This is a genomic window from Streptomyces aurantiacus (assembly GCF_027107535.1).
In the GTDB taxonomy this organism is placed as follows: domain Bacteria; phylum Actinomycetota; class Actinomycetes; order Streptomycetales; family Streptomycetaceae; genus Streptomyces.
The window spans coordinates 684,913-742,583 of record NZ_CP114283.1 but is presented as its reverse complement, the minus strand read 5'-3'; the positions used below and the strand labels follow the sequence as shown (position 1 = coordinate 742,583).

The 57,671-nt window shown below is 70.7% G+C and carries 47 protein-coding genes, 1 pseudogene and 1 riboswitch (2 of these 49 only partly in view); of the genes and pseudogenes, 19 read left to right on the top strand and 29 right to left on the bottom strand.

The features are described 5' to 3' along the window. The 10 genes in view from O1Q96_RS05015 to O1Q96_RS04970 are tightly spaced (at most 6 nt apart) and all read right to left on the bottom strand, a layout consistent with a single transcriptional unit that may run on beyond the window. Window positions 1–811, bottom strand: the 5' portion of a protein-coding gene (locus tag O1Q96_RS05015; RefSeq protein ID WP_269247043.1) for an NADH-quinone oxidoreductase subunit N. The gene continues 701 nt to the left of window position 1, outside the view; 811 of the gene's 1,512 nt are visible here — the first part of the coding sequence; it begins with the start codon at window positions 809–811; the stop codon falls past the left edge of the window. After that, window positions 808–2,394, bottom strand: a complete 1,587-nt coding sequence (locus tag O1Q96_RS05010; RefSeq protein WP_269247042.1) for a complex I subunit 4 family protein — start codon at window positions 2,392–2,394, stop codon at window positions 808–810. Before O1Q96_RS05010 ends, O1Q96_RS05015 begins: the two co-directional genes overlap by 4 nt. Window positions 2,395–2,400: 6 nt before the next feature. After that, on the bottom strand, window positions 2,401–4,395 hold the full coding sequence (locus O1Q96_RS05005; RefSeq protein WP_269247041.1) for an NADH-quinone oxidoreductase subunit 5 family protein: 1,995 nt from the start codon (window positions 4,393–4,395) through the stop codon (window positions 2,401–2,403). Further along, complete coding sequence (gene nuoK / locus O1Q96_RS05000; RefSeq protein ID WP_269247040.1) at window positions 4,392–4,787, bottom strand: NADH-quinone oxidoreductase subunit NuoK; 396 nt, start codon at window positions 4,785–4,787, stop codon at window positions 4,392–4,394. The genes O1Q96_RS05005 and nuoK (O1Q96_RS05000) overlap by 4 nt, the downstream gene beginning before the upstream one ends. Then, entirely contained in the window at window positions 4,787–5,512 is a 726-nt protein-coding gene (locus O1Q96_RS04995; RefSeq protein ID WP_269247039.1) for an NADH-quinone oxidoreductase subunit J family protein, read from the bottom strand. The genes nuoK (O1Q96_RS05000) and O1Q96_RS04995 overlap by 1 nt, the downstream gene beginning before the upstream one ends. After that, on the bottom strand, window positions 5,509–6,099 hold the full coding sequence (locus O1Q96_RS04990) for a NuoI/complex I 23 kDa subunit family protein (RefSeq protein ID WP_269247038.1): 591 nt from the start codon (window positions 6,097–6,099) through the stop codon (window positions 5,509–5,511). The genes O1Q96_RS04995 and O1Q96_RS04990 overlap by 4 nt, the downstream gene beginning before the upstream one ends. A gap of 2 nt (window positions 6,100–6,101) precedes the next feature. Continuing rightward, a complete protein-coding gene (locus O1Q96_RS04985; RefSeq protein ID WP_269247037.1) occupies window positions 6,102–7,070 on the bottom strand; it encodes a complex I subunit 1/NuoH family protein in 969 nt (322 codons plus the stop codon). After that, window positions 7,067–8,644 carry an NADH-quinone oxidoreductase subunit C gene (locus tag O1Q96_RS04980; RefSeq protein ID WP_269247036.1) on the bottom strand — a complete coding sequence of 526 codons (1,578 nt, stop codon included), beginning with the start codon at window positions 8,642–8,644 and terminating at the stop codon, window positions 7,067–7,069. Before O1Q96_RS04980 ends, O1Q96_RS04985 begins: the two co-directional genes overlap by 4 nt. Continuing rightward, complete coding sequence (locus tag O1Q96_RS04975) at window positions 8,641–9,264, bottom strand: NADH-quinone oxidoreductase subunit B (RefSeq protein ID WP_269247035.1); 624 nt, start codon at window positions 9,262–9,264, stop codon at window positions 8,641–8,643. Before O1Q96_RS04975 ends, O1Q96_RS04980 begins: the two co-directional genes overlap by 4 nt. Continuing rightward, window positions 9,255–9,704, bottom strand: coding sequence for an NADH-quinone oxidoreductase subunit A (locus O1Q96_RS04970; RefSeq protein ID WP_419586424.1), 450 nt, complete (start codon window positions 9,702–9,704; stop codon window positions 9,255–9,257). Before O1Q96_RS04970 ends, O1Q96_RS04975 begins: the two co-directional genes overlap by 10 nt. 346 nt (window positions 9,705–10,050) lie before the next feature. Between O1Q96_RS04970 and O1Q96_RS04965 the strand changes: the two genes are divergently transcribed. From O1Q96_RS04965 to O1Q96_RS04945, 5 genes are all read left to right on the top strand, one after another. Then, window positions 10,051–11,256 carry a sensor histidine kinase gene (locus O1Q96_RS04965; protein WP_269247034.1) on the top strand — a complete coding sequence of 402 codons (1,206 nt, stop codon included), beginning with the start codon at window positions 10,051–10,053 and terminating at the stop codon, window positions 11,254–11,256. A gap of 308 nt (window positions 11,257–11,564) precedes the next feature. After that, window positions 11,565–12,920 carry a sensor histidine kinase gene (locus O1Q96_RS04960; RefSeq protein ID WP_269247033.1) on the top strand — a complete coding sequence of 452 codons (1,356 nt, stop codon included), beginning with the start codon at window positions 11,565–11,567 and terminating at the stop codon, window positions 12,918–12,920. A 307-nt stretch (window positions 12,921–13,227) separates the two neighbouring features. Further along, on the top strand, window positions 13,228–13,899 hold the full coding sequence (locus O1Q96_RS04955) for a response regulator transcription factor (protein WP_055509708.1): 672 nt from the start codon (window positions 13,228–13,230) through the stop codon (window positions 13,897–13,899). 266 nt (window positions 13,900–14,165) lie between these two features. Beyond that, complete coding sequence (locus O1Q96_RS04950) at window positions 14,166–16,094, top strand: 2-oxoacid:acceptor oxidoreductase subunit alpha (protein WP_269247032.1); 1,929 nt, start codon at window positions 14,166–14,168, stop codon at window positions 16,092–16,094. Continuing rightward, complete coding sequence (locus O1Q96_RS04945; RefSeq protein WP_269247031.1) at window positions 16,087–17,175, top strand: 2-oxoacid:ferredoxin oxidoreductase subunit beta; 1,089 nt, start codon at window positions 16,087–16,089, stop codon at window positions 17,173–17,175. The genes O1Q96_RS04950 and O1Q96_RS04945 overlap by 8 nt, the downstream gene beginning before the upstream one ends. Window positions 17,176–17,319: 144 nt before the next feature. Here the strand turns inward: O1Q96_RS04945 and O1Q96_RS04940 are convergent, their stop codons facing one another. After that, window positions 17,320–17,712, bottom strand: a complete 393-nt coding sequence (locus tag O1Q96_RS04940; RefSeq protein WP_269247030.1) for a winged helix-turn-helix transcriptional regulator — start codon at window positions 17,710–17,712, stop codon at window positions 17,320–17,322. Between the two features lie 93 nt (window positions 17,713–17,805). On the opposite strand from O1Q96_RS04940, the gene O1Q96_RS04935 reads away from it, so the two are divergent. Continuing rightward, the gene (locus O1Q96_RS04935) at window positions 17,806–18,660 is read left to right on the top strand and encodes an SDR family oxidoreductase (RefSeq protein WP_269247029.1); all 855 of its coding nucleotides are present in this window, start codon (window positions 17,806–17,808) and stop codon (window positions 18,658–18,660) included. A gap of 172 nt (window positions 18,661–18,832) precedes the next feature. After that, complete coding sequence (rarD, locus tag O1Q96_RS04930; protein WP_419586423.1) at window positions 18,833–19,900, top strand: EamA family transporter RarD; 1,068 nt, start codon at window positions 18,833–18,835, stop codon at window positions 19,898–19,900. Window positions 19,901–19,932: 32 nt separating this feature from the next. Here rarD and O1Q96_RS04925 read toward each other — a convergent pair whose 3' ends face one another. Both O1Q96_RS04925 and O1Q96_RS04920 read right to left on the bottom strand, forming a co-directional pair. Then, on the bottom strand, window positions 19,933–21,153 hold the full coding sequence (locus tag O1Q96_RS04925; protein WP_269247028.1) for a 4-hydroxybenzoate 3-monooxygenase: 1,221 nt from the start codon (window positions 21,151–21,153) through the stop codon (window positions 19,933–19,935). 39 nt (window positions 21,154–21,192) lie between these two features. Beyond that, window positions 21,193–22,758, bottom strand: a complete 1,566-nt coding sequence (locus O1Q96_RS04920; RefSeq protein ID WP_269253479.1) for an MFS transporter — start codon at window positions 22,756–22,758, stop codon at window positions 21,193–21,195. Between the two features lie 141 nt (window positions 22,759–22,899). On the opposite strand from O1Q96_RS04920, the gene O1Q96_RS04915 reads away from it, so the two are divergent. After that, window positions 22,900–23,334, top strand: coding sequence for a winged helix-turn-helix transcriptional regulator (locus tag O1Q96_RS04915; protein WP_269247027.1), 435 nt, complete (start codon window positions 22,900–22,902; stop codon window positions 23,332–23,334). A 54-nt stretch (window positions 23,335–23,388) separates the two neighbouring features. On the opposite strand, the gene O1Q96_RS04910 is transcribed toward O1Q96_RS04915, so the two are convergent. Further along, complete coding sequence (locus O1Q96_RS04910) at window positions 23,389–23,985, bottom strand: CGNR zinc finger domain-containing protein (protein ID WP_269253478.1); 597 nt, start codon at window positions 23,983–23,985, stop codon at window positions 23,389–23,391. Window positions 23,986–24,022: 37 nt separating this feature from the next. Between O1Q96_RS04910 and O1Q96_RS04905 the strand changes: the two genes are divergently transcribed. The 3 genes from O1Q96_RS04905 to O1Q96_RS04895 all read left to right on the top strand — a co-directional run bounded on the left by O1Q96_RS04905 (window position 24,023) and on the right by O1Q96_RS04895 (window position 26,438). Further along, entirely contained in the window at window positions 24,023–24,517 is a 495-nt protein-coding gene (locus O1Q96_RS04905; protein WP_269247026.1) for a VOC family protein, read from the top strand. Window positions 24,518–24,805: 288 nt separating this feature from the next. Continuing rightward, window positions 24,806–25,747, top strand: a complete 942-nt coding sequence (locus O1Q96_RS04900; RefSeq protein ID WP_269247025.1) for a M28 family metallopeptidase — start codon at window positions 24,806–24,808, stop codon at window positions 25,745–25,747. A gap of 109 nt (window positions 25,748–25,856) precedes the next feature. Further along, window positions 25,857–26,438, top strand: a complete 582-nt coding sequence (locus tag O1Q96_RS04895; protein WP_269247024.1) for a flavodoxin family protein — start codon at window positions 25,857–25,859, stop codon at window positions 26,436–26,438. Window positions 26,439–26,458: 20 nt separating this feature from the next. Here O1Q96_RS04895 and O1Q96_RS04890 read toward each other — a convergent pair whose 3' ends face one another. The 4 genes from O1Q96_RS04890 to O1Q96_RS04875 form a co-directional block, all read right to left on the bottom strand. Then, complete coding sequence (locus tag O1Q96_RS04890; RefSeq protein WP_269247023.1) at window positions 26,459–27,373, bottom strand: ABC transporter permease; 915 nt, start codon at window positions 27,371–27,373, stop codon at window positions 26,459–26,461. Then, a complete protein-coding gene (locus O1Q96_RS04885) occupies window positions 27,360–28,427 on the bottom strand; it encodes an ABC transporter ATP-binding protein (RefSeq protein ID WP_269247022.1) in 1,068 nt (355 codons plus the stop codon). The genes O1Q96_RS04890 and O1Q96_RS04885 overlap by 14 nt, the downstream gene beginning before the upstream one ends. A gap of 56 nt (window positions 28,428–28,483) precedes the next feature. After that, a complete protein-coding gene (locus O1Q96_RS04880) occupies window positions 28,484–29,746 on the bottom strand; it encodes a LolA family protein (RefSeq protein ID WP_269247021.1) in 1,263 nt (420 codons plus the stop codon). Window positions 29,747–30,059: 313 nt separating this feature from the next. Further along, window positions 30,060–31,070: a polyprenyl synthetase family protein gene (locus tag O1Q96_RS04875; RefSeq protein WP_217453041.1), complete on the bottom strand. Its 1,011-nt coding sequence runs from the start codon at window positions 31,068–31,070 to the stop codon at window positions 30,060–30,062. A 1,920-nt stretch (window positions 31,071–32,990) separates the two neighbouring features. Continuing rightward, window positions 32,991–33,155, top strand: a riboswitch (cyclic di-AMP (ydaO/yuaA leader). 2 nt (window positions 33,156–33,157) lie between these two features. Between O1Q96_RS04875 and O1Q96_RS04870 the strand changes: the two genes are divergently transcribed. Beyond that, window positions 33,158–33,889 carry a LysM peptidoglycan-binding domain-containing protein gene (locus O1Q96_RS04870; protein WP_269247020.1) on the top strand — a complete coding sequence of 244 codons (732 nt, stop codon included), beginning with the start codon at window positions 33,158–33,160 and terminating at the stop codon, window positions 33,887–33,889. 161 nt (window positions 33,890–34,050) lie between these two features. Here O1Q96_RS04870 and O1Q96_RS04865 read toward each other — a convergent pair. Further along, window positions 34,051–34,848 (bottom strand): annotated as a pseudogene (locus O1Q96_RS04865) (HAD family hydrolase); the annotation flags it as partial. A 335-nt stretch (window positions 34,849–35,183) separates the two neighbouring features. On the opposite strand from O1Q96_RS04865, the gene fahA reads away from it, so the two are divergent. The 7 genes from fahA to O1Q96_RS04830 all read left to right on the top strand — a co-directional run bounded on the left by fahA (window position 35,184) and on the right by O1Q96_RS04830 (window position 43,871). Beyond that, a complete protein-coding gene (fahA, locus tag O1Q96_RS04860; RefSeq protein ID WP_269247019.1) occupies window positions 35,184–36,398 on the top strand; it encodes a fumarylacetoacetase in 1,215 nt (404 codons plus the stop codon). A gap of 403 nt (window positions 36,399–36,801) precedes the next feature. Continuing rightward, on the top strand, window positions 36,802–37,581 hold the full coding sequence (locus O1Q96_RS04855) for a GntR family transcriptional regulator (protein WP_269247018.1): 780 nt from the start codon (window positions 36,802–36,804) through the stop codon (window positions 37,579–37,581). A 48-nt stretch (window positions 37,582–37,629) separates the two neighbouring features. After that, window positions 37,630–37,857 carry a 4Fe-4S dicluster domain-containing protein gene (locus O1Q96_RS04850; RefSeq protein WP_010986276.1) on the top strand — a complete coding sequence of 76 codons (228 nt, stop codon included), beginning with the start codon at window positions 37,630–37,632 and terminating at the stop codon, window positions 37,855–37,857. 90 nt (window positions 37,858–37,947) lie between these two features. Continuing rightward, window positions 37,948–39,291 (top strand): ABC transporter substrate-binding protein, encoded by a 1,344-nt coding sequence (locus O1Q96_RS04845; protein WP_269253477.1) that lies wholly within the window; start codon window positions 37,948–37,950, stop codon window positions 39,289–39,291. Continuing rightward, window positions 39,288–40,163, top strand: a complete 876-nt coding sequence (locus O1Q96_RS04840) for an ABC transporter permease (RefSeq protein WP_269247017.1) — start codon at window positions 39,288–39,290, stop codon at window positions 40,161–40,163. The genes O1Q96_RS04845 and O1Q96_RS04840 overlap by 4 nt, the downstream gene beginning before the upstream one ends. Next, entirely contained in the window at window positions 40,147–40,944 is a 798-nt protein-coding gene (locus O1Q96_RS04835) for an ABC transporter ATP-binding protein (protein WP_269247016.1), read from the top strand. Before O1Q96_RS04840 ends, O1Q96_RS04835 begins: the two co-directional genes overlap by 17 nt. 11 nt (window positions 40,945–40,955) lie before the next feature. Then, window positions 40,956–43,871, top strand: coding sequence for a fumarate reductase/succinate dehydrogenase flavoprotein subunit (locus tag O1Q96_RS04830; RefSeq protein WP_419586422.1), 2,916 nt, complete (start codon window positions 40,956–40,958; stop codon window positions 43,869–43,871). Between the two features lie 158 nt (window positions 43,872–44,029). On the opposite strand, the gene recQ is transcribed toward O1Q96_RS04830, so the two are convergent. The 10 genes from recQ to nuoF form a co-directional block, all read right to left on the bottom strand. After that, window positions 44,030–46,051, bottom strand: a complete 2,022-nt coding sequence (recQ, locus tag O1Q96_RS04825; protein ID WP_269253475.1) for a DNA helicase RecQ — start codon at window positions 46,049–46,051, stop codon at window positions 44,030–44,032. Window positions 46,052–46,264: 213 nt separating this feature from the next. After that, window positions 46,265–47,914 carry an NADH-quinone oxidoreductase subunit NuoN gene (nuoN, locus tag O1Q96_RS04820; protein ID WP_269247015.1) on the bottom strand — a complete coding sequence of 550 codons (1,650 nt, stop codon included), beginning with the start codon at window positions 47,912–47,914 and terminating at the stop codon, window positions 46,265–46,267. Next, complete coding sequence (locus O1Q96_RS04815) at window positions 47,911–49,482, bottom strand: NADH-quinone oxidoreductase subunit M (protein WP_269247014.1); 1,572 nt, start codon at window positions 49,480–49,482, stop codon at window positions 47,911–47,913. The genes nuoN and O1Q96_RS04815 overlap by 4 nt, the downstream gene beginning before the upstream one ends. A gap of 5 nt (window positions 49,483–49,487) precedes the next feature. Continuing rightward, window positions 49,488–51,443: an NADH-quinone oxidoreductase subunit L gene (nuoL, locus tag O1Q96_RS04810; protein ID WP_269247013.1), complete on the bottom strand. Its 1,956-nt coding sequence runs from the start codon at window positions 51,441–51,443 to the stop codon at window positions 49,488–49,490. 14 nt (window positions 51,444–51,457) lie between these two features. Continuing rightward, a complete protein-coding gene (gene nuoK / locus O1Q96_RS04805; protein ID WP_004927567.1) occupies window positions 51,458–51,757 on the bottom strand; it encodes an NADH-quinone oxidoreductase subunit NuoK in 300 nt (99 codons plus the stop codon). After that, entirely contained in the window at window positions 51,754–52,596 is an 843-nt protein-coding gene (locus O1Q96_RS04800; protein WP_269247012.1) for an NADH-quinone oxidoreductase subunit J, read from the bottom strand. The genes nuoK (O1Q96_RS04805) and O1Q96_RS04800 overlap by 4 nt, the downstream gene beginning before the upstream one ends. After that, window positions 52,593–53,234 (bottom strand): NADH-quinone oxidoreductase subunit NuoI, encoded by a 642-nt coding sequence (gene nuoI, locus O1Q96_RS04795; protein ID WP_269247011.1) that lies wholly within the window; start codon window positions 53,232–53,234, stop codon window positions 52,593–52,595. The genes O1Q96_RS04800 and nuoI overlap by 4 nt, the downstream gene beginning before the upstream one ends. Then, the gene (nuoH, locus tag O1Q96_RS04790; RefSeq protein WP_269247010.1) at window positions 53,227–54,615 is read right to left on the bottom strand and encodes an NADH-quinone oxidoreductase subunit NuoH; all 1,389 of its coding nucleotides are present in this window, start codon (window positions 54,613–54,615) and stop codon (window positions 53,227–53,229) included. Before nuoH ends, nuoI begins: the two co-directional genes overlap by 8 nt. Then, window positions 54,612–57,116, bottom strand: a complete 2,505-nt coding sequence (locus tag O1Q96_RS04785) for an NADH-quinone oxidoreductase subunit G (RefSeq protein ID WP_269247009.1) — start codon at window positions 57,114–57,116, stop codon at window positions 54,612–54,614. Before O1Q96_RS04785 ends, nuoH begins: the two co-directional genes overlap by 4 nt. Then, a protein-coding gene (gene nuoF, locus O1Q96_RS04780; protein ID WP_269247008.1) for an NADH-quinone oxidoreductase subunit NuoF crosses the window boundary here: on the bottom strand, window positions 57,113–57,671 show its end. The gene runs 824 nt beyond the window's last position; only the last 559 of its 1,383 coding nucleotides appear in the window; the start codon falls outside the window, past its right edge; its stop codon occupies window positions 57,113–57,115. The genes O1Q96_RS04785 and nuoF overlap by 4 nt, the downstream gene beginning before the upstream one ends.

Sequence of the window (57,671 nt, the reverse complement as noted above, 5' to 3'; positions counted from 1 at the left end):
CGGAGAAGCCGACCGCCTTGCCGACGACGGACAGGTAGGCGGCGACCGGGAGAGGCGCGCCCACATAGGTGTCGGGTACCCAGAAGTGGAAGGGCACGGCGGCCGTCTTGAAGGCGAAGCCGACGAGGGTGAGGACGACGCCCGCCTGGGCGAGCGTGTGCAGTTGGGCGTCGACGTCCTCGATCCGGGTGGCGATCTCGGTGAGGTACAGGGTGCCTGTCGACGCGTAGACGAAGCTGATGCCCATGAGGCTCACGGCTGTCGCGGTGACCGAGGACAGGAAGAACTTCAGGGCCGCTTCGGAGGACTTCCGGTCGCCGTGCTTGATGCCCACGAGGGCGAAGGCGGGCAGGGAGGCGACCTCCAGGGCGACGATCAGGGTGGCGAGATCGCGCGAGGCGGGCAGGAGGGCGGCGCCCGCGGCCGAGGAGAGCAGCAGGAACCAGAACTCGCCTTCCGGGAGGTCCCTTTCGGCGTCCTTGAGGGCGGTCATCGACAGGAGCGCCGCGAGGAGTGCGCCGCCGAGGACGAGGAACTGGACGACCAGCGTGAACCGGTCGGCCGTGTAACTGCACACGTCCGCGTCGCCCGTCAGGCAGAACGTGGAGCGGTCGCCGTCCAGGAGGGGCAGCAGGGCGAGCGCGGAGACGGCGAGCCCCGCGACGGAGATCCAGCCGAGCAGGCCCTTCTTCCTGTCGCCCACGAAGAGATCGGTGACGAGCACCACGAGTCCGACGACCGCCGCGATGGTGGGCGGGGCGATCGCGAGCCAGTCGACGGACTGGACCAGGGACTGGGCCTGGGAGCTCATCGGGTGCCTCCTGCGAAGAGCTGCTGCACGGCCGGGTCGGTCAGGCCGAGGAGGGCCTTGGGCCAGAGCCCGGCGACGACGGTGAGGACGACGAGCGGGGTCCAGGCCGCGAACTCGTAACTCCGGACGTCGGCGAGCTTCGGGCCGTCCCTCTCCGGAGCGGCGCCCATGCAGACGCGGCGCACCACGATGAGCATGTAGGCGGCGGTGAGCAGGGTGCCGAACGCGGCGATCGCCGTGAACGTCAGGAACGCGGGACGGCTGAGGTCGTCGGCGGGGTCGAACGCGCCGAACAGCGCGAGCATCTCGCCCCAGAACCCGGCGAGGCCCGGCAGTCCGAGCGAGGCGACGGCGGCGAAGGCGAGCAGGCCGCCGAGGCGCGGGGCCTTGCCGTAGAGCGCGGCTCCGGACTTGTCCGCGAGGGTGTCGAGGTCGGTCGTGCCCGTGCGGTCCTTGAGCGCGCCGACGAGGAAGAAGAGGAGGCCGGTGATGAGGCCGTGGGCGATGTTCGCGAACAGGGCGCCGTTCACGCCGGTCGGGGTCATCGACGCGATGCCGAGGAGCACGAAGCCCATGTGGCCGACCGAGGAGTAGGCGATGAGCCGCTTGAGGTCGCCCTTCGCGCCCTGTCTGGCGAGAGCCAGGCAGGCCAGCGAACCGTAGATGATCCCGACGACCGCGAAGGCCGCGAGGTACGGGGCGAAGACGCTCATGCCGTCCGGCGTGACGGGCAGCAGGATCCGGACGAAGCCGTACGTGCCCATCTTCAGCAGGACACCGGCCAGCAGGACCGAACCGACCGTCGGCGCGGCGGTGTGGGCGTCCGGCAGCCAGCTGTGCAAGGGCCACATCGGGGTCTTGACCGCGAGCCCGATCCCGATCGCCAGAACGGCGATGACCTGCACGGATGTGGTCAGCTCGGGGTGACTGTCAGTGGCGAGTGCCACCATGTCGAATGTGCCCGCCCTGATTCCGATCAGGAGCAGGCCGAGCAGCATGACGACCGAACCGAGCAGCGTGTAGAGGATGAACTTCCAGGCGGCGGCCTGCTTCTGCTCACCGCCCCAGCGGGCGATGAGGAAGTACATCGGGATGAGCACCATCTCGAACGCCAGGAAGAACAGCAGCAGGTCGAGGACGGCGAAGGTCGCGAGAGTGCCGGACTCGAGGACGAGGACGAGCGCCACGAATGCCTTCGGGGACGGGCCCGTCGGCATTTTGAAGTAGGAGTACAGCGCGCAGAGGAAGGTCAGCAGCGCGGTCAGCACGAGGAGGGGGAGAGAGATGCCGTCGATGCCGAGATGGATCCGCACGTCGAGCGCGGGGATCCAGCTGATGTCCGTCGTGGCCTGCATCCGCTGTGCCTTGGCCGGGACGTCGTGGTCGAAGCCGAGCGCGAGGACGATCGCGGCGACGAGCACGGCGCCGGTGACGGTCACGCCGTGCCGCAGCACGGCCTGCTCGGGCGACTTCCCCTTCAGCCCGGGCGGGGCCGGCAGGAGAGCCGCGGCGGCCCCGACGAGCGGGGCGACGACGATGAACGCGAGAAGGAACTGCATCACGGACTCGTTGATATCGATCACGCCTGCTCACGCTCCCGCGGTGGCGACGAGGAGGGCGGCGACCGCCAGGACGACGGTGCCGGCGAGCAGCGCGCTCACATAGGTCTGCAGATTGCCGGTCTGGGCGCGTCGGACGGCCGCACCGAGCCAGCGGGGCAGGGCGCCCGCGCCCCGTACGTAGGTGTCGACGACTTCACGGTCGAGGAACCGGACGAGGGTGGCCGCGGCCTGGACCGGGCGGACGAAGAGCGTCGCGTACACCGCGTCGAGGTGGAAGCCGACAGCCGCGTGGCGGTGCAGCGGGCCCAGCAGGAGGCGGCCGGGGTCCGCCGGGTCGGGCGCGGAGGCCACGTTCCCGTACGCGGGTGCGTGGCTCGCGATGGCCTCGGCCTCGACCAGGCCGCCGCCGGCGTCCGGGTGGGCCGCGACCGCGCCCAGTGGGACATGGGCCGCCATGGCGGTGGTGTGCCGCCACGCGCCGTACGTGACGATGCCGCCGACCAGGGCGACGCCGGTACCGAGGACGGAGGTGGCGAGGGTCGGGGTCAGGTCCCGGCCGTCGAACCAGTCGGGCAGCAGGCCGGTGGCGAGTCCGACAGCGAGTGACGGGAGGGCGAGCACCCACAGGACGGCGTTCATGGCGACGGGCTGCTTGCCGTGGTCGGGGGCCGGGGTGCCGTGGCCGCGGAAGGTGAGCAGCCACAGGCGCATCGCGTAGGCGGCGGTGAGCAGGGCCGCGACCAGACCGGCGACGAGGACGATCCAGCCCGCGGCGCCGGGAACGCCCTCGCCGTGACCGGTGACGACGTGCTCGGCGGCGCCGAGGACGCCCTCCTTGGAGAAGAAGCCGCTGAAGGGCGGGATCGCGGCGAGCGCGAGGAGCGCCACGGTCATCGTCCAGTAGGCGTCGGGGACGCGGGCCCGCAGGTCCTTCATACGGGACATGGCGGCGAGGGAGTTGGTGCCGGCGGCGTGGATGATCACGCCCGCCGCGAGGAACAGCAGCGCCTTGAAGGCGCCGTGCGCGAGGAGGTGGAAGACGGCGGCACCACGATCGCCGACAGCGAGTGCGCCGGTCATGTAGCCGAGCTGGCCGATCGTCGAGTATGCGAGGACGCGTTTGATGTCGTCCTGGGCGAGGGCGGCGAGGGCGGAGCCGGTCATCGTCACGGCGGCCATCACGGCGAGGACGACCAGTGCGGCCGCGGATGCGGCGAAGACCGGGAGGAGCCGGGCGATGAAGTAGACACCGGCGGCGACCATCGTCGCGGCGTGGATCAGGGCGGAGACGGGGGTGGGGCCCGCCATGGCGTCGGGGAGCCAGGTGTGGAGGGGGAACTGCGCCGACTTGCCCGCCACGCCGGCGAGGAGCAGGAGGGCGATCAGGGTCGGGTGGTCGAGTCCGCCGCTCGCGACGGTCCCGAGGATCTTCGTGATGCGGAAGGACCCGGCATCGGCGGCGAGTGCGAACAGGCCGATCAGGAAGGGGACGTCGCCGAGCTTGGTGACGAGGAAGGCCTTGAGGGAGGCGGCTCGTGCTTCCGGGGTCTCCCAGTAGTGCCCGACGAGGAAATACGAGCAGATGCCCATGACCTCCCAGCCGACCAGCAGCACCATCAGGTCGCCGGAGTAGACGACGAGCAGCATGGCAGAGGTGAAGAGGGAGACGAGAGCGGCGTACGAGGGGTAGCGCGGGTCGTCGCGCAGGTAGCCCGTCGAGTAGATCTGCACGCAGGTCGCGACCAGGCCCACGACGACGGCGACGAGGGCGGCGAACCCGTCGATGTGCAGGGCCAGCTCGATGGGGACCGAGCCGGTGGGGGTGAGCTCGGTCGCCGCGTTCACCGCCCGGTCGCCGCCCTGGCGTACGGCGACGGCCACGGCGAGGCCGAGGGCGGCGAGGGAGGGCAGGACGGCGAGGGGGCGTACGAAACCGGGGGCCGTGCGGCCGAGGAGCAGGCCGGCGGCGGCGCCCAGGAACGGGAGGAGGGGGACGAGGACGGCGAGGGTGGTCGTGGTCACGCGGTGGCCTCAGCCTTCTCGGCCGGCTCGCTGCGGGCGGGCTCGGAGCCGTCGTCAGTGCCGTCGTCATCGTCGGACTCGGCGGTGTCGCGGAGTTTGTCGATGTCCGCGGTGCCGCGGTTGCGGTGGACGGCGAGGACGATCGCCAGGCCGATGCCGATCTCGGCGGCGGCGACGGCGATGGTGAACAGGGTCAGGGCCTGGCCGGAGTGCAGGGTGTCCTGGGCGGTCTTGCTGAGCCAGACGTCGAAGGCGACGAGGTTGAGGTTGACGGCGTTGAGCATCAGCTCGACGGACATCAGGACCAGGATCGCGTTGCGGCGGGCGAGGACGCCGTACAGGCCCGTGGAGAAGAGGAGGGCGGAGAGTACGGCCGGGTAGGCGAGGTGCATCAGCGGGCGCCTTCCTTGTCGCTCCGGGGGGCGTCGCCCGGCGCGGCCCCGCCCCGGCGGCCCTCGTCACGGGAGGCGTTGCCGCGGGAGCCGTTGCCGCGGGGGCTGTCGCTCCGGGGGCTCGGGGTGTTCGCGGTGACCGTCCCCTTCGCCTTCGCCCTGCGGGAGAGGACGATCGCGCCGACGAGGGCGGCGAGCAGCAGGACCGAGAGGGCCTCGAAGGGGAGCACCCAGCTCTGGAAGAGGCTCGCGCCGGTGACCGCGGTGGAGCCGGCGGCGGCGCCGTCCAGGTCGATCCAGGTCGTCCGGAAGGCGTCGACGACGACCCAGACGAGGGCGGTGGCCGCGGCGACCGCCACGGTGAGCGCGGCCCAGCGGTTGCCGGAGTCGGCGTCCGGAGAGCGGCCGATGGGGGCCCTGGTGAGCATCAGTCCGAAGAGGAGGAGGACGACGACGGAACCGACGTAGATCAGGACCTGCACCCAGGCGATGAACTCGGCCGTGAGGAGGAGGTATTCGACGGCGAGGCCACCGAGGGCGACCACCAGCCACAGGGCGGCGTGCACCAGCTGCTTGGTGGTGACCGTGACGATCGCGGCGCCGAAGGTGACCAGGCCGACGAGGAGGAAGGCGATCTCGACGCCCGTCGGTGAGAGGAAGCCGTGGGTCTCGGCGGCCGTGGTCGCGGCCTGCGCCGCCGTGACGGTGGCCGCGGCGGGGGTCACGATGTGCCTCCCTGCGGGTCGTCGGGCTCGGTCGGAGCCTGGGCCTGCGCCTGTGCCTGGGCCTGCGCCGTGGCCAGCTTCTCGGCGGTCTTGCGGGCGGCGGCGATCTCCTTGGGTTCCTCGGCGCCGGGGTCGAGGGCCGGCGGGGCCGGGACGGTCCACATCCAGTCGCGGAGCTTGTCGCGTTCGTGGGTGAGCTCGTGGATGTCGGTCTCGGCGTACTCGAACTCGGGGGACCAGAAGAGGGCGTCGAAGGGGCAGACCTCGATGCAGATACCGCAGTACATGCAGAGGGAGAAGTCGATGGCGAAACGGTCGAGGACGTTGCGGCTGCGCTCGCGGCCGCCGGGCGCGGCGGGCGGGACCGTCTCCTTGTGGGAGTCGATGTAGATGCACCAGTCCGGGCACTCGCGGGCGCACAGCATGCAGACCGTGCAGTTCTCCTCGAAGAGGCCGATGACGCCACGGGTGCGGGGCGGCAGTTCGGGCTGGGTGTCCGGGTACTGCGCGGTGACGGTCTTCTTCGTCATCGTGCGGAGGGTGACGGCCAGGCCCTTGGCCAGGCCTGAGCCGGGGATGGGGGACATGGTTACGCGATCACCACCTTGACGATGCCGGTGAGGGCGATCTGGGCGAGGGAGAGGGGGACGAGGACGGTCCAGGCGAGTTTCTGGAGCTGGTCCTCGCGCAGGCGGGGGTAGGTCACGCGCAGCCAGATGACGACGAAGGCGAGGACGGCCGCCTTCAGCAGGGTCCAGACCCACCCGAGGCCGTCGGCACCCCACGGGCCGTGCCAGCCGCCCAGGAACAGCACGGTGGTCAGACCGCACAGGACGACGATTCCGGCGTACTCGGCGAGGAGGAACAGCGCGAAGCGCAGACCGGTGTACTCGGTGTACGCGCCGAAGATGATCTCCGAGTCGGCCACCGGCATGTCGAAGGGAGGGCGCTGGAGCTCGGCGAGGCCCGCCACGAAGAAGACGATCGCGCCGACGATCTGCCAGGGCAGCCACCACCACTCGAACGCGTCGACGATGCCGGGGAGGGAGACCGTGCCCGCCGCCATGGCGACCGAGGCGGCGGTCAGCAGCATGGGGAGTTCGTACGCGAGGAGCTGGGCGGCGGTGCGGAGGCCGCCCAGGAGGGAGAACTTGTTGGCCGAGGCCCAGCCCGCCATGAGCGAGCCGAGGACGCTCACGCCCATCACGGCGAGGACGAAGAAGATGCCCGCGTCGACGACCTCGCCGACCGCGCCCTCGCCCGGGCCGATCGGGATGGCGAGGAGGACGAGGAGGTACGGCAGGAGGGCGACGGCGGGGGCGAGCTGGAAGACGCGGCGGTCCGCGCCCGCGGGGACGATGTCTTCCTTCTGCGCGAACTTGACGCCGTCCGCGACAAGTTGGGCCCACCCGTGGAAGCCGCCCGCGTACATGGGGCCGAGGCGGCCCTGCATGTGGGCCATCACCTTGTGCTCGGCCTGACCCACGAGCAGGGGGAACGTCAGGAACACGACGAAGACGACGAGGAGTCGCAGGGCGACGTCGAGAGCGTCGTTCACTGCGTGCCTCCCGTGGGGTTGTCGGGACCTTCGGGGTCACGGGGGTGACGGGGGTCGTGCGGGTCGTGCGGGTCGTGCGGGTCGTCGGCTTCCCCGGGAGCCGAGGGCTCCTCCGGTGACGGAGGCTCATCGGATGCCGGTGCTTCGACGGGCTGGGGCCTTGGCGCGGCGGCCCCCGTGTCGGCCGGTTGCTCGGGCTCGTCGAAGGCAGGGCGGGCATGGTGCCAAGGGGCATCCGAACTGCGCGAGGCCGTGGGCGCCTTGGGCTCGGCGGGCGCCGCCGGCTCGGAGGGCGTCTTGAGCTCGGCGGGCGCCTGCGAATCGTCGGATGCCCCCGTATCGCGCGTCGCGTTCGGCTCGCCGGACGCCTTCGGATCGACCGCGGTCCCCGGCTCGGCGAAGGCCTTCGGCTCAGCCGGAGTGGTGGGCTCGGCCGGGGCGTTCGGCTCGACGGCAGTTTCCGGCCCGGCCGGAATCTCCGGCCCGCCCAGCGTCTCCGGCTCGGCAGGCGCCGTCGGCCCGGCGGATGCCTTTGGCTCGGCAGGCGCCGACGGCTCAGCAGACGCCTTCGGCTCGGCAGGTGTCTTCGACGCCGCCGGAGCGTCAGGCGTGGCACCGGCAGGCACCGCTCGCGCGCCGGCGGAAGCTGCTCCCGAGGTGGCGGGATCCGCTGCCTCGGAAGCGGGCGTCGCGGAACCCTTCGCCGTCGAGCCGGGCGACTGGGACTCCGGCGCCGCAGCCGCGGGCGTCGTGGACGCAGGCGCCGCGGCAGCCGGCGCCCCTGAACCGGCCGACGCCGAAGCCGGCGCCCCAGAACCCGGGGCCCCGGCAGCAGGCGTCCCAACGGCCGTTGCCTCAGCAGCAGTCGTCCCCGCAGCAGGCGTTCCAGCCGTGCCCGTCGCCGTTTGGCTGGCTGAGCCTTCTCCTGCTGTGCGTGCGCGGCGTACCGGGCGGTCGCCGGGTGCGCGGGGGGCGCCTCGGGCCGGTCGGGCCGGGGCCGGGGGGAGTTGGCCCTTCAGGGGGCCCCACTCGTTCGGGTCGGGGACGCCGGGAGGGAGCATCTGGCGGCGTTTCGGGCCGCCGTGCTCCGACTCGCCGGGTTCCTTCGCGCCCGGCCAGGCCTTCGCCACGCGGGCGGCCAGGACGAAGTCCTTGCGGAGGGGGTGGCCCTCGAAGCCGTCGGGAAGGAGGAGCGGGTCCAGGCCGGGGTGGCCCTCGAAGGCGACGCCGAACATCTCGTGGGTCTCGCGTTCGTGCCAGGCGGCGCCCGCGTAGACCTCGACGGCGGAGGGGAGGACGGGTGCGGAGTGCGGCACCGTCGTACGGACGAGCAGGCGGCGCACGGGGGCCAGCGCGACCACGTGGGCCGAGACCCGGAAGCCCGTGCCGGGTTCGTCGACGGCGCTCAGCCAGTCGAAGTAGGTGCAGCCCAGTGCGTCACGCGCGCTCTCCAGGGAGGCGAGCCAGGAGGCCGGCGGCACGTCGACCGTCAGCACCTCGTACGACTCCTCGGCGGTGGCGTCCGGGCCGAAGAGTTCCTCCACGGGAGCGGGGAGCCATCCGGTCGTCGTCATCGGGCGTCCTCCGTGGCCGGAGGCGTCGCCGGCGGTCGCACGAGCCCGCTCTGCAGCGCGGCCGCGGAGGGGCGGTCCGCGGCGGCGGGCCCGTACCGCTCCCCCAGCGACTCCCGGGCGATCTTCTCCTGGAGCTTGAGGATGCCCTGGAGCAACGCCTCCGGGCGGGGCGGGCAGCCCGGCACGTACACGTCGACCGGGATGATCTGGTCGACGCCCTTCGTCACGGAGTACGAGTCCCAGTACGGGCCGCCGCAGTTCGAGCAGGCACCGAAGGAGATGACGTACTTCGGCTCGGGCATCTGCTCGTACAGGCGTTTCACGGCGGGGGCCATCTTGTCCGTGACCGTGCCGGAGACGACCATCAGGTCGGCCTGGCGCGGGCCCGGAGCGAAGGGGATGACGCCGAGGCGGATGAAGTCGTGCCGGGCCATCGACGCGGCGATGAACTCGATCGCGCAGCAGGCGAGGCCGAAGTTGAAGACCCAGAGCGAGTAGCGGCGGCCCCAGTTCAGGACCACCTTCATCGGCTCGGGGGCGAGGCGGGCGAGCGCGCCCAGCCTCTTCGGCTCCGGCAGGTACACGGGTTCCGGAGAAGCCGCTTCGGGGGTCACGTCCATTCCAGGACGCCCTTCTTGTAGGCGTACAGCAGGCCGACGGCCAGGAAGCCGAGGAAGATGAACATCTCCACGAGTGTCGCCGCGCCGTAGCCCGGCGCGGCGAAGACCGTCGCCCACGGGAAGAGGAAGATCGAGTCGACGGCGAAGATCACGTAGAGGAAGGCGTAGACGTAGTAGCGGACCTGGGTGTGGGCCCAGCCCTCACCGACGGGGTCGACTCCGCACTCGTACGTCATGAGCTTCTCGGGTGTCGGGACGACGGGCCGCAGCAGGCGGCCCGCTCCGAAGGCGACGGCGACGAACAGCACGCCGACCGCCGCGAGCAGTCCGACGACCGAATAGGACTGGAAGTAGTCCGCCGCGAGGAAGGTTCCGGCGGTCCCGGTCCCGGCGTCGGTTCCAGTGGTCCCGGCCGCCGCGACCATGGTCGGTTCCGGCACGTCCGCCCCTCGCTCCCTGACCTCGTATGACCTGGTACGGGCCCCCGTGGGAGCCCGTAGGACTACGCATGCGCCTTCGTGCGCGCCGTGCGGTGCGCCGCGTTCGACGATCTGTACGCACCGGAGTCTAGGGCCTGCTAAAGAGACCGTAAGCAGCCCGTCACGGGTAGGCATCGTGCGACGGAGTTCCCGGGCCGCGGTCGGGCCGGGCCGTGACCGGTCCCCGGGGCGATCCGGGGCTGTGGTCCGGGGCCGTCCCCGGGGGCCGCCGGGGTGGGGTTTTCCCCCGGAGACGGAGGCGGCCCTCCTCATGGCGCCGCGGGCCGCGGCCCGGCAAGGTGGCGCTATGACCGAACGCATCCTCGCCGCCGGCGCTCCGGACGACGGCGCCGACCGACCGCCACCCGCGCGCTTCGCCTACGACCGGCACACCTGGAAGGAGATCGCGCATCTCCTGGTGAACCTGCCGATGTCGCTCGTCGGATTCACGTACGTCGTCACCGTGCTGTTCGCGGGGGCCGGGCTGACGGTGACCGTGGTCGGACTGCCGTTGCTGGCGGCCGGGCTGCTGGGCGCGCGCCAGTTGGGGAAGCTGGAGCGGGGCCGGGCCAGGGCGCTGCTCGGGGTACGGGTGGACGAGCCGAGCCCTCTGCCGTTGCGCGGGCGGGGCGGGTTCTTCACCTGGCTGTGGATGGCGTTGAAGGATCCGGTCGGCTGGCGGACGGTGCTGTACGAGTTCATGCGGCTGCCGTGGAGCATCGTCACCTTCACCGTCACGCTGGCCTCGTTGTTCGTGCTGTGGCCGGTGCTGCCGTTCATCGCGCGCGGCCTGGCCAACGCGGACCGGGCGATGGTGCGCGCGCTGCTGTCGCCCTCCAACGAACTGGAGCGGCGGATCGCCGAGCTGGAGTCGGACCGGGGGGTGGTCGTCGACACGGCCGCGGCCGACCTGCGGCGCATCGAGCGGGATCTGCACGACGGGGCGCAGGCCCGGCTGGTGAACCTCGCGATGGGGCTCGGTCTGGCGAAGGAGAAGCTGCTGGAGGGCCAGGCCGACGAGACCGTCGCCGCCATGGTCGACGAGGCGCACGGCGAGGTGAAGCTGGCCTTGCAGGAACTGCGGGATCTGGCCCGCGGTATCCATCCCGCGGTCCTCACCGACCGCGGTCTGGACGCCGCGCTGTCCTCGGTCGGAGCCCGTTGCACCGTGCCGGTGAAGGTGACGGCCGACCTGCCGGCGCGTCCGGCCGCGGCCATCGAGGGCATCGCGTACTTCACGGTCTCCGAGCTCCTCCAGAACGTCAGCAAGCACAGCGGGGCGCGGTCCGCCTCGGTCGACGTGTGGCGCTCGGACGACCGCCTGCTCATACAGGTCCATGACGACGGCCGGGGCGGCGCCTCACTCGACGGCGGTACGGGGATGGCGGGGCTCGCGGACCGACTCGGCGCGGTGGACGGCCTGTTCATCATCGATTCGCCGGTCGGCGGGCCGACGACGATCACGGCGGAGCTGCCGTGGCGCAACCGGACGGAGGGCGCCGAGGGGAAGTAGCGCGCCCGGCCGTCCCGAGCGCCCCGCACCCGCGGCCCACGCCCTCGGCCCACGCCCTCCGCCCACGCCCTCGACCGACGCCCTCGACCGCCCTCGCAGGGGCGCGCCCGGGGGCGTCGTCGTGTGTGCCGCACCCGTCGGCGGTCCGACGGGGCGGTCCGTGACGGGGGCCCGGCGGGGTGATGCGGGGGATGCTGCGGGGTAGGGAAAACCCCCGAGCCAAGACGCCGACGCGCTCCATGTCCCGGGAGCGCCGCACCGAGCACTGTGGAGATACACCAGCGGACGAACAGAAACGGACGGCGGCCATGGCCACGGAGTACGGACAGGGATACGGGTGGGACGACGGCCCCGGATTCCGAGGGGAGGGCGCCGGGGAGCGGTGGCACCGGCTCCCCACCGCGCTGCGGGCGCCGATCGAGGCGCGCAGCCTGCGTGAGTTCGCCTACCTGATGCTGAACCTGCCGATCGCCGTCATCGCCTTCACGTTCACCGTGACGATGATCTCGCTCGGCGTGGGCCTGCTGGTCACGTTCCTCGGCATTCCGGTGCTCGCCGCGGCGCTCGCGGGCTGCCGCGGGCTGGGCGCGCTGGAGCGGGCCCGCGCCCGCGGGCTGCTGGGGCTCGACGTCGCGGCGCCCGAACCGCTGCGGATGCGCAAGCAGGGCCCGATGAGCTGGGTGGGCGCGACGCTGAAGAGCGGCGCCTCCTGGCGGCACGCCCTCTACTCGGTCGTGCACTTCCCGTGGGCCGTGTTCGCCTTCTCCGTGTCCATCACCCTGTGGGTGACCGGCTGGACGCTGCTGACGTATCCCCTGTGGTTCTGGGTGTTCCCGATGTACGGCGGGCAGGACGGACTGCAGCTGTACGGGGACGAGACGCACCGGGTCTACCTGGACAACGCCTTCGAGATCACCGTGACCGCGATGGTGGGGCTGCTGCTCACGCTGGCGACGCCGTGGATCGTGAGGGCGCTGACGCTGGTGGACCGGTTCCTCGTGAGCGGGCTGCTGGGACCTTCGCGGCTGGCCACGCGTGTGGTGGAGCTGGAGTCGGACCGGGGTGTCGTGGTCGACACGGCGGCGGCGGACCTGCGGCGTATCGAGCGGGACCTGCACGACGGGGCGCAGGCGCGGCTGGTGGCGCTGGCGATGGACCTGGGGCTGGCGAAGGAGAAGCTCACCGAGAATCCGCAGGAGGCGGCGCGGATGGTGGGCGAGGCGCACGGTGAGGTGAAGACGGCCCTGCAGGAGCTGCGGGACCTCGCACGCGGTATCCATCCGGCCGTGCTGACGGACCGGGGGCTGGACGCGGCGCTGTCGTCGGTCGCCTCGCGCTGCACCGTTCCCGTGCAGGTCGAGGTCGACCTGCCGGCCCGGCCCGCACCGGCCATCGAGGGCATCGCGTACTTCACCGTGTCCGAGCTGCTGCAGAACATCAGCAAGCACTCGCGGGCCACCCGGGCGACGGTCGACGTCTGGCGGATCGAGAACCGGCTGATGATCCAGGTCGTCGACAACGGGGTGGGCGGCGCGGACTCCTCCGAGGGTTCGGGGCTCGCCGGGCTAGCCGAGCGTCTCGACGCGGTGGACGGCATCCTCGTGGTGGACTCGCCGGTGGCGGGGCCGACGCGGGTGACGGCCGAGCTGCCCTGGCGGGCCTGAGGTCTTCCCGTCCCGCGGGGCCGGTTCGCCGGCCCCGCGGGACGACGGCGTTCCCCGGTTGCCGGCCCCGGCCCTTTCCGAACGACCCTGTCCCGGAACCGGGGATCGGGCCTCACCCCCGGGCCCGTACCCGCCTCCCGGCGTCGTGGCCGGGCACGCGGCTCCCCCGCGCGCCTCGGGTGGCCACCCGGAAACACGCCGCGCGCAAGCCCCGATGCTGGGATGCTGGGGTCTGACGTATGTGCGGGGCGCGGGCGGGGACCGAACCCGGTGCGCGGCCCGGGACGGGCTGGGGGGCCGAAAGATCGTGGAGGACAGGGTGCGCGTGGTCATCGCCGAGGATTCGGTGCTGCTGAGAGAGGGCCTGACCCGGTTGCTGACCGACCGCGGGCACGACGTCGTCGCCGGGGTCGGTGACGGGGACGCGCTGATCAAGACGATCACGGAGTTCGCGGCGCAGGACGCGCTGCCGGACGTCGTGGTCGCGGACGTCCGGATGCCGCCGACCCACACGGACGAGGGCGTCAAGGCGGCCGTGCAGCTGCGCAAGCAGCACCCGGGGCTCGGTGTCCTGGTGCTGTCGCAGTACGTGGAGGAGCAGTACGCCACCGAACTGCTGGCCGGTTCCACCACCGGCGTCGGCTATCTCCTCAAGGACCGGGTGGCCGAGGTGAGGGAGTTCGTGGACGCGGTCGTCCGGGTGGCCCGCGGCGGCACCGCCCTCGACCCCGAGGTCGTCGCGCAGTTGCTCGGCCGCAGCCGCAAGCAGGACGTCCTCGCGGGGCTGACCCCCCGCGAGAGGGAGGTCCTCGGGCTGATGGCCGAGGGGCGGACGAACTCCGCGGTCGCCCGGCAGCTCGTGGTCAGCGACGGCGCGGTCGAGAAGCACGTGAGCAACATCTTCATGAAACTGGGCCTGTCCCAGAGCGACGGGGACCACCGGCGTGTGCTGGCGGTCCTCACCTACCTGAAGTCCTGACCTACCTGAACTCCCGAGAAACTGACACTCTGTCAGAAATACACCGTGGCTCGAGCGCGAGAACCAAAGGATGAGCACGCAGCGTCTTCACAGGTAACGCCGGGGGGCGGATCGATCGTGACGGATCAGGGTGCACGGCAGTCCCAAAACGAGGTCCATCGTGCGAGTGTCCCGGGGAGGGCACCCCACTCCGACGTAGGGTTGGCCCCGGGAAGGCCTGCGGGAGGGCCACGCCCGGCCAGCCGCCTCGAAGGAGGTTCACTTCAGTGACCAGTCAGGTCAGCAGTCCAGCTGAGCAGGCCGACGGAGCCGTCGTAGGAGAACAGCGCAAACCGGCGAGCGAGAAAGACGTACGACGGCTCGATCGGGTGATCATCCGGTTCGCGGGGGACTCCGGCGACGGCATGCAACTGACCGGAGACCGCTTCACCTCCGAGACGGCATCGTTCGGGAACGACCTTTCGACTCTGCCGAACTTCCCCGCCGAGATCCGTGCGCCCGCAGGAACCCTGCCGGGCGTTTCGTCTTTCCAGCTGCATTTCGCGGACCACGACATCCTCACTCCGGGCGACGCGCCCAACGTCCTCGTGGCCATGAACCCGGCCGCCCTGCGGGCGAACGTGGCCGACGTGCCGCGCGGCGCGGAGATCATCGTCAACACGGACGAGTTCACCAAACGGGCGATGGCCAAGGTCGGCTGGGCCACGAGTCCGCTGGAGGACGGGACCCTGGACGGGTACAGCGTCCATCCCGTCCCCCTCACCACGCTGACCGTCGAGGCGCTCAAGGATTTCGACCTGTCCCGCAAGGAGGCGGAGCGCAGCAAGAACATGTTCGCGCTGGGCCTGCTGAGCTGGATGTACCACCGGCCGACCGAGGGCACCGAGAAGTTCCTGACCACCAAGTTCGCCAAGAAGCCGCACATCGCGGCGGCCAACATCGCCGCGTTCCGGGCCGGCTGGAACTTCGGCGAGACCACCGAGGACTTCGCCGTCAGTTACGAGGTGGCGCCGGCGGCCCACGCGTTCCCGACGGGCACGTACCGGAACATCTCCGGGAACCTCGCCCTGTCGTACGGCCTGATCGCGGCCTCCCGCCAGGCGGATCTGCCGCTGTACCTGGGCTCGTACCCGATCACGCCGGCCTCCGACATCCTGCACGAGCTGAGCAGGCACAAGAACTTCGGCGTGCGGACCTTCCAGGCCGAGGACGAGATCGCGGGCATCGGCGCGGCCCTGGGCGCGGCCTTCGGGGGCTCGCTGGCCGTGACCACGACGTCGGGTCCCGGCGTGGCGCTCAAGAGCGAGACGATCGGGCTCGCCGTCTCCCTCGAACTGCCGCTGCTGGTCATCGACATCCAGCGCGGCGGCCCCTCGACCGGCCTGCCGACCAAGACCGAGCAGGCCGACCTGCTCCAGGCGATGTACGGGCGCAACGGCGAGGCCCCGGTGCCGATCGTGGCTCCGCGCACCCCCGCCGACTGTTTCGACGCCGCCGTCGAGGCGGCCAGGATCGCGCTCACCTACCGCACCCCGGTGCTGCTGCTGTCCGACGGCTACCTGGCCAACGGCAGCGAGCCCTGGCGGATCCCCGAGATCGACGAACTGCCGGACCTGCGCGTGCAGTTCGCGCAGGGCCCCAACCACACGCTGGACGACGGCACCGAGGTCTTCTGGCCGTACAAGCGCGACCCGCAGACCCTGGCCCGCCCGTGGGCGATCCCGGGCACGCCCGGCCTGGAGCACCGCATCGGCGGCATCGAGAAGCAGGACGGCTCGGGCAACATCTCGTACGACCCGGCCAACCACGACTTCATGGTCCGTACGCGGCAGGCGAAGATCGACGGCATCGACGTACCGGACGTGGAGGTCGACGACCCGCACTCCGCCGACACCCTGGTCCTGGGCTGGGGTTCCACATACGGGCCGATCACCGCGGCGGTGCGGCGCCTGCGCGCGGCCGGCGAGAGCATCGCGCAGGCCCATCTGCGGCACCTCAACCCCTTCCCGCGGAATCTCGGCACGGTGCTGCAGCGTTACGAGAAGGTCGTCATCCCCGAGATGAACCTGGGTCAGCTGGCCACGCTGGTCCGGGCGAAGTACCTGGTGGACGCCCACTCGTACAACCAGGTCAACGGAATGCCGTTCAAGGCTGAGCAGCTCGCCACGGCTCTCAAGGAGGCCATCGATGGCTGAGACGGAAGGCCCGGGCACGATCGAGGCGCTCACTCTGGTGCCCAAGGCCGAGGCCAAGCAGTCCATGAAGGACTTCAAGTCCGACCAGGAAGTGCGCTGGTGCCCCGGCTGCGGTGACTACGCGATCCTCGCCGCCGTCCAGGGCTTCATGCCCGAACTGGGACTGGCGAAGGAGAACGTCGTCTTCGTCTCGGGTATCGGCTGCTCCTCCCGCTTCCCGTACTACATGAACACGTACGGGATGCACTCGATCCACGGCCGTGCGCCCGCCATCGCCACCGGACTTGCCTCGTCCCGCCGCGACCTGTCCGTCTGGGTCGTCACGGGCGACGGGGACGCGCTGTCCATCGGCGGCAACCACCTGATCCACGCGCTGCGCCGGAACGTGAACCTGAAGATCCTGCTGTTCAACAACCGGATCTACGGGCTCACCAAGGGCCAGTACTCCCCCACCTCCGAGGTCGGGAAGATCACGAAGTCGACGCCGATGGGTTCGCTGGACGCGCCCTTCAACCCGGTGTCCCTGGCGATCGGCGCGGAGGCGTCCTTCGTGGCGCGGACCGTGGACTCCGACCGCAAGCACCTCACCGAGGTGCTGCGGCAGGCCGCCGCCCACCCGGGCACGGCGCTGGTCGAGATCTACCAGAACTGCAACATCTTCAACGACGGCGCCTTCGAGGTCCTCAAGGACCGGCAGCAGGCCGAGGAGGCGGTGATCCGCCTGGAACACGGCAAGCAGATCCGCTTCGGGGCACCGCTCGAAGACAGCCTCGGCGCGAAGGGCGTCGTGCGCGACGCGCTGACCGGGGACCTGAAGGTCGTCACCGTCACTCCGGAGAACGCGTCAGGGATTCTGGTCCACGACGCGCATTCCACGTCACCCACCACGGCGTTCGCCCTGTCCCGCCTCGCCGACCCGGACACACTGCACCACACGCCGATCGGCGTCCTCAGGTCCGTCGACCGCCCGGTCTACGACACCCAGATGTCCGACCAGCTCGATGCGGCCATCGAGCAGAACGGCAAGGGCGACCTGTCCGCGCTGCTCGCGGGCGGGGACACCTGGACGGTCGTCGGCTAGCGGTTCCGCTTCCGGCACCACCCACGCGACGCACCCGGGCCCGGACCGACAGGTCCGGGCCCCGGCTCGCGTCTCGGCGCCTCCTGTGCGTCCTGCACGACCCGGGTCATGCGCATCCCGCGTGCGCTGCTTGTCCCGCGCGGCTCAGGTGCGGTTCCCGTCGTACGCCTCCCGCGCCTTCAGCACCTCGACTATGCGCGTCTCGGTCCAGCTCGCCAGGGCCTCGACCTGTTCGGCGGCCTCACGGCCCAGGTCCGTGAGCGAGTAGTCCACGCGCGGCGGGATGACCGGCTTGGCGTCCCGGTGGACGAAGCCGTCGCGCTCCAGGGTCTGCAGGGTCTGGGTGAGCATCTTCTCGCTGACCCGGCCGATGGCCCGGCGCAGCTCACTGAAGCGGTGAGGGCGCTCCATCAGGCGGATCAGGACGAGGACGCCCCAGCGGCTGGTGACGTGCTCCAGGACCAGACGGTGCGGGCACATCGCCTCGCCCTCGTGGTTCCACTTGCTCGGCTTGCTGACTGATGCGCTTACGGCCATGCAAGTACCTTACTTCAAAGTGGGTACTTTCGAAGAGTTAGTGCAGCCCCTATGGTGAGTGTCAGACCCACCCCACAAGGAGTTGTTTCAGACATGAGCATTGTCGTCACCGGAGCCACCGGCCACCTCGGCCGCCTCGTCGTCGAAGGCCTGCTGGAGAAGGTTCCGGCGGAGCGGATCACGGCCGTCGTCCGCAACGAGGAGAAGGCCGCGGACCTCGCCGCCCGCGGAGTGAAGATCGCTGTCGCCGACTACAACGCCCCCGAGACCTTCGACAGCGTCTTCTCCGCCGGCGACAGGGTGCTGCTCATCTCCGGCAACGAGTTCGACAAGGGCCGCGTCGGCCAGCACAAGATCGTCCTCGACGCCGCCAAGGCCGCCGGGGTCGCACTCCTCGCGTACACCAGCGCTCCCGGCAGCCTGAGCGCCGCACTGGCCGACGACCACCGGGGCACCGAGGAGGCGATCCTGGCGTCCGGCGTGACCTACGCCCTGCTGCGCAACGGCTGGTACAACGAGAACTACACCGAGAACCTGGCCCCCGTGCTGGAGTACGGCGCCGTCGTCCAGGCCGCCGGCGAGGGCAGGGTCTCCTCCGCCTCCCGCGCGGACTACGCGGCCGCCGCCGTGGCCGTGCTGACCGGCGAGGGCCACGAGAACAAGACGTACGAGCTGGGCGGCGACACCGCCTGGGGCTTCGCCGAGTACGCCGCCGAGGTGGCGAAGGCGTCCGGCAAGGAGATCGTCTACAACTCCGTGCCCGTGGAGGCCTACACGGGCATCCTGACCGGCGCCGGACTGCCCGGGCCGCTCGCCGCGATCCTGGCCGGCGTGGACGCGTCCATCGAGAAGGGCGAGCTGGTCGTCACCAGCGGCGACCTGTCCCGGCTGACCGGCCGTCCGACCACGCCGATCGCGGAGTCGGTCGCGGCGGCGCTCAAGGGCTGAGCACCGGCCGAGCCCCGGTTCCGGGCCCCTCCCCCGGGCCGGAACCGGCACCCCCGCCTGTCATGACCGTATGGCGATACGGGCATGACGTGCGGGGGTTCTTGGCGCTACCTTCGTGGAGGCTGTGCGTGGCCCGGATGCCGCGAGTCCGCAGCGTTCGAGAGAAAGGGCCGTGCCGGTGGAGTCCAAGGGCGAGCAGCACACAGGGCTGGATTCCAGGAGTGAACAGCGGATCGGTCTGCTGAACGGCTTCGCGGCGTACGGCATGTGGGGGCTCGTCCCCCTCTTCTGGCCGCTCCTCGAACCGTCGGGAGCCGGGGAGATCCTCGCCCACCGCATGGTCTGGTCGCTCGGCGTCGTACTGATCGCCCTCGCGGTGATGCGTCGCTGGTCCTGGGCCGGGCCATTGCTGCGGCAGCCGCGCAAACTGGGTTTCATCACCGTCGCGGCGGCCACCATCACCGTCAACTGGGGCGTCTACATCTGGGCCGTGAACACCGGCCACGTGGTGGAGGCGTCCCTCGGCTACTTCATCAACCCGCTCGTCACCATAGCGATGGGCGTCCTGCTCCTGAAGGAGCGGCTGCGGCCCGCACAGTGGACGGCGGTCGGCATCGGCTTCGCCGCGGTCCTCGTCCTGACCGTCGGATACGGCCGGCCGCCGTGGATCTCCCTGTGCCTCGCCTTCTCCTTCGCCACGTACGGGCTGGTGAAGAAGAAGCTCAACCTCGGCGGGCTGGAGTCGCTGGCCGCGGAGACCGCGATCCAGTTCCTGCCCGCGCTCGGCTATCTGCTGTGGCTGTCGTCCCGGGGCGGGGCGACCTTCGGCGGCGAAGGCGCCGGGCATGCGGCACTGCTGGCCGCCACCGGCGTGGTGACGGCCCTGCCGCTCGTGTGCTTCGGCGCGGCGGCGATCCGGGTGCCGCTGTCCACGCTGGGGCTGTTGCAGTACCTGGCGCCCGTGCTGCAGTTCCTGCTCGGCATCCTGTACTTCCACGAGGCGATGCCCGCCGAGCGGTGGGCGGGGTTCGCGCTGGTCTGGGCCGCGTTGTCGCTGCTGACGTGGGACGCGCTGCGGACGGCCCGGCGGTCGAGGACGGTCCTGCGGAAGGCGGCGGTCGCCGCCGCCTCGGTGGCGGCGGAGGCGGCGGTCGAGGCGGCCGACGAGGCGGACCGGGCCCCCGGCCGGACCGCCGTCCCGAGCCCGGGCCCCGGCTCGAGCCCGGGCACGAACGCGTAGGCGAACAGGCAGACGGTGGTCGGCGGTCTCCGTCAGTAGTCGGTGTCCTTGCCGAGGAACAGTTCGGCGAAGCCGGCCGCGGCGGCGGGCGAGCCGAGGGTCCGCCGCAGCCGCGCCTTCGCGATGCCCGCACGGAACGGATCGCCGGACGAGGTGCCGTGGTACACGTCGGAGAGCCACTGCGAGAACTCCTGGTACTGCCACACCCGCCGCAGGCACTTCTCCGAGTAGTCGCGCAGCCCGCTCCCGTCGCCCTTGCCGTAGTGGGCGACGAGCGCGTCGGCCAGCACCAGGGAGTCGTGGATCGCGAGGTTCATGCCCTTGGCGCCTATCGGCGCGAGCAGGTGGGCCGCGTCCCCCACCAGATACAGCCGTCCGTACGCCATCGGCTCCACCACGTAGTTGTGCATGGCCAGGACCCGCTTCTCGATCAGCCTGCCCTCGGTGAGCGGCCGGGCGCCGTCCGCCGCGAGCCGTTCGTGGAGTTCGGCCCACACGCGCTCGTGGGACCAGTTCTCCGGGTCGTCGCCCGGCGGGCATTCGAGGTAGTAGCGGGTGACCTGCGGGCTGCGGGCCATGTGCCCGGCGAACCCGCGCGGATGGATACCGAAGACGACACAGTCGCAGGACGGCGGCGCCTCGGCGAGCAGGGCCAGCCAGCCGACACCGAAGTCGTGCCGGGCGACCGTGACGTGCTCCGGCGGCATACGGTCACGGGTCACCCCGCGTGCGCCGTCGCAGCCCGCGACGAACTCGCAGTCCAGCCTGACGCGTTCACCCGTCACCGGATCCGTGTACGCCACCGAGGGCCGGTCCGTGTCGATCCCGGCCGGCTCGACGTCGCGGACGCCGAAGCGGATGTCGCCGCCCCGGACGTCCGCGTACTCCCGCACCAGGTCCGTCACCAGCAGCGGCTGCGGGTAGACGTAGTGACGCCGGCCCGACACCTCGGCGTACGGGAACCTGTGGCGCTCCCCCGCGAGCCGGAACTCGCACTCGGTGTGCACCCCGGCGTTCTCCAGCAGCCTGTCCGCGAGGCCCCGGCCGTCCAGCGCGCGGACCGCCCACTCCTCCAGGAAGCCCGCGCGCGGCCGCTGCTCGATGAAGTCCCGGCTCTCGTTCTCCAGCACCACGCAGTCCACGGAGGCGGCCCGCAGGATGTTGGCCAGCGTGAGCCCGGCGGGGCCCGCGCCCACGACGACGACGCGGGTGCGCTGCGCGGTGGCTGACGGGACGGAGGCGTCTGCGGTCATGCGGACAGTATGGCCAATCCGGTGGCGCGAGTCGTCGACTCACGGGCTGCTGCGCGGAGTTGACGGAAGCGGGGCGGGACTGCCGTCCGGGCCGGTGGCGGTGGTCGCCGTGACCGCGGCCACCGTCGTGGCCGCCGCGGTGGCGGGGGCTCCGGCGGCGACCGTGACGGCCGCCATCTCGGTCGGCGGCTTCACTCGCCGTCCGAGGCCGAAGGACGACAGCAGCGCGCCCAGCGTCACCATCACCACCGGGACGACCAGGGCGGCGCGGAAGGCGGACAGGGTGGCGTCCGGGTCCGATCCCGCGGACGCCCCCGAGGAGGCCAGGCCGTACACCGCCGTCACCGCCGAGATGCCGATCGCCGAGCCGAACTGAGTGAAGGTGTGCAACAGCCCGCTCGCCAGACCCTGTTCGGACTCCGCCACACCGTCGGTCGCCGCGATCGTGAGCGGCCCGTAGGCCAGGGCGAAGGCGGTGCCCGCGATGATCAGGGTCGGGAACATCGCGGCGTACGACCAGTCCATGCCGACGGGCAGGAACAGCCCGTACGCGACGATCGCCAGGACGAACCCGCCGAGGATCACCTTGCCGTAGCCGTAACGGGTGACCAGCCGGGGCGTGAGCGTGGGCGCGAGGATCGCGTCACAGCCCAGCACCACCAGGGCGATCGCCGTCTGGAGCGAGGACCAGCCGCGCAGCTCCTGGAGGTAGAGGGTGAGGACGAACTGGAATCCGAAGAAGGCTCCGACGAAGAGGAGTGCGCCCAGGTCGGCGCGTACGACGGACCCTGTGCGGAAGATGCCGAGGCGGACGAGAGGAGTGGGAGTACGGCGTTCGACGACGACGAAGACGGCGAGCAGAACCGCTGCCACAGCCGCCGCGCCGGCCGTCAGCCTCCAGCCCTCCAGCCCGTGTTCGAGGCGTACGACGGCGAAGGCGGCGAGCAGCATGGCTGCCGCGGCGGTGGTCGCACCGAGGATGTCGAAGCCCTCGGTACGACGGCGGGGGCGCCCGGGGCTCTCCTCCGTCCGGGGTTCCTGGACGCGCGGCGCGGCGGGGATCAGGCGGACCGCCGCCACCAGCAGCGCGCCCGCGAGCAGCACCGGGGCGAAGAAGACCCACCGCCAGCCCAGCTGGGTGAGCAGTCCGCCGATGACCAGACCGAGGGAGAAGCCGGCGGCCGCCGTGCCCGCGAAGACCAGCAGGGCCTTGTTGCGCTGTGGGCCCTCCTCGTACGACGTCGTGATGAGCGACAGTGCGGCGGGGGTCATGAAGGCGGCCGCGACACCCGTGACGAAGCGGGCGACGATCAGCGTCCAGCCCTCCGTGGCGAACCCGCCCAGGCCCGAGAAGGCGAGGAAGACCGTCAGCCAGGTGAGGAACATACGGCGGCGGCCCAGCAGGTCGGCCGCGCGGCCGCCGAGCAGGGTGAAGCCGGCGTAGCCGAGCACGTACGCGCTCATCACCCAGGCCGCGGTGTCCGTGGGCAGGTCGAGGTCGGATCTGATGGAGGGGATCGCGACGGCCAGCATCGCGACGTCGATGCCCTCCAGGAAGATCGTTCCGCAGAGGACGAGCAGCAGGGCCCAGGCGCGGCTGCCCATCGGGGCTCCTCGGGTGTCCATGGTGACTCCTCGGGTGCTCATCCAACTCCCCGCAAGGAGAAGGAGAAAGGGGGGTGGTTACCCGGTCGAGGGTCAGTTCCCTCTTGTAACCGGTGCCAGCCTGCGGCAGCATCGGCAGGTATGGAAGAAGGCACTTTGAAGTCACCGAGTAACTGCGCGAGCACCGTGGACCACGGCGACGCGGACCCCTTCCAGTGGGACACCCGCGAGGACTGTCAGGTGCGGCAGATCCTCGACCGGGTGGCGGACAAGTGGTCCCTGCTGGTGATCGCCCTGCTCGAGTCCCGGCGGCTTCGGTTCACCGAACTGCGGCGGGAGATCGACGGGGTCAGCCAGCGGATGCTGACGGTCACGCTGCGGCAGCTGGAGCGGGACGGGCTCGTGAAGCGGACGGTGCACCCCGTGGTGCCGCCGCGGGTGGAGTACGAGCTCACCCCGCTCGGGGGCACCCTGCACGCGACCATCCAGTCACTGGTGACCTGGACGGAGACCCATCAGGGGGAGATCGCGGCGGCTCGGGCGGCCTATGACGAGCGGGGTGCGACGGGGTCCTGAGGCCGGGGCGGGCGGGGCTGCTCGGCGGGGGCGGCGCGGCGGGGGCGGGAACCGTCAGCCGTCGCCTTCGGCCCGGCGCGCCCGGTGCGCCCGCACCTTGTGGAGGGTGCCGCAGTGCTCCATCGCGCACCAGCGCCGACGCCCGGGCCGTGAGGTGTCGACGAACAGCAGACGGCAGTTGTGGGACCCGCACTCGCGGATGCGCTCCGCGTACGGCCCGGTGAGGAGCTCGACCGCGTCACGGGCGACCGTGGCCAGCAGCCGCGCGACGGTGGCACCCGGCGCCCACCCGCGCGAACCGTCCGCCTCGATGCGGGCGGCGAGCGGCGGCCCGGCGGCGACGGCGTTGACGACATCCAGCTCCCGGCCTCTCGCGGGCCGCCCGTGGGCACGGTCGGCGACGAGCTGGAACAGCGCGTCGCGCAGGGCGCGCGTTTCCGCCAACTCCCCTTGCGTGACCGTCATTTCGAGGCCGTCGGGCAGACGGCTGCGCTCCACCCAGTCCAGCAGGTCCGCGGGCTCGTGCAACGCCTCGTAGCGCGCGAACTCCCCCGGCCCGCCCGTCGTCAGCAGCTCCGTGCACAGCGACCCGGCGTCGAAGCGGTACGGCTTCCCCTCGTGCGACACGAGAGTCAGTCCGGGCGACTTCATTGCAGGCTCACTCACGTAACCACTATAAGTGGTTACCATGACTCAGGCCTCCGCACCTCAGCCCGCGCCGACGCCCCCGGTCGCGCCCCTGCACTGGAAAGTCGTCGTCGACACCGCCGACCCGCACGCCCAGGCCGACTTCTGGGCCGCCGCCCTCGGCTATCTGGTCGAGGACCACAGTCCGCTGATCGAGCGCCTGCTGGGCCTGGGTGCCGTACCTCCCGAGATCGTCGTCGAGTCCCACGGCCGCCACGCCTGGCGGGACGCGACCGGCGTACGGCACCCGCAGGATCCGTACGAGAAGGAGAGCGGGACGGGGCTCGGGCGGCGGCTGCTCTTCCAGCGCGTCCCGGAGCCGAAGACGGTGAAGAACCGGCTGCACATCGACCTGCACAGCGGGGGCGGGCAGCTGGAGGCGGAGGTCGCGCGACTGACCGGGCTCGGAGCCACGGTCCTGCGGGAGGTGAACGAGCCCTCCGGCCGGTGGGTGGTGATGGGGGACCCGGAGGGCAACGAGTTCTGCCTCCACTGAGCCGCGCCGGCCTTGGATCACGGGGCCCGGCATCCCGGGAAACTCATGGCTCGACGCCTGAGGCTCGGCGCTCGGGACTTGGGGCTTGGGGCCTGGGACTTGGGGCTCGGGACTTGGGGCCTGGAGCCTGGACTCCGAGAGCCACAGTCGCAGGTGAACATGGGGCATCCGCTATACGAACACCTCTGACCGGATTGCGCTCTTGACGGAACGTCAACCCCGGCTTCACCATCAGGCACCCATTTCCGCAAGGAATCCAAGGAATCCAAGGAATTCGGAGCCCCCCACATGAAGCTCTCTGTTCCCGGACGTGCCACGGGTGTCACGGCCCTGGCGGTTGCCGCGCTGCTCACCACGAGCGCGATAGCCGACGCCGCGCCCACGCGCGCGGCCGCCGCACCGGACATACCCGTGGCCAACGTCAAGGCCCACCTCACCCAACTGCAGTCCATAGCCACCGCCAACGGCGGCAACCGCGCCCACGGCCGCGCCGGCTACAAGGCGTCCCTCGACTACGTGAAGGGCAAGCTGGACGCGGCCGGCTTCACCACCACCATCCAGCAGTTCACCGCCTCCGGCCGCGTCGGATACAACCTGATCGCCGACTGGCCCGGCGGCAACGCCAACCAGGTCGTCATGGCGGGCTCCCACCTCGACAGCGTCTCCTCGGGGGCCGGCATCAACGACAACGGGTCGGGTTCGGCAGCCGTCCTGGAGGCCGCGCTCGCGGTGTCCCGGGCTCAGTACCAGCCCACCAAGCACCTGCGGTTCGCCTGGTGGGGAGCGGAGGAGCTCGGCCTGGTCGGCTCGCGCTACTACGTCAACAACCTCTCCACCACGAACCGCGCGAAGATCAGCGGCTACCTGAACTTCGACATGATCGGGTCGCCGAACCCCGGCTACTTCGTCTACGACGACGACCCGGCCATCGAGAAGACCTTCAAGGACTTCTACGCCGGTCTCGGCGTCGCGACCGAGATCGAGACCGAGGGCGACGGCCGCTCGGACCACGCCCCCTTCAAGAGTGCGGGCATCCCCGTCGGCGGCCTCTTCACCGGCGCCAGCAACACCAAGTCCGCGGCGCAGGCCGCCAAGTGGGGCGGCACGGCCGGCCAGTCGTTCGACCGCTGCTACCACTCGTCGTGCGACACGACGGCGAACATCAACGACACCGCGCTGAACCGGAACAGTGACGCGCTCGCGTACGCGGTGTGGGAGCTGTCGGAGTAGACCGACCCGCCCCTCCCCCGCTCCTGCTCCGGGGTGGCCGACGACTGCATGCGTGTGCATATACTGCATACGCGTGTAGTCGTTGCACGCCCCCTATGACGGAGCTCTCATGAACCGCCACTTCCTCTTCCTGCTGGGCAGCAGCCGCGACAGCGGCAACACGGAACTGCTGGCCCGCAGAGCCGCCGAGCAACTGCCCACCGATGTCACACAGCGGTGGCTCGCTCTGACCGAGCATCCGCTGCCCGACTTCGAGGACCTGCGCCACGACAGTGACCACGTCCGGCCGTCCGGCGACAACACGGCGCTGCTCCTCGACGCGACACTCGCGGCGACGGACATCGTCATCGCCTCGCCGCTGTACTGGTACTCCCTGTCCGCGCACACCAAGCGCTACCTCGACCACTGGTCGGGGTGGCTGCGCACCCCCGGTCTCGACTTCAAGAAGACGATGGGCGGGCGCACTCTGTGGGGCGTCACCGCTCTCGCGCACGAGGAGGAAGAGGTCGCCGATCCTCTTGTCGGCACGCTCAACCACTCGGCCGCGTACATGGGGATGCGCTTCGGCGGGGTCCTCCTCGGCAACGGCAGCAAGCCCGGCGACATACTCACCGACTCCGCCGCGCTGACCCGTGCCAAGACGTTCTTCGCCCAGGAGCCCCCGCTCGCCCGCTTCCCCTACGAAAGCTGAGCCGAGAGCGGGCCCGCGCCCTACGCGGTGATGTCCTTGGCCGTGAACCGCGCCCAGGCCGCCGCGCCGAACGCCGCCGCGTAGAGAACCTGGACCTCCAGGTTGCGGATCAGGTCGTCCCAGTAGACGGGATCGCGCATGAGGTCGGCGAACGACAGCCAGTAGTGCGAGAAGAAGTACGGCTGTATCGCGTGGAGCTGGGGTATCTGGTCGAGGATCTGCACGGTGATGAGCAGGCCGACGGTCGTCGCCATCGCGGCGATCCCGCTGTTCGTCATGGTCGAGACGAACAGGCCCAGCGCCGCGACACCTGTCAGTGACGCGGCGACGGTCAGCGCGATCAGCAGCGCCCGGCCCAGCCCCTCACCGAAACTGATGCGGGTACCGGAGATCGTCGTCAGCTCGCCGAGCGGGAACAGGAGTGCGCCCACGATGAGCGCCGAGGTCGCCACGACGAGCGTCGCGATGACACAGAAGACCAGTGTGGTCGCGTACTTGGTGATCAGCAGGCGCGTGCGTCCCGCCGGGGCGACCAGCAGATAGCGCAGCGTCCCGCCGCCGGCCTCGCCTGCTATCGCGTCACCCGCGACGACGCCGACCGCCATCGGCAGGAAGAACGGCAGTGTGGCGGCCAGCGCGGTGAACACCAGGAACAGTCCGTTGTTGGTGATCTGCGCGATGAACGCCGGCCCTTCGCCGCCGCCTCCTCCGGCGGACGACCCGTCGCTCGTCTCGACCTTGATCGCGATGCCGACCAGCACCGGCACGGCGGCGAGCACCGCGAGCAGCGCGATCGTCCGCCAGCGCCGGAGTGTGGTGCTCAGTTCGTTGCGCAGCAGGCCGAGGGTCCACAGGGGACTCGGCGCCCGTCCGGCGACGGCCGTCGCCGGGGCCGTGTCGGCTGCCGACGGCTCGGCGGCCTCAGCCCGCGACATCGAATCCCTCCCCCGTGAGTGCCACGAACGCGTCCTCCAGCGAGGCCCGCTCGACCCCGAAGCCGCGGACGCGGACACCCGCCGTCACCAGTGCCGCGTTCACCTCGGCGAGGTCGTGGTCCGGCGGATCGGCGGTCACCCGGTCCTCGGTGACGACGACATCGCTCACGCCCTGCTCCTTCAGCACCCGGGCCGCGTCGCCGGGGTCGGGTGTGGTCACGACGAGCCGGCCGCGCGCACCCGCCGCGAGCTCGGCGACCGGGCCCTGGGTGATCAGCCGGCCCTGTGCCATCACCGCGGCGTGCGTGCAGACCTGCTCGATCTCGTCGAGCAGGTGCGAGGAGAGGAACACGGTCGTGCCGTCCGAGGCCAGTTCGCGGACCAGTGCGCGGATTTCGCGCATTCCCTGCGGGTCGAGACCGTTGGTCGGCTCGTCCAGCACGAGCAGCCGCCGGGGTTGCAGCAGGGCGGCCGCCAGCCCGAGCCGCTGCTTCATTCCCAGCGAGTAGGCCTTGGCCTTCTTGCCCGCGGCGGCCGTGAGCCCGACACGGTCGAGCGCGGTCGACACGCGGGTACGCCGGGTGCGCGGGTCGGCGACCGGGTCGGCGGCGTCGTACCGCAGGAGGTTGTCCCGGCCGGAGAGGAAGCCGTAGAGAGCAGGTCCCTCGATGAGCGCGCCCACGTGCGGCAGCACGGCGCGCGCGGCGCGCGGCATGGGCCTGCCCAGGACGCGCGCCGTCCCTGAAGTGGGCTCGATCAGGCCCATCAGCATGCGGATGGTGGTCGTCTTCCCCGAGCCGTTCGGCCCGAGGAAGCCGAAGACGCTGCCTGCCGGGACGGCCAGGTCGAGGCCGTCGACGGCGAGCTGTCCGCCGCGGAAGCGCTTGGTCAGCGCGCGGGTGGCGATCACGGTGTCACCCGCGGCCACGGAGTCGTCCGTGGCCGCCGTGCCGTCCGTGGCCGCGGCGGCGCCCGAGGCCGCGGCCGCTTTCGCGTCCGCCGCCGTGCCGCCCGCCCCTGCCGTGTCCCCGTCCGCGGTGGACAGTTCCGCCATCGACTCCCTCGATTCGCCTTGCCCTCGGAGAAACCCGCCGTGACGGGCCGGCGGGACTACTTCGCCGCGTTGGCCGCCTTCACCAGCGCGTCCTTGGTGACCGCGCCCGCGTAGACCTTGCCGTCATCCGTGATCAGCGCGTTCACCAGGCGGGTCGAGAAGACCGTGCCCGAGCCGAACTTGCCGCTCACGTGGTCGCCCAGCGAGTCCAGGAAACGGCCCGCGTCGCCCCCGCCGGAGCCCTCCGACGGAATGCCCTCGCCACCCGTGTCGAACTGGGCGATGGAGCCCCAGCCCTCACCGATGACGTCAAGGCCCTGGAACTCCTTGCCCAGGTCCTCGCCACGCTCGGGGCGTGCCTTGTCGCCCTTGTCTCCCTTGTGGGCGTTGCCGTCCTTGCGTGCCGGGCCCTCGGACTTCAGCTCGTCGCCCTCGGTGACCTTCGTGCCCTTCGGCGGGCTGAAGTCGAAGGTGGAGGCCGCCGGCTTGGCGAAGTCGACCTCGGTGAAGCCCGCGTCGACCACGGCCGCGCCACCGCTCGCCGGAGTGAGCGTGAACTTCAGCGGCAGGCCGGTCTTCGCGTCGACGGCGATGGAGATCGCGCCGACCGTCGAACCGGACTGCTTCGGCTTGATCAGCAGCTTGTAGGCGTCACGGCCGGCGACCTGCGCCGTGCCGTCGACGGTCACGGACGTCGTGCTGTCGACCGCCTTCAGCGCCTCGTCGGCCAGGGCCTTGGGCGTGGCCGGCACGTCCTCGGGCCTGCCCTTCGTCCCCTTGTCGGCGGAACCGGACGAGCCGTCCCGCATGTGGTAGGCCTCGTTCGACGCGCTGTCGTACGCCCACACCTCGTCGCCGTTGCGGATCACGCTGTACTCGGCGGCCTTGTCGAGCAGGGACAGCTTCTGCTTGTCCTCGCCGTCGGCCGCGACCCGCAGCGTGTGCGTACCGGACGCCAGTTCCAGCAGCTTGGACGACGGGTCCGCGGACGAACCCGAGCCGTCGCGCCCGCCCATCCCGCCGCCGAGGCTGCTCTCCAGACCGCCGAGGCCCGGCAGGCCCAGGTCCGTACTGATCTTCACCGTGCCGGACAGCCGCTGCACGTCCGACGCGGCGATCTTCTCGATGAGCTGCTGGGCGCTGACATCCGGCAGGTCGGGGTCTCCGGAGCCGGCGAACGCCGGGACCAGCCCGATGGTCGCCGCCGCCACCCCCACCACCGCAACGGGAACGACGTACCGCGCGGCTTTGCGCCGGCCGGCGCGCATGTCGTCGGCCTCGTCCCCGGTCGTGCTGTCGTCGGATTCGTACGGTGCCATGTGTGCCCTACCTCCGTCGTCGGCGGCGGCTTACCGTCCACGCACTCGTCCACCCCTGGCCGCCATTGTCACCCGAACTCCTGTGAAGTGGTGTTTCCAATCTGACCAAATCGGCCGGAGGAAAGCGTCAGACCTCGGAGCCAACTCCGCCTACACCTGCGGTATGACATGGGGGGACGGCGCCTCCCCCGACCCGTAGGGGTCGTGTAGGGGAGACACCGTCCATGTAACTCGCCGTAACTCGCCAAGCCGCCCACCCGATGGGGTCCTGAGGCTCGTTGGGGTCCTGAGGAGGGAGGCGCGCAGGTTCAGGTCAGCCCGCCCGGTGCACCACCGCGTCGCACAGCTCCACCAGAGCCGCCTTCGCGTAGCACTCCGGGAGCGGCGCCAGCGTGGCGCGGGCCTCCTCCGCGTACCGCACGGTGTCGCGGCGGGCCTGGTCCAGCGCGGGGTGGACGCGCAGCCTGGCCAGCGCCTCCGCATGCCGTGCGTCGTCCGTCAGGTCCGAGGCGAGCAGCTCGGACAGGGCGATGTCCTCGGCGAGCCCGAGCCGCTCCACGCGCTCACGCAGCAGCAGGACGGGCATCGTCGGAATGCCCTCGCGCAGATCGGTGCCCGGCGTCTTGCCGGACTCGCGCGAGTCGCTCGCGATGTCCAGGACGTCGTCGGCGAGCTGGAAGGCGACGCCGAGCCGCTCGCCGTACTGCGTCAGCACGTCGACGACCGTCTCGTCTGCGCCCGACATCATCGCGCCGAATCGTCCCGCCACGGCGATCAGCGAGCCGGTCTTGCCGCTGAGCACGTCCATGTAGTGGTCGACCGGGTCACGCCCGTCACGCGGTCCGGCCGTCTCCAGGATCTGGCCGGTGACCAGCCTCTCGAAGGCCTCCGCCTGGATGCGTACGGCCTCGGGACCCAGGTCGGCCAGGATGTGCGAGGCACGCGCGAAGAGGAAGTCTCCGGTGAGGACGGCGACCGAGTTGTCCCAGCGGCTGTTGGCGCTGGGCACTCCGCGGCGCACGTCCGCCTCGTCCATCACGTCGTCGTGGTACAGCGTGGCGAGGTGGGTCAGCTCGACGACGACCGCCGAGGGCACGATGCCCGGCGCGTACGGGTCACCGAACTGGGCGGCGAGCATCACGAGCAGCGGCCGGAACCGCTTGCCGCCCGCACGCACGAGGTGCTGCGCGGCTTCCGTGATGAACGGGACCTCGCTCTTGGTGGCCTCGAGCAGTCCCTCCTCGACAGCCACCAGTCCGGCCTGGACATCGGCTTCGAGAGCCTGGTCCCGCACGCTCAGCCCGAACGGCCCGACGACGGTCACGAGGGTCTCCTGTCTGCTGACGCTCTCAACGGCGGTCTCTGGATGCTCTGGGTGTGCTGGGTGCTGTGGGTGTTTGTCGATGTGTCGCTGCTGGCACTCAAGTCAGCGTATCCGGTCGTCTTTCGATCACGATGAGCGCCCGCCCGTCACCCGCCACCACCCTGCCTGACACGCTCCACCTGGTCCCTTTTGCCCCGTCGGCCAGGCCGGGCGGCATCGGAGCACGAGGGGTATGTTCCCGATCTGGCGATACGACCGATACGACTGATATGTCCTGAAAGAGGAAGTCTTTTCCGGGCGTGATCGGTCTTGTCCGACAGTGCGTCCGAAATCGGCCGCGCTCCCGTTTCTGGTCCAGGGCCCCAGGACGGGCGGGCGAGCGGGCGGGCGGATTCGCCCTGCCGCCGGAGACCGGGCGTCACGCAAGCCCCCTGACCGTTCCGAGGCTCCGGGTGGCGACGGGCTCGCTGTCCTCCACGAGATCTCCGGCGGCTCCGCTCGTGATCACCGCGGCGCCCCGGCCGCGTCGCACGACGCACCCGGTCCACTGAGGTGACGCCCATGGGCATGCGTACGCCCTTCCCCTACGAGGCCCACGAGGCCTACGAGACGACTCACGCTCGGCCCGCGAAGCATGCTCGGCCCGCGAAACGACTCACGACGATGTCCGCGTTCCCCTCACGGACGGAACCAAGCGCCACGCGCGCGTGGCGTCCCCTCGGCGCCGAACCCGAACCCGAACCGGAACCCGTACCCGCGCTTCTCGAATACCTCCCCCTCCCGCCCTGCTGACCGGACACGCCCGGGAGCTGACAGATCGTCACGGTCGCGATTCGACGGTTCCCCGGAAATCGGGTTCTACGGAGAACGTGATGCACGGAACCGAACGCCATCGACCGCGCCCTTTCTCCAGCCATCGCATCCGACTCGCCGCCTTCCCCGCCGGGCGCCAACTCCTCTGCCACGGCGGACGAAACGCATCCCGGATGCCCTGCACCGACCGGTCCTGCCGTGGGAGGCGAGTGTCGAGCCGCACTCCGAAATCACCTGCGGTGAGGCGGACTTCAGAACCCACGGCGAGGTGGTCCGCGAGCCGGCGGGAAGATGGTGTTCCACGGCACCCGGGGAAGGGATTCCACGAACAGGGGAATGACTTCGCGGGCTCCCGCACTCGCCCACCAGAACCCCGAACAGGCGGGACGAAACCGACCGCATGGGGCAAGAGCCAAGGGTGACACGGGAGTTGAGCGATGGCGGGAAATCGCTCCTGTGCCGACACGGTTTTGCGCGGCGGAGTGAACGAGTCGTGATTGACCGAGGAATTCCTGACGCACCTCGGCGAAAGAAAGATCGACCGTCCCCGCGGGAGAGCACTGGGAATGGCGCGGCGATCCGTCCGGCGTTCCGCACAGCGGAAATGCGGCGATCCCGCACCTCCACAGCCCTCCCCCGCGCGCCGAAGGAGGAAGGCGATCACCGGTGATCGCTGACGCTCACCGACACCCATCAGCACTCATCAGCACCCAGTCGACACCGTCCGGCGCCGGACGGCGCCGTCCGGCACTCGTCCAGTCCGGCATATCACCTTTCTTCCGGACATACAGCATTCGATACGACCCGCAAGTCGCTAGAACCTCCCGAAGACGACCGAGTTGCCCGTATTGCTGAGCGGTTTCCCTAATTCCCCATGTGCGCCAGTGAATTGAGTCACGCTCACTCAAAGTGATCATTTCGCATGGCCGGCCGATTTCCCTTCACGGAAAGCAAGTTGAACTTTGCCTTCCGAATGGATCAAGGGATATACGCCCGACAAGGCCGGTCATAACCGCTGCTGTGCGAATTCGGGGCTTGTTCACGGCATGTGCTCTCGCATACGTTCACGTCACTCCGGACGGATCGCCTAATCCTGCCGCCGCCCGGAAATCCCACCCACCCATTGACTCGCGTACGGCAGGAGCGGGGGACCCAGGTAAGCCGTCGGTCCGGATATCGGATCGACTAGGGGTTTAGTCGCGTACAGCACGCGGCCGGGCATCTCCCGCCCGAACCCGACAGCTCACCTCGCAGGCGTCGGAGAGGAATTCGGCATGGCCGCACGAGGTAAGCACCGCCGCCCCAGAACGAGCCCCCTCACCCGTGGCATCGTCGCCGCCGGGACGGGCGGCGCCGCGCTCGCACTTCCCCTCGTGGGGGCGACCGGCGCCCACGCCGCCCAGCCGGCCCAAGCGGCACAGTCCGCTCCGGCCGCGGTCCCGCAGGTCTCGCTGATCACCTACAAGGTGGTCTCGGGCGACACCCTGTCGAAGATCGCGAAGGCGCACACCAAGGGCGACTGGAAGAAGCTCTACAAGGCCAACCGTGCGGTCATCGGCAACGACCCGGCACTCATCCGCCCGGGCCTCAAGCTGACCGTGGGCACCAAGAACGCCCAGACGTCCGCCAAGACGGCCAAGGCGACCACCGCTTCCACCGTCACCCCCGCCTCCGCGAAGACGTACGCGGACAACCTCGACGGCTGGATCAGGGAGTCGCTGGACGTCATGGCCCAGCAGGGCATCCCGGGCACCTACAACGGCATCCACCGCAACATCATCCGCGAGTCGTCCGGGAACCCGCAGGCCCTGAACAACTGGGACTCCAACGCGGCCGCCGGTACGCCGTCGAAGGGGCTCCTCCAGGTCATCGACCCGACGTTCACCGCGTACCACGTGCCCGGGACGTCACTGGACCCCTTCGACCCGGTCGCCAACATCACGGCGGCGTGCAACTACGCCGCCGACAGGTACGGCTCGATCGACAACGTCTTCGGAGCCTACTGACCGGCACCCGTGGCGACCCCCTGGCCTGTTCCCCGGCCGACCTGCTGACCTGTTCGCTGTCCCGCCTGCCGACCGACATGCCGGCCCGTCCGGCTGTCGGCGCGGTCGGCGTCGGCCCGGTCGGCGTCGGCCCGGTCGGCGTCGGCCCGGTCGGGGGAGCACAGCCGCTCCAGGACGACCGCGATGCCGTCGTCCTCGTTCGAGAGTGTGATCTCGTCGGCGACGGCCTTCAGTTCGGGATGCGCGTTCTCCATCGCGACTCCGTGCGCTGCCCAGTCGAACATGGGGATGTCGTTGGGCATGTCCCCGAAGGCGATGGTCTCGGCCGACGTCAGGCCGAGGTGTCTGGCGGCCAGCGCGAGACCCGTCGCCTTGGTGATGCCGCATGGCTGGAGTTCGACGGTGCCGGGACCCGACATCGTCACGGTGGCGAGGGAGCCGACCGCTCCGCGGGCCGCGGACGCCAACTCGTCGTCGGAGAGAAGAGGATGGCGCAGCAGCACCTTGCTGATGGGCGCCTTCCAGAGGTCGTCGCGGTGCAGCACCCGTACCGCCGGGAGCGTCGGATGCGGCATCTCGTAGCCCGGCTCGATGAGGGTGAGGCCGTCGACCCCGTCCTGATCGACGGCCGCGTACACCTCGCCGACCTCCGCCTCGATCTTGCCGAGAGCCACCTCGGCCAGCTCGCGTTCGAGCGTGACGGACCACACCATGCGGTCGGCCCCGGCGTCGTACAGCTGCGCACCCTGCCCGCACACCGCGAGTCCCTGGCTGCCCAGTTCGTCCAGCAGCGGCCGTACACGCGGAGCGGGGCGTCCCGTCACCACGAGGTGACGGGCGCCTCTCCCGACCGCCATCGCCAGCGCGGCGCGTGACCGGTCCGAGAGGGTGTCGTCGCCGCGCAGCAGCGTCCCGTCCAGGTCAGTGGCGATAAGTGAATATGCAATCGGTGCGGCCATGATCAGAGAATACGGATCGGAGGCCCCAACGACTCGACGGGAACCGGACGTCGTTCGGCACCTCGACCGCCTCACGCGTCACCGTATGTCCCATCTGGACCCGGTAGTTCGGGCTAATCCCGTGACATATCAACCGCCCCACAGGCCCCGTCGCACTCCCGTCCGCGACTGCCCACCCCCATGCGCTCCTGTCCACTCCCACGCGCCCCTGCCGTCTCCATCCGCCGGGTTCGGTTCGCCCTCGAACGGACATCACGAACTCCTTGGGCACTGCACACGAACGGCGCCTCCCCGTAACGTGTGCCCCACCCACCCGGAAAGCGAGGCAGCACCCGATGCCCCCCTTCGATGTCACCGAGGGCGATCCCTTCGGCCCGCACAATCTTCCGTACGGCGTCTTCTCCCTGAGCGGCTCCGAACACCGCAGCGTGGGCGTCCGGCTGGGCGATCACGTCCTCGACGCGGGGGCCGCTGCGGTGGAACTCGGCTCCCCGTACGCCTCCCTGCTCGCCCGCCCCTCGCTGAACCCGCTGCTCGCGGCCGGCCGCACGGCGTGGTCGGACGTGCGGCGCGCGCTCACCGCGTGGGTGACGGTGCCCGCCCACCGCGAGGCCGTCGCGCCCCTGCTCCACCCGCTCTCCGAGGTGACCCTCCACCTCCCCTTCGAGGTCGCCGACTACGTCGACTTCTACGCCTCCGAGAACCACGCCCGGAACGTCGGCCAGATCTTCCGTCCCGACGCCGAGGACTCCCTCACCCCCAACTGGAAGCACCTGCCCATCGGTTACCACGGCCGGTCGGGCACCGTCGTGGTCTCCGGGACGGACGTCGTACGCCCCGCCGGCCAGCGCAAGGCCCCGGCGGACCCGGCGCCGGTCTTCGGCCCGTCCGTCCGGCTGGACATCGAGGCGGAGGTCGGGTTCGTCGTCGGCGCCCCCTCCGCGATGGGCACACCGGTGCCCCTGAGCGACTTCCGCGAACACGTCTTCGGTCTCTGCCTCCTCAACGACTGGTCCGCGCGCGACCTCCAGGCCTGGGAGTACGTCCCCCTCGGCCCCTTCCTCGGCAAGTCCTTCGCCACCTCGGTGTCGGCCTGGATCACACCGCTCGACGCGCTGGAGGACGCCCGGGTCGCGCCCCCGGCACGCACGCACCCCCTCCTCCCCTACCTGGACGACGCCTCGGAGGACCCGGGCGGCTACGACCTGCGCATCTCCGTCGCCGTCAACGGCCATGTGGTGTCCGAGCCGCCGTTCTCCACGATGTACTGGACGGCCGCCCAGCAGCTCGCCCACATGACCGTCAACGGGGCCTCGCTGCGCACGGGCGACCTGTACGGGTCGGGCACGGTGAGCGGGCCCTCGGAGAGCGAGCGGGGCTCGCTCCTGGAGCTGACCTGGAACGGCCGCGACACCCTCGAACTCCCGGACGGCAAGCGGACGTTCCTGGAGGACGGCGACGTCGTGACCCTGACGGCCTGGGCGCCCGGCCCGGACGGGACGCGGGTGGGACTCGGCGAAGTGACGGGACGGATCGCCCCGGGCGCCTGACCACGCGCCCCGGGGGCGGGCGGGCTGCCCGCTCGGGGAGACCAGCGGCCACCCGGGGGTGAGCGGCCACGCGTCCGCGGGAACGCGGGCGACCGTCCGTGCGTGACCGCGCGGACGGTCGGTCCGGCGGCGACAGCCCGGTGGAAGCGGCCGTTCCAGCGGGGGCAGCCCGGCGGAGGCGACCATTCCGGCAGGGACAGCCCGGTGGAGGCCGGCGTTCACGGCAGGGCGCGGCGGCGTCGGCACGGCACGGTGAGCGGCTGCTCCCCAGCCGGGGCCAGCAGTGGCAGATCTTGCCACCGCCCGCCAGAAACCCCAGGTCAGCCGCCCGCCCGGCAGAGCCGATGGTGGCGCAACACTGTGGCAACACCACATCGCGTACCCCCTGGGTATGGTCCGTCGCATGCCCACCGAACGCATCCGAGACCACGCCGGCCAGGGCGCGACCACCGTCGCGGCCCACCGGCGTCGGCTGCGCGCGGACCGGGCCAGGCAACTCGCCGACCTGCTGCGCCACCAGGTACTGGCAGGCGGCTTCCCGGACGGCACACTGCCGCACGAGACAGCCATCGGGACCGACTACCGCGCCTCGCGGGGCACCGTGCGCCAGGCCCTCGACCTGCTGCGGGCCGAGGGCCTGGTGGAACGGCTGCCGGGGGTCGGCACGGTCGTCGTCGCCGAGAAGTACCCGCACGGGCTCGACCGGCTGATGGGACTCGCGGAGACCCTGCGCGAACACGGCCGGGTCAGCAACGAGGTCCGCTCGGCCGGCCCCGTCGCCGCACCGGCTCCCGTCGCGGAACGGCTCCGCGTACCCGTCGGTGCCGACGTCCTCTACATCGAGCGGCTGCGGCGGCTGAACGGCCTGCCGCTCTCCCTCGACCTCACCTACACCCCCCTCGACCTCGGCACCGCTCTGCTCGGCGCCGACCTGGAGAACACCGACGTCTTCCGCCTCCTGGAAGCCATCACCGGACAGCCGCTCGGGCACGCCGAGATCACGCTGGAGGCCGTCAACGCGGACGCGCACTCCGCGACCGTGCTCCAGGCCCCGCGCGGCTCGGCCGTCCTCATGCTGGAACGCCTCACGCACCTCGCCGACGGCCGCCCCGTCGACCTCGAGTTCATCCGCTTCCGCGGTGACCGCATCACCATGAGCGGTCTGCTGCGTCGCTCGCTCTGACCGCTGCGCCCCCTTTCCCGTATCAGCAGGACCTTTCTGGAGACAGCCATGCCCTTGGCGCCCCAGCGGGCCGACGTGCCCGTGACCATCGACGAGTCGAAGTGCATCGACGGCTGCACGCTCTGTGTGGACATGTGCCCCCTGGACTCCCTCGCCATCGACGAGAGCAACGGCAAGGCCTACATGCACGTCGACGAGTGCTGGTACTGCGGCCCGTGCGCGGCCCGCTGCCCCACCGGGGCCGTCACGGTCAACATGCCCTATCTGCTCCGGTGAGAGGCCCGAACCCCCATGACACGCCTGGCCCTGCAGCGCCCGATCCGGAAACGTCCGGCTTCGAAACCGCCGGTCCCGAAGCGTCCGGCCCTGAAGCGTCCCGCGGTCGCGGTCACCGCCGTCGCCCTTCTGCTCCCGCTGGCCGGCTGCGGCGGTGACGCCGAGGCCGGCGACGCCTCCACGGTCACCGTCACCGTCGGCTACCAGTCCAAGACGATCAACACGGTCACGGCGGGCACGCTCCTGCGCTCCCTCGGCTACTTCGAGAAGCAGCTGAACGCGCTGGGCGACGGCGTCACCTACAAGGTGGACTGGCAGGACTACGCGACCGGCGCCCCGATCACCGCCCAGATGACCGCCGGGAAGATCGACATCGGCTCGATGGGCGACTTCCCCCTCCTCATCAACGCGGCCCGCGGCAAGCAGCTGGGCCGTCCCACCCGCCTCGTCTCCGTCACCGGATACAACCTGCGCGGCGGCCTCAACACCATCGTCACCGCACCGGACTCGAAGCTCGCCTCCCTGAAGGACCTGCGCGGCAGGAAGGTGTCCACGAGCATCGGCTCGGCGGCCGACGGCACCCTCGTACGGGCCCTGCAGCGCGCCGGGATCGACCCGGACAAGGGCATCGAGAAGCTCAACCAGCAGCCCGCGGTGGGGGCTTCGGCGCTCTCGGCGGGCAGCACGGACGCGCTTTCGCAGTTCGTCGCCTGGCCTGGCCTGCTCGCCTTCCAGGGCAAGGCGAGGGCCCTCTACGACGGCGCCGAACTGAACCTGCCGACCTTCCACGGGGTCACCGCCCGCGAGGACTTCGCAAAGAAGCGCCCCGCCGTCCTCGAAGCCTTCCTCAAGGCGCAGTCGCAAACGACGGACTACCTGCACGACCATCCGGTGACCGCTGCGGAGAAGGTCGCGCAGGCGACCGCGCTGCCTGCCGAGGTCGTGTACCTCTACAACGGCGCACACGGCATCGCCACCTTCGACCCGGCCATCAAGCCGAAGCTCGTCTCCGCCCTGAAGAAGGACGTATCGATCCTGAAGTCGGCGAAGCTGACGGGGGACGTGGACGTGGACTCCTTCGTCGACGACCGGTACGTCAGGAAGGCTCTCGGCCCGGACTACGCCGAGCGCCTGGCCTCGGCACCCACACCGGCGGCGAGCGAGGTGTGGGCCAAGGGCGCCTCCAAGACGCGTGCCTTCGAGTCGCCCGCCGAACTGCTGGCTTACGTCGCGAAGCACCAGGACGGCATCCGCGCCGCCTACGTCCCCGACGCCACCACCGGCACCCTGTGGTTCGCCGACAGGGCGGTGTGGGTGGCCGACGGCGAAGAGCTGCTGCCCTTCGTCACCCCGGCGACCGCGAAGGCGTACGCCGCCGGACACGACGACGCCCGCGTCGTCACGTACGACACCGCACTGGAGCGGGCGTCGTGACCCGGTACGCGCTGCGGGCGGCCTCACTGGCAGCCGCCCTGGGGCTGTGGCAGCTGCTGACCAGCCTGGACATCGACCTGTGGCTGCGCTTCTCGCAGTTCCCCACGGTCGCCGACGTGGCCCGTACGTTCGCCGACCGCCTGGCGGGCCCCGACTACTGGACCGACCTCACCGACAGCCTCACCCGGATCCTCACCGGCTTCCTGCTCGCGGCCGTCCTGGGAGTCGCGACGGGCGTGCTCGTGGCACGCTCGCGCCTCGCCGAGGACCTGCTCGGCCCGCTGCTGGAGGTCGTCCGCCCGATCCCGGCCATCGCCCTCGTCCCCGTCGCGATCCTCCTCTTCCCCTCCAACGAACAGGGCATCGTCTTCATCACCTTCACGGCGGCCTACTTCCCGGTCCTCGTCTCCACCCGGCACGCGGTCCGGGCGCTGGCCCCCGCCTGGGAGGAGGCGGTGCGCACGATGGGCGGCAGCCGGTGGAGGATTCTCGGCTCGGTCGTCCTGCCGGGTGCCCTGCCCGGCATCTTCGGCGGCCTCTCGGTCGGCATCGGTGTCTCGTGGATCTGTGTCATCTCCGCCGAGATGATCTCCGGCCAGTACGGCGTCGGCTACCGCACCTGGCAGGACTACACCGTCGTCGACTACCCCGGCGTCTTCGTCGGCATGGTGACCATCGGAGTGCTGGGCTGGCTCACCTCCACGGCCGTGGAACTGCTGGGCCGCCGCCTGACCCGCTGGCTGCCGCGCACCTCCTACGTGCCCGGAGCGCGCACCCGGACACCGAAGGGCGCCCCGCCCGCCGGCCCCTCCCCCACCACCGGCCGCACCACCGGCCGCACCGAGGAGACGCGCGATGAGCACCTCGTCTGAGACCCGGACGTCCGCCGGTACGGCACCGGTGCGGGCGCCCGCACCGGTGCACGGCACCCGGCTCACCCTCCGCTCGGCCACGCTCGGCCGCCCGGACGCCACCGCCCTGGACGGCATCGACCTGGACGTCGCCCCCGGCGAGATCCTCACCGTCGTGGGCCCCTCGGGCTGCGGCAAGTCGACCCTGCTGCGCACCCTGGCCGGACTGCTGCCGCCCCTGGCCGGAACGGCGGAGCAGGACGGCCTGCGCATCGAAGAACCTGCGGCGGCCCGTGCCCTGGTCTTCCAGGAGGACGCCCTGCTCCCCTGGCGCACCCTGCGAACGAACGTCGAACTGCCCCTGGCCATCCAGGGGTTGTCACGCGGTGAACGCAGGCGCCAGGCGGAAGCCTGGCTCGGCCGGGTCCAACTCGCCGACCGGTCGGGACAGTTGCCGCACCACGTCTCCGGGGGCCAGCGCCAGCGCGCGCAACTGGCCCGGGCGCTCGCCCCGGGCCCGCGTGCGGTCCTGATGGACGAGCCGTTCGGCGCCCTCGACGCCCAGACCCGGGCCGGCATGCAGGACCTGCTGGTGGAGGTACTGCACGGCACGGGCGCAACCGTCGTCTTCGTCACCCATGACGTGGACGAGGCCCTGTTCCTCGGGGACCGCGTGGCGCTTCTCGGCTCCGGCCGGCTGACCGCCGTGCGCGAGGTGCCCCGTCCGCGCGACCGTACGGCGCACGACGACCCGGCGCGGGTGGCCCTGCGGCGCGAAGTCCTCACTTCTCTCAGCACCTGAAAGGCACCCTGGTGGACACCCCGGACACCCGTGACACCCTCCTGGAGATTCCCGCCCTCGGTGATGCCGAGGAGCTCTCCTGCGACGTCCTCGTCATCGGCGGCGGCACGGCCGGCACGATGGCGGCGCTGACCGCCGCCGAGCACGGGGCCGACGTGCTGCTGCTGGAGAAGGCGCACGTGCGGCACTCCGGCGCGCTCGCCATGGGCATGGACGGCGTCAACAACGCGGTCATCCCCGGCCGCGCCGAACCCGACGACTACGTCGCCGAGATCACCCGCGCCAACGACGGCATCGTCGACCAGTCCACCGTGCGCCAGACCGCGACCCGCGGCTTCGCGATGGTCCAGCGGCTGGAGTCGTACGGGGTGAAGTTCGAGAAGGACGAGTACGGCGAGTACGCGGTCCGCCAGGTCCACCGGTCCGGCTCGTACGTGCTGCCGATGCCCGAGGGCAAGGACGTGAAGAAGGTCCTCTACCGGCAGCTGCGGCGGCGCGAGATGCGCGAACGCATCCGGATCGAGAACCGCGTGATGCCGGTGCGCGTCCTGACGGACCGGGGCCGCGCGGTGGGCGCCGCGGGCTTCAACACCCGCACCGGGCAGTTCGTCTCCGTCCGCGCGGGAGCGGTGATCCTGGCGACCGGCGCCTGCGGCCGTCTCGGCCTGCCCGCCTCGGGCTACCTCTACGGCACGTACGAGAACCCCACCAACGCCGGTGACGGTTACGCCATGGCCTACCACGCGGGCGCCGAGCTCACCGGCATCGAGTGCTTCCAGATCAACCCGCTGATCAAGGACTACAACGGCCCCGCCTGCGCGTACGTCGCCAACCCCTTCGGCGGTTACCAGGTCAACCGGCACGGCGAACGCTTCGTCGACTCCGACTACTGGTCGGGCCAGATGATGGCGGAGTTCGCCGCGGAGGTCGCCTCGGACCGGGGCCCGGTCTACCTGAAGCTCAGCCATCTCCCCGAGGAGTCGATCTCCTCGCTGGAGTCGATCCTGCACTCCACCGAGCGGCCCACGCGCGGCACCTTCCACGCCGGACGCGGCCACGACTACCGCACCCACGACGTCGAGATGCACATCTCCGAGATCGGCCTGTGCGGCGGCCACTCGGCTTCCGGCGTACGCGTCGACGACCACGCGCGTACGACCGTGCCGGGCCTGTACGCCGCCGGGGACCTGGCGTGCGTCCCGCACAACTACATGATCGGCGCGTTCGTCTTCGGGGACCTCTCGGGGGCGGACGCCGCCCAGTACCGCGCCCACGAGGGCGAGTTGCCTCAGGATCAGCTGCGCGAGGCGCATGAACTGATCTACCGCCCGTTGCGCAACCCGGAGGGACCACCGCAGCCCCAGGTCGAGTACAAGCTCCGCCGCTTCGTGAACGACTACGTGGCTCCGCCCAAGTCCGGTGCCCGGCTGTCGCTCGCCCTGGAGTCCTTCGAGCGGATGCGTACGGACATCTCCGAGATGGGCGGGCGCACCCCGCACGAGCTGATGCGGTGCGCGGAGGTCACCTTCATCCGCGACTGCGCGGAGATGGCGGCCCGCGCCTCGCTGGCCCGCACGGAGTCCCGCTGGGGCCTCTACCACGACCGCACGGACCATCCCGCGCGCGACGACTCCTCCTGGTTCCACCACCTCGATCTGCACAAGTCCCCCTCCGGCTCGATGGAGTTCACCGCTCGTCCCGTCGCTCCCTACGCCGTCCCCGTCGACGGCTTCGCCCCGGTCGGCGGGTCCTCCCGGTACATCGGCGAGGTCCACCCGGAGGGCGTCGCCACGGCGGGCGCACGGGACGCGGCCCCGGTCGCCACCCGACCGGCCACCCCCGAGACACCCGGAACCGATACCGATACCGGCACCGGGGCTCCCGGCACCGAATCCGGCGCGGGCGCCGACGCTTCGCCGAGGCTCCTGGCACTTCTCGCCCTCGCCGAGGAGCAGCCCGAACTCGACTTGGTCCGGCCCTACTTGACGGACCCGGATCCCGCCCTGAGGCGGGCGGCCGTCACTGTCCTCACCGAGACCGCCCCCGCCGGCACGGGACCGGCGCTGGCCGCCGCTCTCGCCGACACCGACCGTGCCGTGCGCGCCGCCGCCGCGGCCTCCCTGCGCGAACTCGTCGAGACGCTCACGCCCGAACCGGCTCTGGGCGCCCCCCTCACCCAGGCCCTCGCCCAGCCCGACCCCGTCGTCCGGGCCGCCGCTCTCGACGTCCTGCGAGCCCTGCGGCTGGGCGACGCCGATCTCTTCGCCCCCGCGCTGGACGACCCCGACACCTCGGTCCGCATCGAAGCGGTCCGGGCGCTGGTCTCCGTCGACGCGGCCCATGCCCTGGCCCTCGCGGCGGCCGACCACTCCCGCGAGGTCCGGGTGACCGTGGCCAAGGCCCTGGCCACGGTGGGCCCGGACCGCGAAGCGACCGGAGCCGCCCCCGGTTCCGGGCCCGTCACGGGTGCCGGAGCTGCCACCGGTACCGGATCCGATGTCGTCCTCGCGGCGCTCGACCGTCTCACCGGGGACCCGGATGCCCTGGTCCGCGGTGCGGCCTTCGCCGCGCTGGCCGGCACGGGATGCCCCACGCCGATGGCCGCTCGTGCCGTCCACGCCCAGACCGACCCCGCCTGGCAGGTCCGGGCCGGCGCCGCCACCGCGCTGTCCGCGGCGGACGCCGAGACCGCCGTGCCGACCCTCGCCAAGGCCCTGGGCGATCCGAACGCGGACGTCCGGAAGGCCGCGGTCCTGGCACTCGTCCGGCACACCGAGCCCGTGGACACCGAGCCCGTGGACACCGGCCATTCGACCGCCTCGGGCGCCGATGCCGCCCGGGCAGCCCTCGCCACGGCCACGACGGACTCGGACGCCGACGTCAGGGCGTACGCGTCACGAGCCCTGCGACGCGTGGAAGCTCCGTGACATGAGGCCCGTGGACCGCACGGGCCTCACACCCAGCACCCAGCACCCAGCACCCAGCACCCGCACCCGCACCGAACGCGGCCACCACCCGAAGAGCTTCCGAGATGCGCCTCCGCCCGGACGGATTCCGAATGGGCCGCCTCGGCCGACGGAGCTGCTTATATCCAGTCCTCCGGCTCGGGCTCCGCGTCCATCTCGGGCCAGTGCAGCCCCGGGTCGTCGTCCCTCGGAGCAGCCTCCGGCGCCGGTCCGTCGCCGCTCCCCGCACCCGCCGCGGCCCCGGAAGGCCGCTCCAGGGACGCGAGCACCCCGACCACGCCCTCTCCGTACGTCGCGAGCTTCTTCTCGCCGATCCCGCTGATGCCGCCGAGCTCCGCGACGGAGGCGGGCCACAGTGTGGCGATCTCCCGCAGCGTGGCGTCGTGGAAGATGACGTACGCCGGGACGCCCTGTTCCTTGGCCTGCCCGGCACGCCATGCGCGCAGGGCCTCGAAGGCGGGGAGCAGCTCGGAGGGCATCTCGGCCGCCGCTGCCGCCGCCTTGGCCTTGCGCTCGGCCCGGGAGCCGGACGAGCCCGACGAGGCCGACGAGCCGCGGGAGGAAGCCGGCTTCGGCTGCTCCTTGCGCAGTGGCACGTCCCTCTCGCGCCGCAGCACCGTGCCGCTCGCCTCGGTCAGTACCAGCGTCCCGTACGCGCCCTCGACCGCGAGGAGGCCCTGGGCCAGCATCTGCCGTACGACGCCGCGCCATTCGCCCTCAGCCAGTTCCTCGCCGATGCCGAACACGGACAGCTGGTCGTGGTCGAACTGGATGACCTTGGCCGTCTTGCGTCCGAGGAGGATGTCGACGATCTGGATCGCCCCGAACTTCTGTCCCCGCTCGCGCTGCAGCCGCACCACGGTGGACAGCACCTTCTGGGCCGCGACCGTGCCGTCCCAGGTCTCGGGCGGGACCAGGCACGTGTCGCAGTTCCCACAGGCCTCGGTCACGGGATCCTGGCCGAAGTAGGCGAGCAGCTGGCCGCGCCGGCACTGGGCGGTCTCGCAGAGGGCGAGCATCGCTTCGAGGTGCGCGGCCGCCCGGCGCCGGAACGCCTCGTCGCCCTCGCTCGACTGGATCATCTTGCGCTGCTGTATGACGTCGTTCAGGCCGTAGGCCATCCAGGCCGTGGACGGCAGTCCGTCGCGGCCGGCGCGGCCCGTCTCCTGGTAGTAGCCCTCGACGGACTTCGGCAGGTCGAGGTGGGCGACGAACCGGACGTCCGGCTTGTCGATGCCCATGCCGAAGGCGATGGTCGCGCACACCACGAGGCCGTCCTCGCGCAGGAACCGCGACTGGTGGGCGGCGCGCGTGCCCGCGTCGAGGCCCGCGTGGTACGGGACCGCCGCGATGCCGTTGCGGGCGAGGAACTCGGCCGTCTTCTCGACGGAGTTGCGCGAGAGGCAGTACACGATGCCCGCGTCGCCCGGGTGCTCCTCCTTGAGGAAGGACAGCAGCTGCTTCTTGGGGTCGGCCTTCGGCACGATCCGGTACTGGATGTTGGGCCGGTCGAAGCTGGCCACGAAGTGCCGGGCCTCCGGCATGCCCAGACGCTGGGTGATCTCCTGGTGCGTGGCGTGCGTGGCTGTCGCGGTCAGCGCGATCCGCGGTACGTCCGGCCAGCGCTCGCCCAGCAGCGAGAGTGACAGGTAGTCGGGGCGGAAGTCGTGGCCCCACTGGGACACGCAGTGCGCCTCGTCGATCGCGAAGACGGAGATCTTGCCGCGCTTGAGGAGGTCGAGGGTGGACTCCAGGCGCAGCCGCTCCGGTGCGAGGTAGATCAGGTCGAGCTCGCCCGCGAGGAACTCGGCCTCGACCACCCGCCGCTCGTCGAAGTCCTGCGTCGAGTTCATGAACCCGGCGCGCACGCCGAGTGCCCTCAGCGCGTCCACCTGGTCCTGCATCAGTGCGATGAGAGGGGAGACGACCACGCCCGTACCCGGTCTGACCAGGGCCGGGATCTGGTAGCACAGCGACTTGCCGCCGCCCGTCGGCATGAGGACGACCGCGTCCCCGCCGCTCACCACATGCTCGATGACGGCTTCCTGCTCGCCTCGGAAGGTCTCGTAACCGAAGACCCGGTGGAGCGTGCCGAGCGCTTCGCTCTCCGCCACCTCTGTCATCACACCCGTCCCGCCCATCGTCCCGTCCCCCGTACGTCGTGCCTCGACCACTGCGTCCACGATAGGGGTCCGCACCGACAGCCCCAGGGTTATCCACAGGCTGCGACGGAACATCTGCGGAACGCATCCGCCGATGCCGTCTCGAAAGAACGCCTCGGGCCCCGGTTCCCAACGGAACCGGGGCCCGAGCACCACGCCGCCGGCGGACGGTGACGTCCGCCGGGGCCGCCGTCAGCGGACGAAGACGCCCGCCTGCCCTGCCAGATCGAGGAAGTACTGCGGTGCGACACCGAGCACCAGTGTGACCGCCACACCCACCGCGATGGCCGTCATCGTCAGGGGCGACGGCACGGCGACCGTCGGTCCCTCCGGACGCGGCTCGCTGAAGAACATCAGCACGATCACGCGGATGTAGAAGAACGCCGCGATGGCCGACGAGATCACACCGACCACGACCAGCGAGCCCGCGCCGCCCTCGGCCGCCGCCTTGAACACGGCGAACTTGCCCGAGAACCCGGAGGTCAGCGGGATGCCCGCGAAGGCCAGCAGGAAGACCGCGAACACGGCCGCCACCAGTGGCGACCTGCGCCCGAGACCGGCCCACTTGGACAGGTGCGTGGCCTCGCCGCCCGCGTCCCGTACGAGGGTGACCACCGCGAACGCGCCGATCGTCACGAAGGAGTACGCGCCCAGGTAGAAGAGCACCGACGAGACACCGTCCGGCGTGGTCGCGATGACACCCGCGAGGATGAATCCCGCGTGCGCGATCGACGAGTACGCGAGGAGGCGCTTGATGTCGGTCTGGGTGATCGCGACGATCGCGCCGCCCAGCATGGTGACGACCGCGACGCCCATCATCACCGGCCGCCAGTCCCAGCGCAGGCCCGGCAGTACGACGTACAGCAGCCGCAGCAGCGCGCCGAACGCGGCCACCTTGGTCGCCGCGGCCATGAAGCCGGTCACCGGGGTCGGCGCGCCCTGGTAGACGTCCGGGGTCCACATGTGGAACGGCACGGCGCCGACCTTGAACAGCAGGCCCATGACGACCATCGCGGCGCCGATGAGCAGCAGCGCGTCGTTGCCCATGGTGTCGGCGAGTGCGGGGTTGACCGTCTCGACCGTGCCGTCGACGACCTGCGCGATCGTGGCGTACGACACCGAACCGGCGTAGCCGTAGAGCAGGGCGATGCCGAAGAGGGTGAACGCGGACGCGAAGGCGCCGAGCAGGAAGTACTTGACCGCGGCCTCCTGCGACATGATCCGCTTGCGGCGGGCCACGGCACACAGCAGGTAGAGCGGCAGCGAGAAGACTTCCAGCGCGATGAACAGCGTCAGCAGGTCGTTCGCCGACGGGAAGACGAGCATGCCGCCGATCGCGAAGAGCAGCAGCGGGAACACCTCGGTGGTGGTGAACCCGGCCTTGACCGCGGACTTCTCACTGTCGCTGCCCGGCACGGACGCGGCCTGCGCGGCGAACGAGTCGACGCGGTTGCCGTGCGCCACCGGGTCGAGGCGCCGCTCGGCGAACGTGAACACGCCGAGCACACCGGCCAGCAGGATCGTGCCCTGAAGGAACAGCGAGGGTCCGTCCACCGCGATGGCGCCCATCGCGGCGATGCCGGCCTTCGTGGTGCCGTATCCGCTCGCCGCGAGTCCCACGACCGCGGCGAAGGCGGCGGCGAGGGCGACGACGGACACGAAGAGCTGGACGTAGTAGCGGGACTTGCGGGGCACGAACGCCTCGACCAGGATCCCGATGATCGCCGCTCCGATGACGATCAGGGTGGGCGACAGCTGCCCGTACTCGATGTTCGGCGCGTCGATCTTGTCGATCGGGTCCGCCGCCATTGTCCACAGGCTGTGGACGGCTGTTGCGCTCACTTGGCGGCCTCCACGTCAGGCTTCGGGTCTTTCTGGTGCACGTCGGACATGGTCTGTCTGACCGCCGGGTTGACGATGTCGGTGAGGGGCTTCGGGTAGACGCCGAGGAAGATCAGCAGGGCGATCAGCGGGGCGACCACCGCGAGCTCGCGCACCCTGAGGTCGGGCATGGCCGACACCTCGGGCTTCACCGGGCCCGTCATCGTCCGCTGGTAGAGGACGAGGGTGTAGAGCGCGGCGAGGACGATGCCGAAGGTGGCGATGATCCCGATCACCGGGTAGCGGGCGAACGTACCGACCAGGACCAGGAACTCACTCACGAACGGTGCGAGTCCCGGCAGCGACAGCGTCGCGAGGCTGCCGATCAGGAAGGTGCCGGCGAGTACCGGTGCGACCTTCTGCACCCCTCCGTAGTCGGCGATCAGGCGCGAGCCCCGCCGCGAGATCAGGAAGCCGGCCACCAGCATCAGTGCGGCGGTCGAGATCCCGTGGTTGACCATGTAGAGCGTCGCGCCCGACTGCCCCTGGCTGGTCATCGCGAAGATGCCCATGATGATGAAGCCGAAGTGCGAGATCGACGCGTACGCCACCAGCCGCTTGATGTCGCGCTGGCCGACCGCGAGCAGCGCCCCGTAGATGATGCTGATCAGGGCGAGTACGAGGATGGCCGGCGTCGCCCACTTCGAGGCCTCCGGGAAGAGCTGGAGGCAGAAGCGGAGCATCGCGAAGGTGCCGACCTTGTCGACCACCGCCGTGATCAGTACGGCGACCGGGGCGGTGGCCTCCCCCATGGCGTTGGGCAGCCAGGTGTGGAGCGGCCACAGGGGCGCCTTCACCGCGAAGGCGAAGAAGAAGCCCAGGAAGAGCCATCGTTCGGTGTTGGTCGCCATGTCCAGCGAACCGTTGGCCCGGGCCTCGGCGATCTCCTGGAGCGAGAAGTTCCCGGCCACCACGTAGAGGCCGATCACTGCGGCCAGCATGATCAGGCCGCCGACCAGGTTGTAGAGGAGGAACTTCACGGCGGCGTACGAGCGCTGCGCCGCCGCGTGCTCGTCCGAGCCCGCGTGGGCACGGTCTCCGAAGCCGCCGATGAGGAAGTACATCGGGATGAGCATGGCTTCGAAGAAGATGTAGAAGAGGAAGACGTCGGTGGCCTCGAAGGAGATGATCACCATCGCCTCGACGCCGAGGATCAGGGCGAAGAAGCCCTGCGTCGGCCGCCAGCGGCTGCTGTGGGTCTCCAGCGGGTCGGCGTCGTGCCAGCCCGCGAGGATGATGAACGGGATCAGCAGGGCGGTCAGCGCGATCAGCGCCACCGCGATGCCGTCCACACCCAGCTCGTACCGCACCCCGAAGTCCTTGATCCAGGCGTGCGATTCGGTGAGCTGGTAGCGGTCGCCGTCGGGGTCGAAGCGGACCAGGACGACGACGGCGAGGACCAGGGTGGCGAGCGAGACGAGCAGCGCCAGCCACTTGGCGGCGGTGCGGCGCGCGGCCGGCACGGCGGCCGTGGCGATGGCCCCGATCGCCGGGAGCGCCGCCGTCGCTGTCAGCAGAGGAAAGGACATCGGTATCAGACCGCCCTCATCAGCAGGGTCGCGGCGATGAGGATCGCCGCACCGCCGAACATCGAGACGGCGTACGAGCGCGCGTAGCCGTTCTGCAGCTTTCGGAGCCGTCCGGACAGACCGCCCATCGAGGCCGCCGTGCCGTTGACGACCCCGTCGACCAGGGTGTGGTCGACGTACACCAGGGAGCGCGTGAGGTGCTCGCCACCGCGCACGAGGACGACGTGGTTGAAGTCGTCCTGGAGGAGGTCGCGCCGGGCGGCCCGGGTGAGCAGGGAGCCGCGTGGGGCGACGACCGGAACGGGACGGCGCCCGTACTGGAGGTACGCGAGGCCGACACCGATGACCATCACGGCCACCGTGGAGGCCGTGACCGTCGTCGCGCCGATCGGCGGGTGCCCGTGCGCGTGGTCGGTGACGGGCTCCAGCCAGTGCACGAAGCGGTCGCCGATGCCGAAGAAGGCGCCCGCGAAGACCGATCCGAAGGCCAGCACGATCATGGGGATCGTCATGGACCGGGGGGACTCGTGCGGGTGCGGTTCGGCGTGTGCTCCGTGGTGCTCGGCGGCCGGTTCCGCGTCCGCCTCCGCCGGGGAGGCGGTCGGCCGGTTCCTCCAACGCTCCTCACCGAAGAACGTCATCAGCATCACGCGCGTCATGTAGAACGCCGTGATGGCCGCGCCCAGCAGGGCCACGCCGCCGAGGATCCAGCCCTCGGTGCCACCCTTGGCGAACGCCGCCTCGATGATCTTGTCCTTGGAGAAGAAGCCGGACAGACCCGGGAAGCCGATGATGGCCAGGTAGCCGAGGCCGAACGTCACGAAGGTGACCGGCATGTACTTCCTGAGGCCGCCGTACTTCCTCATGTCGACCTCGTCGTTCATGCCGTGCATGACCGAACCGGCGCCGAGGAAGAGCCCGGCCTTGAAGAAGCCGTGCGTCACCAGGTGCATGATCGCGAAGACGTAGCCGATGGGGCCGAGGCCCGCGGCGAGGACCATGTAGCCGATCTGCGACATGGTCGAACCGGCGAGCGCCTTCTTGATGTCGTCCTTGGCACAACCGACGATCGCACCGAAGAGGAGCGTGACCGCGCCGACCACGGTGGTGACGAGCTGGGCGTCCGGGGAGGCGTTGAAGATGTCGGCGGAGCGGACGATCAGGTACACGCCCGCCGTCACCATCGTCGCGGCGTGGATGAGGGCCGAGACCGGGGTCGGGCCCTCCATCGCGTCCCCGAGCCAGGACTGCAGCGGCACCTGGGCGGACTTGCCGCAGGCGGCGAGCAGCAGCATCAGCGCGATGGCGGTGAGCTTGCCCTCGCTCGTCTCACCGGTGGCCTCCAGGACCGGCCCGAAGGCGAAGGTCCCGAAGGTGGTGAACATGAGCATGATGGCGATCGACAGGCCCATGTCGCCGACGCGGTTGACCAGGAAGGCCTTCTTCGCGGCGGTGGCGGCGCTGGGCTTGTGCTGCCAGAAGCCGATGAGCAGGTACGAGGCGAGACCCACGCCCTCCCAGCCGACGTACAGCAGCAGGTAGTTGTCGGCGAGGACGAGCACCAGCATCGCCGCGAGGAACAGGTTCAGGTAACCGAAGAAGCGGCGGCGCCGCTCGTCGTGCTCCATGTACCCGATCGAGTACACGTGGATCAGCGAGCCGACGCCCGTGATCAGCAGCACGAAGGTCATCGACAACTGGTCGAGCTGGAAGGCGATGTCGGCCTGGAAGCCCTCGACGGGAATCCAGCTGAACAGGTGCTGGCCGATGGCCCGGTGCTCGGCGTCCTTGCCCAGCATGTCGGCGAAGAGGATCGCGCCGATCACGAAGGAGGCGGACGCGAGGACCGTGCCGATCCAGTGGCCGACGGCGTCGAGCCGCCTGCCGCCGCACAGCAGTACGGCCGCTCCGAGCAGAGGCGCCGCGACAAGCAGCGCAATGAGGTTCTCAGCGTTACTCACGGTTCAGCGACCCCTTACAGCTTCATCAGGCTGGCGTCGTCGACCGAGGCCGAGTGGCGGGAACGGAACAGCGACACGATGATCGCGAGCCCGACCACGACCTCCGCGGCGGCGACAACCATCGTGAAGAAGGCGATGATCTGGCCGTCGAGATTGCCGTGCATCCGGGAGAAGGCGACGAACGCGAGGTTGCACGCGTTGAGCATGAGCTCGACGCACATGAACACCACGATCGCGTTACGCCTGATCAGGACGCCTGTGGCGCCGATCGTGAACAACAGGGCGGCGAGGTAGAGGTAGTTGACGGGGTTCACTTCGCGGCCTCCTCTTCACGGTCCTCGCGGCCGAGCCGCTCCTCGGAGCGCTGCTCCAGGGCCTTGAGGTCGTTGATCGCCTCGTTCGACACGTCGCGGATCTGGCCGCGGTCACGCAGCGTCTTGATGACGGTGAGCTCGGACGGGGTGCCGTCCGGGAGGAGACCGGCGATGTCCACCGCGTTGTGCCGGGCGTAGACGCCGGGGGCGGGCAGCGGCGGCAGCTGCTTGTTCGCGCGTACGCGTTCCCCGGCCAGCTCGCGCTGGGTCTTCGCCCGCTCGGTGCGCTCGCGGTGGGTGAGCACCATGGCGCCGACGGCGGCCGTGATGAGCAGGGCGCCGGTGATCTCGAAGGCGAAGACGTACTTCGTGAAGATGAGGGTGGCGAGCCCTTCCACGTTGCCGGCGGAGTTGGCCTGGGCCAGGCCGTTGAACTCCTTCAGCGACGCGTTTCCGATGCCCGCGCACAGCAGGATGCCGAAGCCGAGGCCGCACACGAGGGCCAGCCAGCGCTGGCCCTTGATGGTCTCCTTCAGGGAGTCCGCCGCGGTGACACCGACGAGCATGACCACGAAGAGGAACAGCATCATGATCGCGCCGGTGTAGACGACGACCTGCACGATGCCCAGGAAGTACGCGCCGTTGGCGAGGTAGAACACCGCCAGGACGATCATGGTTCCGGCGAGGCAGAGCGCGCTGTGCACGGCCTTCTTCATGAAGACGGTGCACAGGGCGCCGATCACGGCGACGGTACCGAGAACCCAGAACTGGACGGCCTCACCGGTGGAGGTCGAATAGGCCGCCAGCGAGCTGGAGTGGGCGGCGAGGTGCGCGCTCATCGGCCGATCACCTGCCCCGACGCGGGCTCGTCCTCGCCGAAGGTCGAGGAGCCGTCCTGCGGGACCTCGCTCTTGGAGTGGGCGACCTGCGGTTCCGTGCCCGGCGCGGCCTCGGTGACCAGCCCCCGGTAGTAGTCCTGCTCGTCCATGCCCGGGAAGATCGAGTGCGGAGACTCGACCATGCCCTCCTCCAGGCCGGCGAGCAGCTGCTCCTTGGTGTAGATGAGGTTGGCGCGGCTGCTGTCGGCCAGCTCGAACTCGTTGGTCATCGTGAGCGCGCGCGTGGGGCACGCCTCGATGCACAGGCCGCACAGGATGCAGCGGGCGTAGTTGATCTGGTAGACCCGCCCGTACCGCTCGCCCGGGGAGTAGCGCTCCTCCTCGGTGTTCTCCGCGCCCTCCACGTAGATGGCGTCCGCGGGGCAGGCCCAGGCGCACAGCTCGCAGCCGATGCACTTCTCCAGGCCGTCCGGATGGCGGTTGAGCTGGTGCCGGCCGTGGAAGCGCGGGGCTGTGGTCTTCTGCTGCTCCGGATACTGCTCGGTCAGCCGCTTCTTGAACATGGCCTTGAAGGTCACGCCGAAGCCTGCGACGGGGTTCTGGAAACCGGGTTTGGTCTCCTTCTGCTCATCAGCCATCGGACGCCTCCTTTCCGTCACGAGGTCCATCGGGTCCGTCACTGGCAGTATCGGGTCCGCCACTGACAATCAACTCCCGCTCCCGGCGCGGGCGGCGCCGGGGTACCGGCGGCAGCTCCTGTCCCGGCAGTGGCGGCACGGGGAACCCGCCCGCCATGGGGTCGAAGGCGACGGGTTCCTCCGGCGCCTCCTTGGCGCCCTTGCGGTCGCGGTACATGTCGGCGACGAAGGAGAGCAACAACAGGACGAGGACGGCGCCGGCCACGTACAGGGCGATGTCGGCGAAGTCGTAGTTCTCGTTGCGAAGCGTCCGTACGGTCGCGACGAGCATCAGCCAGACCACCGAGACCGGGATCAGGACCTTCCAGCCGAGCTTCATCAGCTGGTCGTAACGGACACGCGGCAGCGTGCCGCGCAGCCAGATGAAGAAGAACAACAGCAGCTGGACCTTGATGACGAACCAGAGCATCGGCCACCAGCCGTGGTTCGCGCCCTCCCAGAAGGTGCTGATCGGCCACGGGGCCCGCCAGCCGCCCAGGAAGAGCGTCACGGAGACCGCCGAGACGGTCACCATGTTCACGTACTCGGCGAGCATGAACAGCGCGAACTTGATGGACGAGTACTCGGTGTTGAAGCCGCCGACCAGGTCGCCCTCGGACTCCGGCATGTCGAACGGGGCCCGGTTGGTCTCACCGATCATCGTCACGACGTAGATCAGGAACGACACCGGCAGCAGCAGGATGTACCAGCGGTCCTGCTGCTGGGCGACGATCTCCGAGGTCGACATCGAACCGGAGTACAGGAACACCGACGCGAACGCGGCGCCCATGGCGATCTCGTACGAGATCATCTGCGCACACGAACGCAGACCGCCGAGCAGCGGATACGTCGACCCGGACGACCAGCCCGCGAGGACGATGCCGTAGATGCCCACCGAGGCGACCGCGAGGATGTAGAGCATCGCGATCGGCAGGTCGGTGAGCTGCATCGTCGTGCGGTGGCCGAGGATCGAGATCTCGTTGCCGGCCGGTCCGAAGGGGATCACGGCGATCGCCATGAAGGCCGGGATGGCCGCCACGATCGGCGCGAGGACGTAGACCACCTTGTCCGCGCGCTTGACGATCAGGTCTTCCTTGAGCATCAGCTTCACGCCGTCGGCGAGCGACTGGAGCATGCCCCAGGGGCCGTGCCGGTTGGGGCCGATGCGCAGCTGCATCCAGGCGACGACCTTGCGCTCCCACACGATGGAGAAGAGCACGGTGATCATCAGGAAGGCGAAGCAGAAGACCGCCTTGATGACGACCAGCCACCAGGGGTCACGGCCGAACATGGAGAGGTCCTCCGCGGCCAGGTACACCGGCGCGGCGAGGTTTCCGGTCATGCCTCCACCTCCTTGGGGGCCTCGGTGGCGAGCGTCGCCGGTCCGATGCGGACGAGTGCGCCGGGCAGCGCGCCCGTGTCCGAGGCGACGCCTCCCCCGGCGGAGTTCAGCGGGAGCCAGACCACGCGGTCCGGCATCTCCGTGATCCGCAGCGGCAGTTCGACCACCCCGGCGGGTCCTGTCACGGCCAGCGTGTCGCCGTCCTTGACGCCTGCCTCGGCGGCCGTGGCGGCCGACACGCGCGCGTGTGCGGCGTGCCGGGTCCCGGCGAGTGCCTCGTCGCCCTCCTGGAGGCGGCCCTGGTCGAGCAGCAGCCGGTGTCCGGCGAGGACGGCCTCCCCGGCGGCGGGACGCGGCAGCACGGCCGCGGCCTCGCCGGGTTCGGTGGCCCGCGGCCCGTCCCATGCGCCGAGCCGGTCCAGCTCCGCGCGCGCGGTGCGCAGGTCGGGCAGTCCCAGGTGTACGTCCATGGCGTCGGCCAGCATCTGCAGGACACGCGCGTCGGTGGGCGCCACCCGGCGGGTCATCTGGTCGGGCTTGAGGGCGGCTTTGAAGAGACGCGCCCGGCCTTCCCAGTTGAGGAAGGTGCCGGCCTTCTCGGCGACCGCGGCGACCGGGAACACGACGTCCGCGTGCTCGGTGACCTCGCTGGGACGCAGCTCCAGCGACACCAGGAAGCCCACCGCGGAGAGTGCCTCACGCGCGCGCAGCGGGTCGGGAAGGTCGGCGACCTCGACGCCCGCCACGACGAGCGCGGAGAGTTCACCGGCGGCGGCTGCCTCGACGATCTGTCCGGTGTCCCGTCCGTGACGGTGCGGGAGTGCGGCGATCTTCCAGGCCTGGATGACCTCGTCCCGCGCGCGCGGGTCGGTGGCAGGGCGTCCGCCGGGCAGCAGCGAGGGCATCGCCCCCGCCTCGATGGCGCCGCGCTCACCGGCCCGGCGCGGGATCCACACCAGTCGGGCGCCGGTCGCGGAGGCGGCCCGTACGGCGGCGGTGAGCCCGCCGGCCACGGAGGCCAGCCGCTCACCGACGACGATGACGGCGCCTTCGGTGCGCAGAGCCTCGGCGGCCTTCGCGCCCTCGCCCTCCAGCCCGGCTCCGGAGGCGAGCGCGTCCAGCCACTCGGGTTCGGTGCCGGGTGCGGCCGACAGCAGCGTGCCGCCCGCCTTCTCCAGGCCAGGGGTCGTGTGCGTGGCCAGCGCGAAGGTTCGCTGTCCGTGTCCGCGCCACGCCTTGCGGAGCCTCAGGAAGACGCCGGGCGCCTCCTCCTCGGACTCGAATCCGGCGAGCAGGACCGCGGGGGCCTTCTCCAGGGCGGTGTACGTGACGCCCGTACCGTCGAGGTCCCGGCCGCGTCCGGCGACGCGGGCGGCCAGGAAGTCGGCCTCCTCGCCGCTGTGCACGCGCGCGCGGAAGTCGATGTCGTTCGTGTCGAGGGCCACGCGCGCGAACTTGCTGTACGCGTAGGAGTCCTCGACGGTCAGGCGGCCGCCGGTGAGGACAGCGGCCCGGGAGCGGGCGGCCAGGAGTCCCTGCGCGGCCGCTTCCAGTGCCTCGGGCCACGAGGCGGGCTCCAGGGCCCCGGACTCGCCGCGGACCAGGGGCGTCGTCAGCCGGTCACGCTGCTGCGCGTACCGGAAGCCGAACCGTCCCTTGTCGCACATCCACTCCTCGTTGACCTCGGGGTCGTTGGCCGCGAGGCGCCGCATGACCTTGCCGCGGCGGTGGTCGGTGCGGGTCGCGCAGCCGCCGGAGCAGTGTTCGCACACCGAGGGCGACGAGACGAGGTCGAAGGGCCGGGAGCGGAATCGGTACGCCGCAGAGGTGAGCGCGCCGACCGGGCAGATCTGGATGGTGTTCCCGGAGAAGTACGACTCGAAGGGGTCGCCCTCGCCGGTGCCGACCTGCTGGAGCGCACCGCGCTCGATCAGCTCGATCATCGGGTCGCCCGCGACCTGGTTGGAGAACCGGGTGCAGCGGGCGCACAGCACGCACCGCTCACGGTCGAGCAGCACCTGGGTGGAGATCGGTACCGGCTTCTCGTAGGTGCGCTTCCTGCCCTCGAAGCGGGACTCGGAGTGGCCGTGCGACATGGCCTGGTTCTGCAGGGGGCACTCGCCGCCCTTGTCGCAGACCGGGCAGTCCAGCGGGTGGTTGATGAGCAGGAGCTCCATCACACCCTTCTGGGCCTTCTCGGCGACAGGAGAGGTGAGGTGGGTCTTGACGACCATCCCGTCCGTACAGGTGATCGTGCAGGACGCCATGGGCTTGCGCTGGCCCTCGACCTCGACGATGCACTGGCGGCAGGCACCGGCCGGGTCGAGGAGGGGGTGGTCGCAGAAGCGGGGGATCTCGATGCCGAGCTGCTCGGCGGCGCGGATGACCAGGGTGCCCTTGGGCACGCTGATCTCGATGCCGTCGACGGTCAGCGAGACGAGATCCTCCGGCGGGACCGCCGCCTCCCCGCCTCCGGAGGGAGCGCTTGTGGTCACGGTCATGCGTTCACCTCCGTGTGCTTGTCCTTGTCGGCCCAGGCCGTCGACTTGGCGGGGTCGAAGGGGCAGCCGCGTCCCGTGATGTGCTCCTCGTACTCCTCGCGGAAGTACTTGAGGGAGGAGAAGATCGGCGAGGCGGCGCCGTCGCCGAGAGCGCAGAAGGACTTGCCGTTGATGTTGTCGGCGATGTCGTTCAGCTTGTCGAGGTCGGACATGACGCCCTTGCCCGCCTCGATGTCGCGCAGCAGCTGGACGAGCCAGTACGTGCCCTCGCGGCAGGGCGTGCACTTGCCGCAGGACTCGTGGGCGTAGAACTCGGTCCAGCGTGTGACGGCCCGGACGACGCAGGTCGTCTCGTCGAAGCACTGGAGTGCTTTCGTGCCGAGCATGGAACCCGCGGCGCCCACTCCTTCGTAGTCAAGAGGGACGTCGAGGTGCTCGTCGGTGAACATCGGGGTCGAGGAGCCGCCCGGCGTCCAGAACTTGAGGCGGTGTCCGGCCCGGATGCCGCCGCTCATGTCGAGGAGCTGACGGAGGGTGATGCCGAGCGGAGCCTCG

What these genes read in the sequence shown, in the direction of transcription:
- nuoK (WP_269247040.1), bottom strand. Translation starts at nt 4,787, where the DNA reads ATGCACCTCGCCTACCCGGCCGTACTCTCCGCCCTCCTCTTCTCCACG.
- O1Q96_RS04990 (WP_269247038.1), bottom strand. Translation starts at nt 6,099, where the DNA reads ATGTCCCCCATCCCCGGCTCAGGCCTGGCCAAGGGCCTGGCCGTCACC.
- O1Q96_RS04980 (WP_269247036.1), bottom strand. Translation starts at nt 8,644, where the DNA reads ATGACGACGACCGGATGGCTCCCCGCTCCCGTGGAGGAACTCTTCGGC.
- O1Q96_RS04975 (WP_269247035.1), bottom strand. Translation starts at nt 9,264, where the DNA reads ATGGACGTGACCCCCGAAGCGGCTTCTCCGGAACCCGTGTACCTGCCG.
- O1Q96_RS04965 (WP_269247034.1), top strand. Translation starts at nt 10,051, where the DNA reads ATGACCGAACGCATCCTCGCCGCCGGCGCTCCGGACGACGGCGCCGAC.
- O1Q96_RS04960 (WP_269247033.1), top strand. Translation starts at nt 11,565, where the DNA reads ATGGCCACGGAGTACGGACAGGGATACGGGTGGGACGACGGCCCCGGA.
- O1Q96_RS04945 (WP_269247031.1), top strand. Translation starts at nt 16,087, where the DNA reads ATGGCTGAGACGGAAGGCCCGGGCACGATCGAGGCGCTCACTCTGGTG.
- O1Q96_RS04940 (WP_269247030.1), bottom strand. Translation starts at nt 17,712, where the DNA reads ATGGCCGTAAGCGCATCAGTCAGCAAGCCGAGCAAGTGGAACCACGAG.
- O1Q96_RS04935 (WP_269247029.1), top strand. Translation starts at nt 17,806, where the DNA reads ATGAGCATTGTCGTCACCGGAGCCACCGGCCACCTCGGCCGCCTCGTC.
- O1Q96_RS04925 (WP_269247028.1), bottom strand. Translation starts at nt 21,153, where the DNA reads ATGACCGCAGACGCCTCCGTCCCGTCAGCCACCGCGCAGCGCACCCGC.
- O1Q96_RS04920 (WP_269253479.1), bottom strand. Translation starts at nt 22,758, where the DNA reads ATGGGCAGCCGCGCCTGGGCCCTGCTGCTCGTCCTCTGCGGAACGATC.
- O1Q96_RS04915 (WP_269247027.1), top strand. Translation starts at nt 22,900, where the DNA reads ATGGAAGAAGGCACTTTGAAGTCACCGAGTAACTGCGCGAGCACCGTG.
- O1Q96_RS04910 (WP_269253478.1), bottom strand. Translation starts at nt 23,985, where the DNA reads ATGAAGTCGCCCGGACTGACTCTCGTGTCGCACGAGGGGAAGCCGTAC.
- O1Q96_RS04905 (WP_269247026.1), top strand. Translation starts at nt 24,023, where the DNA reads ATGACTCAGGCCTCCGCACCTCAGCCCGCGCCGACGCCCCCGGTCGCG.
- O1Q96_RS04900 (WP_269247025.1), top strand. Translation starts at nt 24,806, where the DNA reads ATGAAGCTCTCTGTTCCCGGACGTGCCACGGGTGTCACGGCCCTGGCG.
- O1Q96_RS04895 (WP_269247024.1), top strand. Translation starts at nt 25,857, where the DNA reads ATGAACCGCCACTTCCTCTTCCTGCTGGGCAGCAGCCGCGACAGCGGC.
- O1Q96_RS04890 (WP_269247023.1), bottom strand. Translation starts at nt 27,373, where the DNA reads ATGTCGCGGGCTGAGGCCGCCGAGCCGTCGGCAGCCGACACGGCCCCG.
- O1Q96_RS04885 (WP_269247022.1), bottom strand. Translation starts at nt 28,427, where the DNA reads ATGGCGGAACTGTCCACCGCGGACGGGGACACGGCAGGGGCGGGCGGC.
- O1Q96_RS04880 (WP_269247021.1), bottom strand. Translation starts at nt 29,746, where the DNA reads ATGGCACCGTACGAATCCGACGACAGCACGACCGGGGACGAGGCCGAC.
- O1Q96_RS04870 (WP_269247020.1), top strand. Translation starts at nt 33,158, where the DNA reads ATGGCCGCACGAGGTAAGCACCGCCGCCCCAGAACGAGCCCCCTCACC.
- fahA (WP_269247019.1), top strand. Translation starts at nt 35,184, where the DNA reads ATGCCCCCCTTCGATGTCACCGAGGGCGATCCCTTCGGCCCGCACAAT.
- O1Q96_RS04855 (WP_269247018.1), top strand. Translation starts at nt 36,802, where the DNA reads ATGCCCACCGAACGCATCCGAGACCACGCCGGCCAGGGCGCGACCACC.
- O1Q96_RS04850 (WP_010986276.1), top strand. Translation starts at nt 37,630, where the DNA reads ATGCCCTTGGCGCCCCAGCGGGCCGACGTGCCCGTGACCATCGACGAG.
- O1Q96_RS04835 (WP_269247016.1), top strand. Translation starts at nt 40,147, where the DNA reads ATGAGCACCTCGTCTGAGACCCGGACGTCCGCCGGTACGGCACCGGTG.
- recQ (WP_269253475.1), bottom strand. Translation starts at nt 46,051, where the DNA reads ATGGGCGGGACGGGTGTGATGACAGAGGTGGCGGAGAGCGAAGCGCTC.
- O1Q96_RS04815 (WP_269247014.1), bottom strand. Translation starts at nt 49,482, where the DNA reads ATGTCCTTTCCTCTGCTGACAGCGACGGCGGCGCTCCCGGCGATCGGG.
- O1Q96_RS04800 (WP_269247012.1), bottom strand. Translation starts at nt 52,596, where the DNA reads ATGAGCGCGCACCTCGCCGCCCACTCCAGCTCGCTGGCGGCCTATTCG.
- nuoI (WP_269247011.1), bottom strand. Translation starts at nt 53,234, where the DNA reads ATGGCTGATGAGCAGAAGGAGACCAAACCCGGTTTCCAGAACCCCGTC.
- nuoH (WP_269247010.1), bottom strand. Translation starts at nt 54,615, where the DNA reads ATGACCGGAAACCTCGCCGCGCCGGTGTACCTGGCCGCGGAGGACCTC.
- O1Q96_RS04785 (WP_269247009.1), bottom strand. Translation starts at nt 57,116, where the DNA reads ATGACCGTGACCACAAGCGCTCCCTCCGGAGGCGGGGAGGCGGCGGTC.